This is a genomic window from Leisingera sp. McT4-56, assembly GCF_020514995.1.
GTDB lineage: Bacteria > Pseudomonadota > Alphaproteobacteria > Rhodobacterales > Rhodobacteraceae > Leisingera > Leisingera aquaemixtae_A.
Genome location: NZ_JAJALF010000007.1, coordinates 112,413 through 166,585 on the forward strand (window position 1 = coordinate 112,413; position 54,173 = coordinate 166,585).

Sequence of the window (54,173 nt, forward strand, 5' to 3'; positions counted from 1 at the left end):
AAGCGGCGGATGGTGTCCAGAACGATCTGCGCCATCTCCTCTGCCAGCGCAGCGGTTTCCGGTGCCAGCTGCAAGTGCTGTTCGGCATATTCCGCCTCCATCGCCAGCCGCGGCCGCTCGAACTGATGCCGCATCCCGGCGGCCAGCAGTTCCCGCAATGCCGCCTCCGGCGGCGCATCGCGGCAGCGCGCTGCGGCGTCCCGCATCCAGCCCAGCAGCTCTGCCCGCTTGCTGCGCAGCACGGCGGCCAGCACAGCCTCTTTGTTGGGGAAATACTGGTAGAGCGAGCCGATGCTGACGCCGGCCCGGTCGGCAATCGCATTTGTTGTCAAACCCTTGCGCCCCGACGTTTCCAGAATGCGAGCCGCCGCCTCCACGATCGCTTCCTGCGTGGCACGGGAGCGGGCCTGGCGCGCTTGTTTTCTTGGGCTGTGCATCGCGGGTGACTTCCTGCCGGGAACGCGAGTTGAGAATGTGAGCAATCTTTCACATTCTTTTAGGCAAAGGCAACATCCCGGAGGTTCCCCGATGAAAATGACCATCTTCCTGCTGCTCAACGCCTCCCCCGGCTGGCTGCGCCTGGATCGGCCGGAGCGCGGGCGCTTGGCGGCAACCGGGCTGGAGATCTTCACCCGAAACGGGCTGTCTCTGCGCCATTTTGATGCCGAGGCGTTTCATGCGGACTGCAGCGATGTGGCGATGATCGAGGCGGATACGCCGGAGGCCTACTATTTTGCCATCGAGCAGTTGCGGGACACCGCCCTGATCGCCGAGGGCTACTTCACGGTCACCGGGATCATCCCGTCTTTTGAAAACGGCTTCCGCACCTACGAGGCCGCCCATGCGGTTTGACGGCAAACGTATCCTGATCACAGGCGCCTCCCGCGGGATCGGGCGGGCGCTGGCATTGCAGCTGGCGGCAGAAGGCGCAAAGGTTCTGGCGCTGGCGCGCAGCAGCGAAGCGCTGGATGATCTGCCAGAGGGCATTGAGCGGCTGGCCTGCGACCTGGGAGACAGCCGCGCGCGCACTGCGCTGATTGCCGGGCTGCAGGGGCGGCGGCTGGACGGGGTGATCAACAACGCGGGCATTCAGATCGCCGCTGATTTTGCCAAAGGCACTGCGGACGCGCAGGACATCGAGCAGGAGCTGGCGGTGAACCTGACAGCGCCCATGCATCTTGCCGCCGGGCTGCTTCCGGTTCTGGCGCGCACGCCAGGCAGCTTTCTGGTCAACGTCACCTCCGGCCTTGCCCTGGCACCGAAACGGCAGGCGCCGGTCTATTGCGCCTCCAAGGCGGGCCTGCGCAGCTTCACCCGGGCCCTGCGTTATCAGGCTCAGGACGCCGGCCTGCCGGTGCTCATTTCAGACTGTGTTATGGCGCTGGCTGCGACGCAGATGACCGCCGGGCGCGGTCGCGGCAAGATCAGCCCCAACGCCGCCGCCGCCGCCTTGCTGGACGGGGCCGCTGCAGGCAAAAGCGAAATCTGGGTTGGTCAGATGAAGCTGCTGCGGCTGATCCACCGCCTCTCACCGGCGCTGGCAGCCCGCATCCTGCGCGGCTGAGATTTTGCAAACAGCTTTGAAATCCAGCGCTTTCCCGCTACGCTTTTCAGCAGGGAGGGCGCGACATGGAACGCAGGCTGGCCGCCGTGCTGGCGGCGGATATGGTTGGCTACAGCCGCCTGATGGACGTGGACGAGCAGGGCACGCTGGCTCGCCTTCGCACCCACCGGATCGAATTGATCGATCCTGCGATCTCCAAGAACCGCGGCTCCATCATCAAGACCACCGGCGACGGGATGCTGGTCGAGTTTCCCAGCGTCTGCGACGCGGTTGCCTGCGCCGCCGAGGTGCAGGACAGGATGCGCCGCCGCAATGCCGATGTGGCGCCCGATAAACGCATCCAGTTCCGGGTCGGCGTGAATCTCGGCGATATCATCTTTGACGGCGGCGACATCTACGGCAGCGGCGTCAATGTGGCGGCAAGGCTGGAGCAGTTCGCCGGCACCGGGGACGTCTGCATCTCTGCTGCCGTTTACGATCAGGTCCGCCGCATGGGCGAGCTGAAGTTTGAGGACTTGGGGCCGCAGCAGCTCAAGAACATTGCGGAACCGGTGCAGGTCTACCGGCTGCTTCTGGAGGAAGATGCTGCCGGTGCCGCACCGGACCCGGATCAAAGCACGGCGGAGCCGGTTGCCGTGGTCAAACCCTCCATCGCGGTGCTGCCCTTTGCCAATATGAGCGGCGACCCGGAGCAGGAGTTCTTCGCCGACGGGCTGACAGAGGACATCCTGACCGAACTCAGCCGCCGCCACGAGCTGTTCGTGATCTCCCGAAACTCCTCCTTTGTCTACAAGGGGCAGGCGGTGAACATCCGTGAAGTGGCGGAGAAACTCGGCGCCCGCTACATCGTTGAAGGCAGCGTGCGAAAAGGGGGCAACCGGCTGCGGATCACCGTGCAGCTGATCGACAGCTGCAACGATTCCCATATCTGGGCGGAGAAGTACGACCGCACGCTCGACGACATATTCGATATCCAGGACGAGGTGACATCGGCTATCGTCGCCACCCTGCCAGGGCGGATCGAAGCTGCCCAGCAGGATGAGGTCTCGCGCAAGAAACCCGCCAGCCTCGCGGCCTATGAATGCGTGCTGGCCGCCAAGGTGCTGCATCACCGCAGCACCCGCGAGGACAACATCAAAGCGATGGAGCTTATCGACCGCGCGGTGGAGCTGGACCCGGAGTTTGCCCATGCCCACGCCTGGCGGGGCTGCATCCGCGGCCAGGCCTGGGGGTATGGCTGGTGCGACGATCCCGAGGAAATGCTGCAGCTGGCGCTGGAGTCGATCCAGAAAGCCGCCTCGATGGACGACAATGATGCGGACGTGCACCGGCTGATGGCGGCGGTTTCCATCCTGCAGGACAATCTTGACCAGGCAAAGTACCACCAGGAACGCGCCCTGTCGCTGAACCCTAATTATGATCTGGTTGTTGTGCAGATGGGCGAGCTGCTGACCTGGCAGGGACGGCCGGAGGAGGGCGCGGACTGGATCGAGAAGGCGATGCGCCTCAACCCGCATTTCCCGGTCCGCTTCTGGAGCCATCTCGGCAAGGCGCATTTCACTGCCCGCCTGTACCAAGAGGCGCTGACAGATTTCAAACGCCTCCCGTCAATGGATGCGGTGCAGACTGCCTTGGTTGCCGCCTGCCACAGCTGGATGGGCGATGTGCAGCAGGCACAGGACTGCGTGGCGCAGATCCGGGTGTTGCAGCCGGACGCCACGGCGGAGGCTTTGCTGGCCGGTCTGCATTACGGCCGCAGCGAGGACAAGGAGCATTTCACTGAAGGGCTGCGCAAGGCCGGGCTGGAATAGGCCGCTGCCAGTGCAAAGCAAAAGGGCGCCGCAGCGGGCGCCCTTTCTCTTTCAATGGAGCCTGGCTCAGGCGAGATCCTTGTAGGAAATCTCCTTGGTGTCAGCACCTTCGCCCACCCGGCCGCGGCGCACGATCAGGCGGTTCAGCGCGTTCACATAGGCCTTGGCCGAGGCCACAACCGTGTCGGTGTTGGCGCTTTCGCCGGTGGCGATGTTGCCGTCCTCTTCCAGCCGCACAGAGACGGTTGCCTGCGCGTCGGTGCCCTCGGTGACCGCATGCACCTGATAAAGCTGCAGGCGGGCGGTGTTCGGATAGATCTTGCGGATCGCCTTAAAAGTTGCATCCACCGGCCCGTCGCCCTCGGCGGTCTCGGTGACGTCCTTGCCGTCGATCTCCATCTCAACGGTGGATTCCGCCGGGCCGCCGGTGCCGCAGACCACTTTCATCGAGACGATCTTGAGGTGGTCGTTCTCCGCGTCGGTGCCGATACGCATCAGCGCGATCAAGTCGTCGTCGAACACTTCTTTCTTGCGGTCGGCCAGCTCTTTGAAGCGGACAAAGACGTCCTTCAGCTGGTTGTCGCCCACCTCATAGCCGAGGTGCTCCAGCTTGTCGCGCAGCGCCGCGCGGCCGGAATGCTTGCCCAAGGGCAGCGAAGTGCCGGAGAGGCCGATGTCCTCGGGCCGCATGATTTCGAAGTTCTCGCGGTTCTTCAGCATGCCGTCCTGGTGGATGCCGCTTTCATGGGCAAAGGCGTTCTTGCCGACAATCGCCTTGTTCGGCTGCACCACGAAGCCGGACACGGTCGAGACCCGGCGCGAGATATGCATGATCTTGGTGGTGTCGATGCCGGTGTGCCAAGGCATGATGTCATTGCGCGTCTTCAGCGCCATCACAACTTCCTCAAGCGCGGTGTTGCCCGCCCGCTCGCCGAGGCCGTTGATGGTGCATTCGATCTGGCGCGCACCGCCGGCCACGGCTGCCAGCGCGTTGGCGGTCGCCATCCCGAGGTCGTTGTGGCAATGGGTGGCAAAGACCACCTCGTCGGCGCCCGGCACGGTCTCGATCAGGCGCTTGATCAGATCGGCGCTTTCCGCAGGCGCGGTATAGCCGACGGTGTCGGGGATGTTGATGGTGGTGGCGCCGGCCTTGATCGCGATCTCGATAACCCGGCACAGGTAATCCCACTCGGTCCGGGTCGCATCCATCGGCGACCACTGCACGTTATCGACCAGGTTGCGGGCATGGGTCACGGTCTCGTGGATCTTGTCCGCCATCTCATCCATGGTGAGGTTCGGGATGGCGCGGTGCAGCGGCGAGGTGCCGATGAAGGTGTGGATGCGCGGCTGCGCAGCCTTGCGCACCGCTTCGGCGCAGCGGTCGATGTCCTTGAAGTTGGCGCGCGCCAGGCCGCAGATAACCGCGTTCTTGGAGCGTTCGGCAATCTCGGACACCGCGGCAAAGTCGCCTTCGGAGGCAATCGGGAAGCCGGCCTCGATGATGTCCACGCCCATCTCGTCCAGAAGCTCGGCAATCTCCAGCTTCTCGTCATGGGTCATGGTGGCGCCGGGGCTCTGCTCGCCGTCGCGCAGGGTGGTGTCGAAAATCAATACACGGGATTTGTCGCCGGAAATCGGGGATGCGTTGGTCATGATGGTATCTCTTGTCTCTGTCCTAGGCCCTTCCAGGGCATTCGTAGCCTTCGATGGCGCGCGTGCGGCAATCCTCTGAGCGGGCGCGCCGGAAGGGCACGCTCAGAGGCGGGCTAGGATCAGTAGGGCGCGCAGAGCTGCACCGCGGGACGCGGCGGCGGCAAGGGTGATATCTGCGCAAATGGTCATGGCAGGGATTTATACAGAGGTGCCGCCGAATGGAAAGAGGATTCTGGCCCCGTTGCAGTGCCTGGCGGCCGCTGCCCGGCCCCGGTATGCGGCCGCATGCGGTAAGTTCAAGACAATGTTGAAAAAAGCATATAATATAAGTAACAGCCGCAGGCAGTTTCAATGCGGCAGTTTGTCCGCACCGCGATATTTTTTGCGTGGAAACGGCTATTGGGGCTTGCGCTGGCAGAGATGATGGCGTTGACGGCCCGGATCCGGCGCTCCTGAAGAAGAAAGCGCCATCGATAGGAGGAAACAGTGTCAAACAAAATTGTCCTTGGATATGACGACAGCGAGGCCGCCAAATCGGCGCTTGCTTTTGCCGTCAGCCTTGCCAAAGCGCAAGGGGCGGAGCTGGTGATTGCGCATGTGCTGGATTGGTCGCCCTATTCCTTCCTGACCCCGGAAGAGATCGAACAGCGCCACAAGCGCCGCGCAGAAGAGCTGAAGCGCGCAGAGGACGCGCTGCTGGCTCCGGTGCGCAAAAGTCTGGCGGACAGCGGTGTCACCGTTTCCACAGAGCTGAAGTACGGCCACATCGCTGAGACTCTGATCGATGTGATCAAGGAAAGCGGCGCCAGCCATCTGATCATCGGCCGCACCGGCCATTCGGCGCTGTCGTCGCGGCTGTTCGGCTCGGTCGCGGGCACCTTGGCGCAGGCCGCGCCGGTCCCGGTCACCATTGTTCCGTAAAGATAAACTCAGAGGACAGTCATGAGTAAATCAATCAAGGCGGCAGCCCTGTCTGCACCGCTGCTGCTGGCGGCAACCGCTCCGGCGATGGCACAATCCGTCGACGAGCGGGTCAATGAGCTGTTTGCCAGCTCCACCGGCTGGTTCGTTAACCTGATCTTCAGCCCGTTTCCCGGCACCAGCTTCCCCTGGATCGTGGCCTGGCTGGTTGTCGCGGCCACCGTGTTCACCATCTACTTCGGCCTGATCCAGTTCCGCGCCTTCCCGCACTCGATTGCGCTGGTCAAAGGCGACTACGCGGACCCCAATGACGCGGGCGAGGTCAGCCACTTCCAGGCGCTGGCAACCGCGCTCTCCGGCACAGTCGGCCTCGGCAATATCGCCGGCGTTGCGGTGGCAGTCGGCATCGGCGGCCCGGGCGCAACCTTCTGGATGATCCTGGCCGGCCTGATGGGCATGGCCTCCAAGTTCACCGAATGCACGCTGGGCGTCAAATACCGCAATGAGTTCGAAGACGGCCACGTCTCCGGCGGCCCGATGTACTACATGACCAAGGGCTTTGCCGAACGCGGCCTGCCGATGGGCAAGTTCCTGGCGGTGCTGTTCTCGGTGTTCTGCATTCTCGGCGCCCTGGGCGGCGGCAACATGTTCCAGGCCAACCAGGCGCACGCGCAGATCACCAATGTGGTCGGCCAGTATCCGGGCTGGATTACCGGCGTCGTGTTCGCCGCGGTGGTGTTTGCGGTGATCGTCGGCGGCCTGAAATCCATCGCTCGTGTGACCGAAAAAGTGGTTCCCTTCATGGGCGTCATGTATGTCGCAGCCGCGATCGTGATCCTGGCAATGAACGCGGACAAGATCGGCTGGGCTTTCGGTCAGATCTTCGAAGGCGCCTTCACCGGCCTAGGCATCGCCGGCGGCATGGTTGGCGCGCTGATCCAGGGCTTCAAGCGGGCGGCGTTCTCCAACGAGGCCGGCGTCGGCTCCGCAGCCATCGCCCACTCCGCCGTGCGCACCAAGGAGCCGATCACCGAAGGTTTCGTTTCGTTGCTGGAACCCTTCATCGACACCGTGGTGATCTGCACCATGACCGCGCTGGTGATCATCATCACCGGTCAGCTGATCCAGGACCCGAACACCGGCCTCTACCTGCTGGATGAAGGCGCAAGCACCATTCAGACCGTTGACGGCAACAAAGGCGTGGCGCTGACCTCGGCGGCCTTCTCCTCGGCCTTCGGCTGGTTCCAGTACGTGCTGGCGCTGGCGGTGATCCTGTTCGCCTTCTCCACCATGATCAGCTGGTCCTACTACGGCCTCAAGGCCTGGACCTTCCTTTTCGGCGAAGGCCAGACCACCGAACTGGTGTTCAAGGTGATCTTCTGCATCTTCGTGGTGATCGGCGCGGCGGCCAACCTCGGCCCGGTGATCGACTTCTCCGACGCGGCAATCTTTGCCATGGCGGTGGTTAACATCATCGCGCTCTACTTCCTGATGCCGATCGTCAAGAAAGAGCTGAACAGCTACCTGTCGCGCCTGAAGTCGGGTGAGATCAAGAAATTCGTCTGACAGGCCCTGGCCTGACCGCAGACGAAACTGAAAAAAACAGGCCTCTCCGGATATCCGGGGAGGCCTTCTTCTTTTTCGCTTACAGCTTGACGCAGTCCTCCACGATCCGGCGCAGCCCGGCGATCTGGCCGGGCAGGGTATCGGCCTGTGACTGGCAGAACCCGATCAGCAGGCCCCGGCACTGCTTTTCCGGATCATGCGGCGACAGCGGCCGCACGCCATAGCCCGCCTCTGCCGCGCGGCGGCAGATTTCGGTGTCGTCCTGCGCCCCCTTCAGGTGAAAGGCGATCTGCATGCCGGCATTGTGGCGATGGAAATGCCCCAGGGTCTCCGGCCAGCCCGCCAGCGCATCAGCCGCCGCGGCATAGCGTTCCGCATACAGCCTGCGGGCGCGGCGGATGTGGCGGTCATACTGGCCCGATGCCATGAACTCAGCCAGCGGCCGCTGCGCGGTGATGGCGGCGCCTGCGCTGGGATGGATGAACTGTGACCGGAATTGCGGCACCAGCGCCGGCGGCAGAATTGCATAGCCCAGTCGCAGCGCATGGGAAAACGTCTTGGAAAACGTGCCGACGTAGATGCACCGCCCCTCGCGGTCCAGCGCAGCCATCGCTGGCACCGGCTGGCCGCCATAGCGGAACTCGCTGTCGAAATCATCCTCGATGATCCAGCCGCCCCGGTCCTTGGCAGCCTGCAGAAAGGCCTGCCGCTGCGGCACCGGCAGGGTGCCCCCAAGCGGGAACTGATGCGAGGGCGTCAGCAGCGTCACCCTGGCCATCTGCCGCGGCACCTCAGCCCCGCGCGCGCCTGCCTGCAGCCAGCGGACCTGCCAGCCGCGGGCCTGCGCAAACCGCTGGGTGGGGGTAAAGCCGGGGGCCTCCAGCGCGATATCCTCGCCGCCGACCAGAAACTCCATCGCCAGTTCCAGCGCCTCGCGCGCGCCGCTGGTCACCAGCACCTGTTCTGCGCTGCTGGCGATGCCCCGCCAGCGCGCCGCATAGGCTGCAATCTCGCGCCGCAGGTCCGGGTCGCCAAAGGCATCCTCCTGATGGCTCAGGCTCAGCGGGTCCATCCTTGCCACACGTGAAACACAGCGCGCCCAGGGGCGGGCCGGAAAAACCCCAGGATCCGGCACCCCGGGCAGCAGCATGCCGGGCGCTGGCGGCGGCACCGCCGCAACGGAGCTGGACGGAACCTCCGGCGGCCGGATCGGCGCCACATCGCAGACAAAGATCCCGGCGCCGCGCCGCGCCTCGGCGAAGCCCTCGGCCACCAACTGGTCATAGGCCGTCACCACGGTGGAGCGCGCCACCCCCAGATCCTGCGCCAGCGCCCGGGAAGAGGGCAGGCGGGTGCCGATGCCCAGGCCGCCGCCGCTGATCTGGCGGCGCAGCGCCGCAACGATCTGCAGATAGACAGGCTCTGCGCTGCGCTTGGACAGCAGGCTGGAGAGGTCAATCATACTGGACTGTTCATTTTGTTAAAAACTGGAAGTTAATCACAATCCAGTTTGCGCATATCCGTCACCGGGAACAACAAGAAACATGAGGTCAGCCAATGCGCCAACCCGAAGAAGCAACAGCCCTGAAGTCCGGCCGCAGCCGTTTGCGCCGCGCCCACGAGCGCGGGCTCTATGACCGCGAGAGTGTCTACCAAGTGCTCGACGCCATGCCGCTGGCCCATATCGGTTACCAGATCGATGGCGCCACGTCGGTGCTGCCGACCCTGCAATGGCGCGAGGGGGATCATGTCTACTGGCACGGCTCCGCTGCCAGCCGCGCAATCCGGGCAATGGCGGGGGCAGAGGTCTGCCTGACCGTCACCTGCATGGACGGCTACGTTCTGGCGCGCTCCGCCTTCCATCATTCCGTCAACTTCCGCTCTGCGATGCTGTTCGGGGTGGCGGGGCAGGTCGCGGATGAGGACGCCAAGGCTGCCAGCCTCAAGGCGATGGTGGACCGTATCTTCCCTGGCCGCTGGGAGACCCTGCGCCCGATGAACGCACAGGAGCTGAAGGCAACCGCGGTGCTCAGGATGCCGATCGAGGAAGGCGCCGCCAAGATCCGCTCCGGCCCGCCCAAGGATGACGAGGAAGACTACGCCCTGCCGATCTGGGCCGGCGTGGTGCCGATGGGGCTGGAGTTGAAGCCGCCGCAACCCGATCCGGCCAATCTGGAGGGCGTGGCGATGCCCGACCACCTGAGCCGCATCCGCATCGGCTGAAATGAAAAGGCGCGCCGTCCTGGCGCGCCTTTTGATCATTCCGGTTTACTCGGTCTGGGCGGCGTCCCCGGTCCCGCTGGTGACCAGCGCGCCGTTTTCCCAGGTGCCGTCCGCCTGCTGGCCGCTGGCGTATCTCATCGTGCCCGGTCCCTGGCGCTTGCCGTTGACAAAGCTGCCCTCATAGACGTCGCCATTGGCATAGGTCGCCACGCCCTGGCCGTAAATCTTGCCTTCGCGCCATTCGCCCTCATAGGTGAAACCGTCGGGCATCACGATCTTGCCCTGCCCGTGGCGCTGGCTATCGGCGAATTCGCCGGTGTAGACCGACCCGTCCGCATAAGTCACCGTGGCCTCCCCGTGGCGCTGCCCGTCCTGCCAGCCGCCCTCGTAGCGGTAGCCGTCGGCATAGGTCATCACCCCCTGGCCGTCGTTTTTGGCGTTCTTGAAGCCGCCGGTGTAAATGATGCCGCTGGGGTAGGTGGCGGTGCCTTCGCCCTCGATCACCCCGGCCACCCAGTCGCCTTCGTAGGTGGAGCCGTCGGGATAGGTGATCTTGCCCTTGCCCTCGGCCAGGTCATCGCGGAAATCGCCTTCATAGACAGAGCCGTCGGGGTAGATCATCTTGCCCTTGCCCTCGATCTGCCCCTTCACCCATTGGCCGGTATAGCTGTATCCGTCTTTCTCGGTGATGGTGCCGGTGCCGTGGCGCTGATCATTCAGAAAGTCGCCGGCATAGATATCGCCATTGGCATAGGTCTGCTTGCCCGTGCCGTGACGGCGGCCTTTCTGCAGCTCGCCCTCGTAGATGTCGCCATTGGGCTGCGACAGCTTGCCGGTGCCGTGCATCTGGCTGGCGGCCCATTCGCCCTCGTAGACCAGCCCGTCGGATGTCTCCAGCTTGCCCTGGCCCTGCAGCTGGCCATCCGCGACTGAGCCCTCATAGACGGTGCCTTCGGCATAGGTGATCCTGGCCAGGCCTTCCTGGCGGCCCTCCACCCAGTCACCGTCATAGGTGTAGCCGTCGGGCGAGGTCATCACGCCCTTGCCGTGCCGTTTGCCATCGGCAAAGCTGCCCTGGTAGCGCACGCCGCTGGCATAGACAGAGGTGCCGTCGCCATGGATCTGCCCGTCCTGCCAGCCGCCCTCGTAGGTGCTGCCGTCGGCGCGGGTCAGCTTGCCCAGCCCGTGCGGTTTTCCCTGCGCGAACTCGCCCTCATAGACCGATCCGTCCGGGAACCGCGCCACGCCCTGGCCGCGCACCTCGCCGTCGACCCATTCGCCGGTGTATTCATAGCCGTTCGGCAGCTTGTAGGTGCCGGTGCCATGCTGCAGCCCGTTGCGGAAGGTGCCCTCATAGACGCCGCCGATCTCGTCCTGGGTGGTGATGACCTCGCCTTCCTGCGCAATAGCCGGGGCGGCCAGTGCCAGGAGTGTGGAAAGCGCGAATGCGGTGCCGAAACGGGTCATTCAAAACCTCTGCCTGCCCAGGAATTACGGTGCTGCTGCCATTTAGGGTTGCTTGCCCGGAAACTAAGCTACCGCAGGCGGGGCCGCAATGTCTTTTCCCTGGCCTGCCGCCCTTGCCCTTTTCCTTGGCGGTCAATCTGGTAAATGGCTGAGGGAGGATATTTGCAAAGGGCCCAAGCAGCATGGCAGACCGTTTCCGCGTGACACTGGCGCAGCTGAACCCGACAGTGGGCGATCTGGCAGGCAACGCCGCCAAGGCCCGCGCCGCCTGGGAGGAAGGCCGCAAGGCCGGCGCCGATCTGGTGGCGCTGCCGGAAATGTTCATCACCGGCTACAATACCCAGGACCTGGTGATGAAACCGGCCTTTCACACCGCCGCCATTGCCGAGGTGGAGAAACTGGCAGCGGACTGCGCCGACGGCCCGGCGCTGGCCATCGGCAGCCCCTGGGTCGAGGGCGCCCAGCTTTACAACGCCTATTTGATCCTGAAAGGCGGCAAGATCGCCTCACGCAGCCTCAAGCACCACCTGCCCAATGAAACCGTGTTCGACGAGGTGCGGATCTTCAATGCAGGCCCGTTGGGCGGCCCCTATGCGGTCGGCAACACCCGCATCGGCTCCCCCATTTGCGAGGACGGCTGGCACGAGGATGTGGCGGAAACCCTTGCCGAGACCGGCGCAGAGTTCCTGCTGATCCCCAACGGTTCGCCCTATTTCCGCAACAAGATGGAAGTGCGCTTCAACCACATGGTGGCGCGCGCGGTCGAAACCCACCTGCCGGTGATCTATCTGAACATGGTGGGCGGCCAGGATGACCAGGTCTTCGACGGCGGCTCCTTCGTCCTGAACCCGGGCGGTGCACTGGCGCTGCAGATGCCGGTGTTCGACGAATGTTATGCCCATCTCGATCTGGAACGCACCGATGAAGGCTGGCGCGCGGTCGAGGGCGAGAAGGCGCATCTGCCGGATGAGTGGGAGCAGGACTACCGGGTGATGGTGGAATCGCTGCGCGACTATCTGCGCAAGAGCGGTTTCAAAAAGGTGCTGCTGGGCCTGTCCGGCGGCGTGGACTCGGCCATTGTCGCCGCCATTGCCGTCGATGCCATCGGCGCCGAAAACGTCCGCTGCGTGATGCTGCCCTCTGAGTACACCAGCCGGGAATCGCTCGACGATGCCGAAGCCGTGGCCAAGGCGCTGGGCGTGCATTACGACTATGTCCCGATCTCCGAGGGCCGCGCTGCCATCACCAACACGCTGGCGCCGCTGTTCGAAGGGATGGAGCCGGGCCTGACGGAGGAAAACATCCAGTCCCGCCTGCGTGGCCTCTTGCTGATGGCGATGTCCAACAAGTTCGGGGAAATGCTGCTGACCACAGGCAACAAGTCCGAGGTCGCGGTGGGCTATGCCACCATCTATGGCGACATGAACGGCGGCTACAACCCGATCAAGGATCTGTACAAGACCCGCGTGTTCGAAACCTGCCGCTGGCGCAATGCCAACCACCGCCCCTGGATGATGGGGCCGGCGGGCGAGGTGATCCGCCCCAACGTGATCGACAAGCCGCCCACTGCCGAGCTGCGCGAGGATCAGAAGGACAGCGACAGCCTGCCGGACTATCCTGAGCTCGACGCAATTCTGGACATTCTGGTCGATCAGGATGGCTCAATCGCAGATTGCGTTGCGGCGGGATATGACCGCGATACCGCCAAGCGGGTCGAGCATCTGGTTTACATCAGCGAATACAAGCGCTTCCAGTCCGCCCCCGGTGCCCGGCTGACCCGGCGCGCGTTCTGGCTGGACCGCCGCTATCCGATCGTGAACCGCTGGCGCGACCCGTCCTAAGTATTGTTCTAACCATCTGATAGCGCTGGCGTTTTCGCGCATTTTGAGATGGCGCTGTGTCGCTTCCGGCGGCGGCAATACCCTGATATGCGGCGCAAAAATCACAATGGCGTAATGCGGCGCAGTGCGTGTCGCATGCGCGCTGGACCGGCGGTTTGGCACCGGGCATAGATGCCCTTATGCCCGGACCCAGACTGCCTCATTTCCAATCCGATCTGGCCTTGCCCAAGGCCGTCGACGCCGTGGTTATCGGCGGCGGCATCATTGGCTGCAGCACTGCGCTGGAGCTGGCTGAACGCGGCTATTCCGTGCTGCTGTGCGAAAAGGGGCAGATCGCGGGCGAGCAGAGCTCGCGCAACTGGGGGTGGGTGCGCATCGCCTGCCGCGACCCGCGCGAAATTCCCCTGATGGCGGAATCGCTGCGCCTGTGGGAGGGGCTGGTGGAACGCACCGGGCAGGAAACGGGTTTCACCCGCGCCGGCATTCTCTACACCGCGGAAACCGCCAAGCGGGAGGCCCAGCTGGAGCGCTGGCTGCGCAACCTCGACGGCTGGGAGCAGGGCGCCCGCATGGTGCGGGGAGATCAGCTGGCGCAGCTGATGCCCGGGCATCAGACCAAGGTACACGCTGCGCTTCACACTCCGATGGATGGCCGCGCCGAGCCGCAGCTGGCAACCCATGCGATTGCCTCTGCGGCACAGGCCGCAGGCGCCAGGGTGATGAGCGAATGCGCAGTGCGCAGCGTGGAAACCGCTGCGGGCCGGATCAGCGGCGTGATGACAGAACGCGGCCGTGTTGCCTGCTCCGCCGTTGTCGTTGCCGGCGGCGCCTGGTCGCGGCTGTTCCTGGGCAATGCGGGCGTGAACCTGCCGCAGCTCAAGGTGCTGAACTCGGTGCTGCGCACCTCGCCGATGCAGGGCGGGCCGGAAACCGCGGTGCGCAGCGGCAATCTCGGCCTGCGCAAACGGGCCGATGGCGGCTACACGGTGTCGGATGCAATGGAAAACGTGGTCGACATCGTTCCCGACAGTTTCCGCTTGGGGTGGAAATACCTGCCCAGCCTGCGCCAGGAATGGCGGGCGCTGCAGTTCCGCATCTCCGGCCGCTGGGCAGAGGAGGCCGCCCAGGCGCACCGCTGGGACCCGCAGAGCACCACGCCTTTTGAACAGTGCCGCGTTCTGGACCCGGCCCCTTCGCAGAAAGCGCTGAAGAGCGGCTGGGCCGCCGCGCAAAAGGCCTTCCCGGTGCTGCAGGGCGCCGACGTGGTGCAAAGCTGGGCCGGGCTGATGGATGTGACCCCGGATGCGATCCCGGTGATTTCGCAGGTGGACAGCCTGCCCGGGCTGTTTGTCTCCACCGGGTTCTCCGGCCACGGCTTCGGCATCGGCCCCGCCGCAGGGCGGCTGACTGCTGACCTTGTCACCGGCAGCACCCCGGTTGTCGACGCGCGCGAATTCCGCCTTTCCCGGTTCTTGGACGGCAGCAAATACGGGCCGCAAACCGGCTATTGATCAGCGCAGGGTGCCCACTCAGCTGGCAGCCTGGCAGCACCTGCGGGCGCCGCCGCGGCGGGGCTTTGCGGAACCGGTCGCGCGCAAGGGCGGCGGCGCAAACCCTTATACATTTCCGCGCGCCGCGCTATCCTCACAGCAGGAGGGCGGGCAGATGAGCCAGAACAAGACAGCCCCGACGAGTGCCAGCGTCGAAGACTTCCTGCAATCGGTGGAGCCGGAGCGAAAGGCGGTCGAGGCGCAGGAGCTGGACCGGTTGTTCCGCAACGCGACCGGGTATCAGCCGCAAATGTGGGGACCGTCCATCGTCGGCTACGGCCGATATCACTACCGCTACGCCAGCGGCCGGGAAGGCGACTACCTGGCCACCGGGTTTTCCCCGCGCAAGGCGCGCCATTCCATTTACATCATGCCGGGCTATCAGGACTACGGCGGCATCCTGGCCCGCCTGGGCAAGCACAAGCTCGGCAAAAGCTGCCTTTATGTGAACAGGCTTGCCGATATCGACCTCGATGTGCTGGGCGAGCTGATCCGCGCGGGCCTCAAGGATCTGGACGCGATCTGGCCGGTGCAGCCGCAGTAGCACGCGGCGCTCTCATCCTTTCCCCGAAAGCGCGCGTCCCGCTGCCCGGATGGCGGCTGTTCCGCCGGGAGGGGAGAGGACGCGCCAAAGGGGCTTTAACCCTCGCGAAACTGGACAAACCGCGGCCCATGTGACAAGGGGCAGGGCAACAGGAGACTCGTGATGACCACCACCCGTTTTGCCCCGTCGCCGACCGGCTATATCCACGTCGGCAACCTGCGCACCGCGCTGATGAACTACCTGATCGCCCGGCAAGCCGGCGGCACCTTCATCCTGCGCATCGACGACACCGACCCGGAGCGGTCCAAGGAAGAGTACGTCGATGCGATCAAACAGGATCTGGAGTGGCTGGGCCTGACCTGGGACAAGGTGGAGCGCCAGTCCGAGCGCCTCGACCGCTATGTCGCTGCGGCGGAAAAGCTGCGGGAGATCGGCCGTTTCTACGAGGCCTTCGAGACCCCGACCGAGCTGGACCTGAAGCGCAAGAAGCAGCTGAACATGGGCAAGCCGCCGGTCTATGACCGTGCCGCTCTGAACCTGTCCGATGACGAGAAAGCTGCGCTCCGCGCCGAGCGCGGCGACGGCGTCTGGCGCTTCAAGCTGGACCATCAGCGCATCGAATGGACCGACGGCATCCTGGGCGACATCTCCATCGACGCGGCCTCGGTCTCCGACCCGGTGCTGATCCGCGGCGACGGCCAGTTCCTTTACACCCTGGCCTCGGTGGTCGATGACACCGAAATGGGCGTGACCCATGTGGTGCGCGGCTCCGACCACGTCACCAACACCGCCACCCAGATCCAAATCATCGAGGCGCTGGGCGGCTCCGTGCCCTCTTTCGCCCACCACTCGCTGCTGACCGGTCCGCAGGGCGAGGCGCTGTCCAAGCGCCTGGGCACCCTGGCGCTGCGCGACCTGCGCGAGGCCGGCGTGCAGCCGATGGCGCTCCTCAGCCTGATGGCGCGCCTGGGCTCCTCCGACCCGGTGGAGCTGCGCTCCGAACTGGCAGAGCTGATCGACGGTTTCGACATCAACCGCTTTGGTGCTGCGCCGACCAAGTTCGATGTCGAGGATCTCTATCCGCTGACCGCCCGCCACCTGCAGTCGCTGCCGCTGGAGGCCGTGCAAGGCCATGTGGACGCGCTGGGCGTTCCGGCTGAGAAACAGGCAGCCTTCTGGGACATGGCCAAGGAAAACATCACCACGCTCAAGGATCTCGCGGGCTGGTGGGAGCTCTGCCGCGACGGCGCCGAGCCGCTGGTCGCGGATGAGGACAAGGACTTCATCGCCGAGGCGATGGCGATGCTGCCCGAAGGCCCCTACGACAGCGAAAGCTGGGGTAAATGGACCGCTGCGGTGAAAGAGGCGACGGGTCGCAAGGGCAAGGGCCTGTTCATGCCGCTGCGCAAAGCCGTCACCGGCATGGAGCGCGGCCCCGACATGTCCGCCCTGCTGGCGCTGATGGAAACCGTGCGCGCCCGCGGCTGACGCCTGACACATCCTGATGTAAATAAAGGCGGTGCCTGATGGCGCCGCCTTTTTCTGTCCGGGAGGGGCGGGTGCGGGCGGGTCAGCCCCAGCGGCCGTCCCGGACCTCCTGGCACATTTCTTTGGCCGCCTTGGCCATGTCCGGATTCGGATGGCCGCCAAGCGCATCCAGCGACTTCTCCATCCAGCGCATCACCGAAGGCGAGTCGCTGCCGCAGCGGGCAATCGGCGGAAAGGCGCAGCGCAGCAGATGCTTGGCGGTGACCGGCGGGATGCTGACATTCGGATAATCCGCCTCGCGGGTATCGCTGGTCTCATCCGCAGGCATGTTCTCCCACAACAGCCGTTCCAGCCGCCCCATCACCTCCACCGCGGTGCCGGGATCATTGACGCCGGGCGACAGCGCCCGCTGCGCGGTCTCCGCCAGCAGGGTGAGGCCAAAGGACGAGTCCTGGTCGAAACTGCGCACGTCGCCGATGTCGATCGCGGCAGAGGCCGCCTTGCAGAAATCATTGTCCCCGGCCGTGGCCCAGGCCACCGGCTGGCCGCGCAGGATGTATTCCCCCGGCGCCCGCGCCAGGGTGATCTGCGTGCCGGCCTCCTCCGCCAGCTCATTGAGCCGCGACAGCCCGGCATAGCGGACAAAGCCGCTTTCGGCGGCGGGGATGTCCACGGCGTCCGCGGGTCTGGCGTCTTCACGCGCGCAAAGGCCGCCGAGGCAGGGCTTGTCCATCCGCGCTTTCAGGCTGGTGCGGGTGCGGTCCTCTATCAGCCGCAGGGTGTGGTCCATGCTGCCGAGGCCCGACAAATGATCGATCCAGCGCAGGATGGCGCCGACGATCAGCACCACCACGATGATGGTGAGCCCGAAAACCACCAGCGCGCCTTCAGGTGTGAAATAGCGTGCGCGGAACAGGATTACCGCGCTCAGCGAATAGATGAAGCCGCTGACAAAGGTGGCCAGCACCCTGTGGGTGACGGTGTCCTCCAGCAGCAGCCGGTAGACCCGCGGCGTCGCCATTGCAGCGGCGGCGCGGTAGGCGCTGACCATGACGTTCAGCGAAAAGGTGGTGACCGCCAGCATGCCCGACGCCAGGATCGTCAGCACCGGCAGCACTGCCTCGCGCCCGAAGTCCTTGCTCAGGTTATCCGGCAGCAGCGGTTTCGCCAGCGGCGCCAGCAGCAGCGCCAGCACCGAAATCAGGGAAATCAGGACAACCCGGAACCAGAGCTGCCGCGCAATCCGGCCCAGGTGCAGCAATAGCTTTTCAATCATGGCCCCCAGACTATGCGGCGCGCCCCGGTGCTGTCGATCAGTTCATCGAACATTTTGCGCTCCGCCGGCGCAACCGCCTGGTGGCGGGGGTAGCGCGGTGCCGCACGGTCGTCCAGGATCGGCGCATCCCAGCCGTCGGTGGTCTCCACGAACCCCTTCAGCCCGGCCTCTCCGAACACCCGCAGATAGCCCTGCAGCACCACATCCAGATAGCTGAGCAGGACCGGGTGGCGCTCGGTGACGCCGTTCTGCCTGTCCGCCGCCACCGCATAGACGGAAATCTCGGGGCTGCCGTTCAGCCCGTGCTGCACCCTGTCAGAGGCAGGCAGCCGCTCATAGGCAAACTCGCGCTCGTCCAGCGCCGCCCAGTCGCCGCCGGGCACCTCGGCGATCAGCCCGTCGATTTCGCTGTCCGCACAGGGCACAGCGGTCAGGAATGCCACCTCGCGCAAGGACGTATGCACCCAGGCCCGCCGCCAGCCGCGCAGCCGGGCGGGCGCCGCGCCGCCATAGGAATGGGTCGCTGTGTTCACCAGGCTGCCATAGCCAAAGAAGTAAGGAGCGGTCATTTCTAGCGCCTTTCAGCCGCATTTCCGGTTATTGATGTATGTCAAACTGCTTTTTCCGCTTTTGTGCAATAACCGATGCATCTTAGCTGCGGGAGCGACCCATGCGCATTACCAAAAGGACCAACATTGCCGTGCGGCTGCTGATGTACTGCGCCGCCCATGAAGACCGCCTGGTGACCAAGGCCGAGATTGCAGAGTGCTGTAATATCTCGGAAAACCATCTGGCGCAGGTGATCAACCAGCTCAGCCAGCTCGGCTACCTCGCCACCCAGCGCGGCCGCAACGGCGGCATGAACCTGGGCAAGCCCGCGGCAGAGATTCGCATCGGCGACGTGTTCCGCGATGTCGAGGGCAACCTGCCGATGGTGGAGTGCTTTGCCGACGCGGACAACACCTGCCCGCTGTCGGATGCCTGCCGTCTCAAGGTGGCGCTGGCGGATGCGGCGCAGGCTTTCTATGCCTCGCTGGACGATATCTCGCTTGAGGCGCTGGTCTGCGACAACCACGACCTGATGCGGCTCTTGCAGCCGGTCTCCTGCGGCGCCCGCTAGGCGCGCACCGCAGATCCGGTCATTCGCGTGCACGCAGGATGCGGGCGGGCTTGGCGGCCAGCGGCCGCAGCGCAAAGGCCAGCCCGGCCAGCAGCGTCGTCAGCACCCCGCCTGAGATCACCATCAGCGCATTGGGCCAGATCACCGCATAGCCGGTTTCGAACACATAGGCATTGATCGCCCAGGCCCCGGCAATGCCCGCGGCCAAGGCAACCAGCCCCGCCGCCGCGCCCAACAGGGCTGCGCGCAGGGCAAAGCTTGCCAGGATCTGCTTGCGCGGCGCGCCCAGTGTTTTCAGCAGCGCCGCCTCATACCGCCTTGCAGGCTCCCCCGCAGCCGCGGTGCCCAACAGCACCAGGAACCCGGTCAGCAGCGTCGCCGCCGCGCCATAGGCAGTGGCCGCCGCCAGCTGCCGCAGGATGTCCGACACCCGGTCGATGGCATCGCGCATCCGGATCGCGGTGATATTCGGCATTTCCCGCGCCAGATCGCGCAGGATCGCCGCCTCTGCCTGCTCCTCGGCATAGACGGTGGCGATGAAACTGTGCGGTGCGCCCGCCAGCGCGGCCTCGTTCAGCACCATCACAAACCCCATTCCGGCGGTGGAGAAATCCACGTTGCGGAAACTGGTGATGGTGCCGGTGATGTCGCGGCCCAGGATGTTCAGCGTCAGCGTGTCGCCCAGCTTGAGCCCCAGTTCCTCGGCCTCCTCGGCGGCAAAGCTGATCTGCGGATCACCTGAATAATTCTCCGGCCACCACGTGCCCGCCGTGACCTCCGTCGCCTCCGGCTGGGCGGCGGCATAGGTGATGCCGCGGTCGCCGCGCACCACCCAGTGATCGCCCGCAACCTCGGTGGCGGGCTGTCCGTTGATCCGGGTCAGCACCCCACGCAGCATCGGCGCGTTTTCCACCCGCGTGACGGAGGGGTCGTTCTCCACCCGCTCCAGAAAGGCAGGCATCTGGCTGCGCTGAATATCAACAAAGAAATAGCTCGGCGCCACATCCGGCAGATTGCCTGCAATCGCCCGGCGCATGTTGCCGTCGATCTGGCCGATGGCGGCCAGCACCGTCAGCCCCAGCCCCAGCGCCAGCACCGCGGGCACGGCACCATCACGCGCGCTGCCAATGGACGAGAGCGCCCACCGCAGGGCAGGTCGCCCGCGCGACGCCCCGGTGCCGCGGCGCGCCAGAAACCCGATCCCCAGCGCTGCAACCAGCAGCACCATCAGCGCCCCCATCAGCCCGCCCGCGGTCCACAGCGTCAGCTGCGCCGAGCCGCTGAACCAGGCCGCCAGCCCCACCAGCGCCGCCAGCGCCAATCCGGTCGCCAGCAAATATCGCGGGGCAGGCAGCCTTGTGCGGCTGGCAAAGGCATCCCGGAACAGGGAGGCCGCGCGGATGCGTTCCGCCCGCGCCAGCGGCCACAGGGCAAAGATGAAGGCGGTCAGCACGCCGTAAATCGCGGCCTCCGCCAAGGCCGAGGGGTAGAGCGAAAACACTGCCGGGAAAGGCAGCTGCGCCGCGATCAGCGGCCCCAGCAGCAGCGGCAGCACGCCGCCCAGAACCAGCCCGATGCCGACCCCGACCAGCGTCAGCGCGCCGATCTGCAGGAAGTAGGTGAGGAAAATTGTCTGCCGCTCCGCCCCCAGCGTGCGCAGGGTGGCAATGGTGGCGGTCTTGGTCGCCAGATAGGCGCGCACGGCAGCAGAGACGCCAACCCCGCCCACCGCCAGGCCGGAAAGCCCCACCAGAACCAGAAACCCGCCCAGCCGCTCGACAAAGGACGTGATCCCCGGTGCGCCGTTCCGTGCATCGCGCCAGCGCATGCCGGTGGTTTCAAACAGCCCCTCTGCCTCCGCCTGAAGGGCGGCCAGATCGCTGCCCGCAGGCAGTTCCATCCGGTACTTGGTGTCAAACAGGGTGCCGGGCTCCAGCAAGCCGGACTGCCCCAGGTCCGCTGTCCGCACCATCGTGCGCGGCCCCAGCTCAAAGCCGGAAGCGGCCGCATCCGGCTCCAGCGCGATCATCGCCATCAGGCGGAAGTCCTGGGTGCCCAGCCGGAAGGTATCCCCCGGCTGCAGCCCCAAACGGTCCGCCAGCACCCGGTCCATCACGCCACCGGGCAGCCCGTCCGCACCCGCCAGCGCGGCGTCCAGCGGCATCTCCGGCGCCAGCTTGATCTCGCCTTTCAAGGGATAGAGACCATCCACCGCCTTCACCTGGGTCAGTCCGCGCTCCTCGCCCACGGTGGCCATGGAGCGGAACTCGGCAATCTCGGAATGGCGCAGCGCGGTCCGCTCCAGCCAGGCGCGCTCGTCTTCAGTGGCAAAGCGGTAGGTGAAATTCAGCTCGGCATCGCCGCCCAGGATGGTGGCGCCCTCGCGCTCCAGTCCGGTCTCGATCGACGCGCGGATCGAGCCGATGGCGGCAATCACCCCGACCCCCAGCGCCAGGCAGGCGAGGAAGATGCGGAACCCCTTCAGGCCGCCGCGCAGCTCCCGCAGGGCAAAGCGCCAGGCGAGGCGGAAGGCGGCGGCATTCATTCCGCGGCCTCGCGGGCCGCGGCGTCATCCACCCGCCCGTCGCGCAGCCGCACCACCCGGTCGCAGCGTGATGCCAGCTCCGGCGCGTGGGTGACCATCACCAGCGTTGCGCCATAGCGGTCGCGCAAGCCAAACAGCAGGTCCATCACCGCGGCGCCATTGGCCTCATCCAGGTTGCCGGTCGGCTCATCCGCCAGCAGAATCGCAGGCCGCGGCGCCAGGGCGCGCGCCAGCGCCACCCGCTGCTGCTCGCCGCCCGACATCTGCGCAGGGAAATGGCCCGCCCGGTGGCCCAATCCTACCGCTTCCAGCTCTGCCTGGGCGCGGGGAAAGGCATCCTTGACGCCTGCCAGCTCCAAAGGCGTCGCCACGTTTTCCAGCGCGGTCATGGTCGGGATCAGGTGAAAGCTCTGGAACACCACCCCCATGTTGTTGCGGCGGAACCGCGCCAGCGCGTCCTCGTCCATCGCGGTCAGGTCCTGGCCCAGGGCAGTGACCGCGCCGCCGGTCGCCTGTTCCAGCCCGCCCATCAGCATCAGGAGCGACGACTTGCCCGATCCGGACGGCCCCACCAGCCCCAATGTCTCCCCCTGCCGCACGTCCAGCGAGATGCCGTGTAAAATCTCCACCGGGCCGGTATTGCTATTCAGGGTCAAACTCGCATCTAAGAGATGCAGAACGGGGCTGTTTTGATCGGTCATCGGGCCTGCCTGTTGGATGCACCTAACGGATATGGAGTGTTTGCGGCGATGCGCAAGACATTGGCACTGCTGAGTTTGCTGCTTTTCACCACCCCCGCCTGGGCGGAACCGCTGCGGATTACCGCCCTGGGCGACAGCCTGGTGCAGGGCTACGGGCTGCCGCAGGGCCAGGGGCTGGTGCCGCAGCTGGAGCGCTGGATGAACGAGAACGGCGCCGAGGTCGTGCTGCAGAATGCGGGGGTCTCAGGCGACACCACCGCCGGAGGCGCGGAGCGCGCAGAATGGACGCTGTCGGACAATCCTGACGGGCTGATCGTTCTGCTGGGCGGCAATGACATGCTGCGCGGGCTTGAGCCGCAGGAGGCACGCGCCAACCTGACCCGCATCCTGCAAACCGCGCAGGACAGGGGGATCGAAACCCTGCTGATTGGAATGAAGGCGCCGCGCAACTACGGCCCGGACTACAAGCAGGCCTTTGACGCCATCTACCCGGAACTTGCAGCCGAGTACGGCGCGGTGCTGCACCCGGACGCCTTTGCCGGCATCGCGGCAGCAGCGGACAACGACCCGGCGGCGGCGCAAGCGTTCATGCAGGACGACGGCATCCACCCCAACGCCCAGGGCGTTGCGCTGAATGTGGCCGCGATCGGCCCGGCGGCCCTGCAGCTGACGGCGGCGATAGGCCAGTGAAAACAGCCCCGTCCGTCAGGGCTGTTTGATAATCTCGGTGCAGATCAGGGGATCAGGAGACCAGCGCGATATCCACTGCGGATTCACGGCCGTCGCGGCCTGCGCGCAGCTCATAGGTCACTTTCTGATTGTCCGCCAGGCCGGTCAGGCCGGAGCGCTCAACAGCGGAAATGTGGACAAATACGTCCTTGCCGCCATCTTCGGGTGCAATAAAGCCGTAGCCTTTGGTGGTGTTGAACCATTTGACGGTGCCAGTGGCCATCGTCGTCTTCTCCTAAGTCGTCTCAGTTCTCTGCCCGCTTATGCGGCAGTCCGGCAAGGTTTGCAGATGGTCATGACCGTGCCGTGAAGGGTACAGTGATGGCATTCGCGTAACATCGCCGTGACAGAATTGGGTGCGAATCCCCTCTGGTGCAAGAAAAATGCGCTGTGACGCGGGGTTCCGGGGCAGATTCCGGCGGCAGAGCGCCTAAGGAGCCGTCACTTGTGCGTCTATAGCACAGTCACAACCGTCCCCAGCGGCACCCGCTCGTACAGGTCCACCACATGCTCGTTCATCATCCGGATGCAGCCGTTCGACACTGAATGGCCGATGGTTTGCGGCTGGTTGGTGCCATGGATGCGGAAATAGGTGTCGATGCCGTTCTGGAACAGATAGAGCGCCCGCGCGCCCAGCGGATTGTCCGGCCCGCCCGGCTGGATGTAGTCATTGTCGACGAATTTGGCATAGGCCCGCGGGTCGCGCTCGATCATCTCGTCGGTGGGGCGCCAGGTCGGCCATTCCTTCTTGCGTTCGATCACCGCCCGTCCGGTGAACTCCAGCCCGGCCTTGCCGACCCCCACGCCATAGCGGACCGCCTTGCGCTTGTCGGTCACGAAGTAGAGGTAGTAGGAGCGCGGCAGCACCAGGATCTGGCCGGGCGCAAAATCCTTGCGGATGCGCACCTCCTGCGGGGTGGGATCAAACGGGGCAGGGTCCTTCTTGCGGGCCAGCGCGGGCAGCGGAAGCAGCGCCGCCGCAGCCGCTGCGGTGCCTGTGCTCAGCATTTTCCGGCGTGAAAACATGGCCAAACCTCCGAACGTCAATTGCAACTCCCCCTCATCTTCCGGCGGCGGCGCCGAGCGGTCAACGGGTTTCGGCAGATGCAAAATAAACTGTTGCACCGGTGGCCGCCGCAGGCTTGCCCCGGCCCCTTTGGCGGCTATACCGGGGGAAACAGCCAAAGGAGCCGTCATGGGCGCCAAGACCCTTACCTGCCTCACCTGCGCCCAGCTGAACCGGGTGCCGGAAGAGAAGCTCGGCCAGAAGCCGAAATGCGGCAGCTGCGGCGCTGCGCTGATGCCGGGCAAGCCGGTGGAGGTGGACCCGGCGACGCTGCAAAAGGCGGTGCAGAACGACGATCTGATGCTGGTGGCGGATTTCTGGGCGCCGTGGTGCGGGCCCTGCCGGATGATGGCGCCGGAATTTGCCAAGGCGGCGAAGGCGCTGGGCAGCACCGCGCGGCTGGTCAAGCTCAACACCCAGGACCATCCCTCCACCGGCGCCCGCTACCGGATCCGCGGCATTCCGGCGCTGATCGCCTTTGAACGCGGCCGGGAAAGGAAGCGCCAGGCAGGCGCAATGCGGTCCGGGCAGATCGTGGCCTGGCTGCGCGGCTGAGCGCCGGCTGCGGCGTTTTCCGCAGAGGCTGGCAGGCAGCGGGTTTGCAGGCAGTGGGTTTGCAGGCCGGGGGTTAGCGGGCAGGGGTCAGGGGGCCTTGCCGCTGTCCGGTTCCGCGCGCGCCCCCCGCGTGCCGGAACCGCCGGTGCGCCGCATCAGCCAAGCCAGGCCTGTCAGCGTCAGCATGCAGGCCACAGCCGGATACATCAGAAGCAGTACCCACAGCGGCCAGCTGCCGGTCAAGGCAGCGGCAACGGTCAGCGTCAGGCTGGCCAGCATCGCCAATACCACACAGACCCAGGCCATCATGCCGGTCCCCCTGTGTCCCCCTCCTCAGACAGGATACGGAGCGGCGCGGGGCGAAACAATTGTGCGAAGGGCTAGACGGGGGTGCTCTTTAGGGGTGATTGGCCCCAGGGCGGCTATTCCGAAGGTGGTATGCCGCGCGGCGGCGCGGCCGGGCGGCGATCAGGCAGTCCAGGCGGTGCTTTCGGACCGGCTGCGCGGATGCTCCTGCCCGTCGGGTCCGTCCAGGAAGCTGCGCCAGACCAGGACGGCAATCACAGCCACTGCGACCGCGGTGCCGGCCGCCGGGTACATCAGCAGGCTCGCCCACAGCGGCAGGCCGCCGATGGCAAAACTCAGCACTGCCGCGGCCAGACCCGCAATCATTCCCAGGAAAATACCAGCCCAAGCCATGGGTCTCTCCAACACCTATACGTGCAAGGCGGCGTGCGTGCTCACCTGCGTCACGGATCATTGTCCGGTGAAATGCGTTAGGAAAGCGTTAAGAATGTGGCAGAAATGCGCGCTGTCCGTAAAATCCGCTGTACCTATTTGGAGGTCAGCGCCTGGCCGTCCTTGGCCTTGGGCATCCGGCCCTTGCCCTGCTGCAGGACGTGCGCCAGTTCATGCACCAGCAGATCGGGTTTCTTCGCATCGCCCGGTTTCATGAAGTAGATGTCGTTGCCCACGGTGAAGGCCTTGGCCTTCAGCTCCTTGCAGACGTCCTTGGCGTTGCCGCCCGTATGCACCTGCACCTTGGCGAGCTTGGCCTTGGAGAAATGCGCCTCCAGCCCCTTGCGCACATCGCCGGGCAGCTTCTTGCCCTTGGTGCCTTCCGGTTCGGTTTTCAGCTTCTTGCGCTTGGCCTTCTTGCCGCCAAGGGCTTCGACCTGTGCCTTCACGTCTTCCGGTTTCAGGGCCATGCGGGATCCTTTCCAACGCTTTAACCAACAACGGGCGCGGGAGGCGCCCGTGGTGAGGGTAGCGCAGGACGAGGAAAGGGTAAAATTACCGGGGCTTACTCTATTGGGACGTGGCGCGCAGCGGCACGGCCCGCGCCTGACCTTCCCCCCGGGGAAGGCGCCTTCGCGCCCTCCCAAGGTCAGGCCCGGGCCTTGTGTTATTACTGCGAAACTAGCTTCTGAGCTGCCTTTTCGTCAGCTATAGTTTTAACACGTGCAAATCGCTCCTCGCGTTTGTGACGCGCGACATACCACTCTTCAAACAGCGTTTCGATCAACTCAATCAAAACCTGCGCTTCTTCTGGGTCGACATCAATAATGACGTTGATATCTTTTTCCATGTGAGCGCCGATGTTTCCGATTTGCCGGATATGGTCTATTGCCTCGACACTGTCTGCGGAAACACCTTTGGGCGCGTTGCTTTCGTCCAGCAACTTCTTTAGCGCTTCGATCTCCTTAAAAAGCGTGGGTTTCGAAATGCCGCAAAAGTCGCGGATCATGCCTTGAAGACATCTTCGTGCAAGTGTTGCGGATGCTTTTGGGCTTAAGTCCTTTATATTGCATGCTTCAATGTAGTCTTCCACAAGAGGGGCAGGAATGTAGTCAGGTTGGGGATGTGCAGAATGATCTGGCATAAGCCTTCTCGAGAGCAATCTATCAGGCTCACTTCTTAAGCAAACTTGGCCATAGTGATCTTTATATGCAGTGCAGACCGACAAATTGATCGCAGCTTTCCCGCAGTCTGGATTCACACAGACAATGGCAACGGCATCAATTCCGAGGTGCCCAACATCTGCTTCGATGGTGTCAAAACCAACCTGCTTATGAGAAAAGTTTTGTTGAGTTACCACCTGAGCATGACTGCAATAGGGGCATTTCCATTTCATATGCATACCTCAAAGAAAAAAAGGGGAAGCTTGCCTCGCTTCCCCTACTAATATCTATGTCACCGCACAAACTTCTTGTGCTTCAACCGCTTGGGTTCCAGCGCGTCGGGACCCAGGCGGCGCTTCTTGTCCTCCTCGTAGTCCTCGAAGTTGCCCTCGAACCACTCCACATGTGCGTCGCCCTCAAAGGCCAGGATGTGGGTGCAGATCCGGTCGAGGAAGAAACGGTCGTGCGAGATCACCACGGCGCAGCCGGCGAAATCGACCAGCGCGTCTTCCAGCGCCCGCAGGGTTTCCACATCCAGGTCGTTGGTCGGTTCGTCCAAGAGCAGCACGTTGCCGCCCTCTTTCAGCAGCCGCGCCATGTGCACGCGGTTGCGCTCACCGCCGGACAGCAGCGACAGTTTCTTCTGCTGGTCGCCGCCCTTGAAGTTGAAGGAGGAGCAATAGGCGCGGGAATTGACCTGCGCGTCGCCCAGCTCGATGATCTCGGCGCCGCCGGAAATCGCTTCCCACACGGTGTCGTTGTCATTGAGGTCATCACGCGACTGGTCGACATAGCTGAGCTTGACGGTATCACCGTATTCCACGCTGCCCACATCGGGCTGCTCCTGGCCGGTCAGCATCTTGAACAGGGTTGATTTACCGGCGCCGTTGGGGCCGATCACGCCGACAATGCCGCCCGGCGGCAACGAGAAGTCGAGGCCCTCGATCAGCTGCTTGTCGCCGTAGTGTTTCGCAAGGCCAGTAACCTCAATCACCTTGGAACCCAGTCGCGGGCCGTTCGGAATGACGATCTGGGCGCGGCCGACCTTCTCGCGTTCGCTCTGCGAGGCCATCTCGTTATAGGCGGCAATACGCGCCTTGGACTTCGCCTGGCGGGCTTTCTGGCCCTGGCGCATCCATTCCAGTTCGCGCTCCAGGGTCTTCTGCTTAGCCTTGTCCTCGCGGGCTTCCTGCTCCAGGCGTTTCGCCTTCTGCTCCAGCCAGGCGGAATAGTTGCCCTCGTAGGGAATGCCGCGGCCGCGGTCCAGTTCCAGGATCCAGCCGGTGATGTCATCCAGGAAATAGCGGTCGTGGGTGACGCAGAGGATGGTGCCCTTGTAGTCGATCAGGTGCTGCTGCAGCCAGGCGATGGTCTCGGCGTCCAGGTGGTTGGTCGGTTCGTCGAGGAGCAGCATGTCGGGCGCTTCCAGCAGCAGCTTGCACAGTGCCACGCGGCGGCGCTCACCGCCCGACAGGTTGGCGGGCATCGCATCATCCGGCGGGCAGCGCAGCGCTTCCATGGACACGTCGACCTGGCTGTCCAGGTCCCACAGGTTCTGGGCGTCGATCTCGTCCTGCAGCTTGGCCATCTCCTCGGCGGTCTCGTCCGAGTAGTTCATCGCCAGTTCGTTGTAGCGGTCCAGGATGTCCTTCTTGGCCTGCACGCCCAGCATGACGTTTTCGCGCACGGTCAGGCTCTCATCCAGCTGCGGCTCCTGCGGCAGGTAGCCGACCTTGGCGCCCTCAGCCGCCCAGGCCTCGCCGGTGAAATCCTTGTCGAGGCCGGCCATGATCTTCATCAGCGTGGACTTACCGGCGCCGTTGACGCCGACCACACCGATCTTCACGCCGGGCAGGAAGGAGAGGTGGATGTTTTCAAAGCATTTCTTGCCACCCGGGTAGGTCTTGGAGACACCCTGCATGTGGTAGACGTACTGGTAGGAGGCCATGTGCTCGCTCCGTTAAGGGGGAAATTCGCTGGCGGGAGTGATAGCGGATGGGCGGCGGCGGGGCAATGCGGGAAGCAGGCCTGCGCAAGGGGGTGCCATCCGTACACCGGCTGTGCACCCTCTGTGCACCGGGTGGTGCTGTTTGGTTGTTTTCAGATCAGGTGCAACGAGTCCCCTGGGACGAGGCGCGCAGCGGCACGGCCCGCGCCTGACCTTCCCCACGGTCAGGCGCCTTCGCGCCTTCCCAAGGTCGGCCCCGGGCCTTGTGTTTTGCCCGTGTTACGCCCGGCAAAGTGCAGTTACTTGTCCGGGGTCACGGAAACTTCTCGGAACGACCAGCCTGCACAGCCAACTTCGGTTACAAAGTCACGGAAGGCTTCTGTGCAAAGAACGTCGCTCGTGACAGAGTCCCGCCAGATAGACGCGTTCTCCAGCGCGCTCTCCAGAAGTGCGCTTTTCGAGATGTTTGTCGTGTTGAAGGTCGTGCCGTCCTTGCGCGTGACAGAGTGGATGACGGATCTTTCCTTGTCCCAGCTGTCAATGCGCTTCAAAAGATTCGCCATGTGGTAGGGGCCGCCCGGCAGGGGGCTGTCATGGACTTCGTTCCAAACTTGCTCGACCGCTGCGAATTCGAAAGTCCCGGCGAAACTGTCTTCCAGGGCTGATTTCAGGCGGCTGTTCACCAGCGGAAAATTGTAAAGGATTACCGAAAAGCTGTCGATCGTTTCACGAGCGGCCCCGGACTGGGATTGCACAACACAGTGCAATTTCGCCAATTCCTGTTTGGTCGTTTCTGTTAGGCGGCCGCCCTTCAGAATTGCACCGTAAGAGTGCACTCCGCCACTTTCGAATCTGATGTCCCGTCTTGGCACCCATTCGTCCCGTGGCAATGGCAGCCGGAACACGTCTTCACGCGAGGTGCTCCTAGACCAACTGTAGAACATCGGCATATCCGGCTCGAAGTCCATCCCGATCAAATAACACTTCATTCAAAGTCTCCAAGAACGGCCGGCTGATGCAGGCAACAACGTAAATGCGCGAACAAGACCCTGATCCGCCGGGGATGGCAAGGTCCGATCCAATACCGTCCCGAGGGCAGCGCAGGCTGCGGCTGCCGGCCATCAAGCCGCAGGATTATCTAAGATAAAACCGGGCGGGCGCTTCGCGTCCACCCGCGGACAGGCGCTGCCCTCGCGTCCCGCGGAGGTTTCCCCTCACAGCTTCCACTTCTTCTTGACGCTGTCCGGCACCGGGTAGATCAGTTTGCGGTTGTCGAAGTGGTGGCACTTGATGCCTTCGCTGTTCCTTTCCGCCAGGTAGCGCAGGCAGGTGGACAGCGCCTTGATGATCTTGGGGTCGGTGCGGGTGGTCACATCCACCGCCTGGCCCGACAGGTGGCGCGAGATGTATTTCCAGTTCGCCTTCTTGAACATGCACTCGATGAAGCCCTTCTTGTCCTTGGCCTGCACGAACCCGTCCAGCTCCAGCCGCAGATCCTCGTTGTTCTTCAGGTAGGAATAGATTTTGCCGCGCTTCAGGTGGCTGTTCCAGCCGCCGTACATGGCGCTGGCCTGGGCCTTCTTGTCGCGCAGGCCGGACACCACATGGATGGGCACGCCGTAGAATGATGAGACTTCGTAAAGGACATCGAGGATCTTCTTCTTCACCCCTTGGGTCTTGCCGGTCAGCTTGCCGGGCTTGCGCAGCCCCTCGGACTCGACGGTCTTGACGACATTCTCCGCGGCTTTCTTCTGGGCTTCCTTGGCCGCCTTTTCCGCCGCCTGCTTGGCCGCCTTCTGGGCGTCCTCGCCCTTCTTCTCGCCCTTGGCGAAATAGCTGTCGTAGAGCGAGACCGCGTATTCTTCGATCTCGTCCAGCAGCGGTGCCCAGCCGCCCTTGTCCAGCGACTTGGACTTGGCCTCCTTCACCAGGGCGTCCTTGGCGGCCTTCACGGCCTTGGCCTTGGCTTCCTCCTTGGCCTTTTCGTCCTGTTTTGCCTGCGCCTTCTTCTCGGCCTTGGCCTTGCCGGGGCCTGCGTTCAGCTTCTTGATGGTGTTCTTGCCGGGGTCGATGCGGTAGTCGGGCTTGAAGCCGCAGACCTCCTGCTGGAACTGGCCGATCATCTTTTCCAGCACCGGCGTCGGGGTGCCGTCGGGTTTGAGCTTCTTGATCCCGGACTGGCCTGCAAAGGCATTCAGCAATTCTTGTACGGCTTTGACGTCTTCGGGCAGGTTCTTGCCCTTGCGCCCGACGGAGGCGGAAAGCTTGGCAACCATGGCGAACTCGCAATTTGGAAACAGCGGGGCAGGAACAATGCCCGCGCAACAAAATTCTACACCCAAAGCGGTGTTTCAGGCAATCTGCGCAGGGTTGTGCGCCGCCGCCGCGGGTGGCGATTGATCTCAGCCGGAAACTATGCGCATCAAGGCGTTCATGGTTTGCAAGCTGCCGCATATCCGCCCGGGCCACAGTGTCGGGCTGCTGGGGGGATCCTTTGATCCGCCGCACCGCGGCCATGCGGCGATTTCCCATGCGGCGCTCAAGCGCTTCGGGCTTGACCACCTGTTCTGGCTGGTGTCGCCCGGCAACCCGCTGAAGGCGCGCCAGCCGGCGCCGCTGGAGCGGCGGATCGCAGCGGCAGAGGACCTGATCCGGCACCCGCGCATCCACATCACCGGCATCGAGGCCGCGCTGGGCACCCGCTACACCGCCCAGACCCTGCGCCACCTGCGCCGCCGCCATCCCGGCGTGCGCTTTGTCTGGCTGATGGGGGCCGACAATCTGACCCATTTCCACCGCTGGAAAGACTGGCAGCAGATCCTGGACACGGTGCCCGTCGGTGTGCTGGCGCGTCCCGGCGACCGGATCTCGTCCCGGTTTTCCCCGGCAGCCCGGATTTACCGCCATGCGATGCTGAAAGGCAGCGAAAGCCACCTTCTGGCGCGGGCGGAAAGCCCCGCCTGGTGCTTTGTGAACCTGCCGATGGTGGAAGCCAGCTCGACGGAAATCCGCGCCCGCGGCGGCTGGTCAGCGGCGCAGGAGGGCTGAGGCCAGCCCGGCCGACAGCACCACCGCCAGCCCACCCCAGGTCCAGGCGTCCGGCAGCTGGCTGAACACTGCCCAGCCCAGGCCGACCGCGGCGACCAGCTGGAAATAGACCATCGGCGCCAGCTTCACCGCCTGCACCCGGCCATAGGCAAACAGCAGCAAGAGGTTGCCCATCATCGAGAACGCCGCACTCCCCACCGTCAGTGCCGCGATGGAGGGTGTGAACTCCGGCAGGCTGGCGAGGCCCAGCGGCAGCATCAGCAGGGCCGACAGCAGCAGCTGGGTCAGGCTCAGCTCCAGCGGCGTGCCGACATGCGCCAGCCAGCGCGAGCTGGTCAGGAAGCCGCCGTAGAAGCAGCCCGCCAGCACCGCCCACAGCAGATTGACCGAGCCGCCAAGCCCCGGCCGCACCACCATCAGCACGCCCAGGAACCCCAGTGCCATCAGCAGGCTGCGCAGGCCGGTTGCCTGCTCGCGCAACAGAAGCACCGACAGCACGTAGCTGACCGCCGGGCCGATGAAGAAGGCGGCAAAGACATTGGCCAGCGGTTCGGTCTGCAGGGCCAGCTGGATCGAGAAGATGCCGCCGGTCAGCAGCCCGGCGCGCAGCCACAGCCGCCAGTCGCCCAGCAGGGAGAACGCCCGGCGCGGCACAAAGGGCAGGATCAGCGCGGTGCCGATGGCAAACCGCGACCAGGCGACAAAGGCCGGCGTGGCCAGGCCGGCGCCGGTCAGCAGTTTCCCGCACAGGTCGCCTGCGGGGATCATTGACATGGCCGCGAACATGAGGAGTACTGCTTGGAACATGGCTGCCAGCGGTAGCAGGACTTGCCATGGCGAAAAAGCCCGGACCTTGCGGCGCAAAGCCACGGATCGGGGATTGAAGAAGAGCAGCTCCTGACCCTAAAAATGAATAAGATGACTTCACGCCGGACATTCCTCCTTTCCGGGCTTGCCGCATTGGCAGGCACCTCTGCGCTGGCCAATGCGCCGGCGGTCTCGTTGCGCCCGGTGGCGCGCCGGGCCAGTTCGCTGGCGGCAGGAACGGACGGGCTCAAGGCGCTGCTGGAGCGGGCCGGCCTGCCGGGGCACGCGGTCTGTGCGGTTGCGGATGTGAAATCCGGCAAGCTCTTGGAATCTTCCGGCGGGGGCGAGGCGCTGCCGCCGGCCAGCGTCGCCAAGGCGCTGACCGCGCTTTATGCGCTGGACGTCTTGGGAGCGGACCACCGGTTCGAGACCCGGGTGCTGGCCACCGGCGGCGTTGCGGGCGGTGTGGTGAACGGCGACCTGATCCTCGCGGGCGGCGGCGACCCGATGCTGAACACCGACCATCTGGCATTGCTGGCAAAAGCGCTGAAGACCGCCGGCGTGCGCGAGGTGCGGGGCAAGTTCCTGGTCTGGGACGGCGCGCTGCCCGGCGTTAAAACCATCGACCCGGACCAGCCCGACCATGTCGGCTACTCCCCGGCGGTGTCCGGCATCTCGCTGAACTTCAACCGGGTGCATTTCGAATGGAAACGCGCCGCCAGCGGCAACTGGGCGATCACCATGGACGCCCGCACCGAGAAATACCGCCCCGAGGTCGCCACCGCCCGGATGGCGATCCAGTCCCGCGCGGTGCCGGTTTACACCTATGCCGAAAAGGGCGGGGTGGATCACTGGACCGTCGCCTCCAAGGCGCTGGGCAAGGGCGGCGCGCGCTGGCTGCCGGTGCGCAACCCTGCCGCCTATGCGGGCGATGTGTTCCGCACCCTGGTGCGGGCCAATGGCATCGCGCTGCCGCAGGCGCGCAGCGTCAGCGCCCTGCCGGCGGCCACGCTGCTGGCCCAGCACCACAGCCCGCCGCTGGATGTGATGCTGAAGGCGATGCTGAAATACTCCAACAACCTGATGGCAGAGATGATCGGCATGTCCGCCTCTGCCGCGCGTGCCGGGCGCCCGGCCTCGCTGCAGGCCTCGGCGGCTGAGATGAGCGCCTGGGCGGCCGGCAAATACGGCATGTCCGGCACCCGTCTGGTGGATCATTCCGGCCTTGGCGAAGCCTCCCGGATGACGCCGGCGGATCTTACCCGCGCGCTGGTGGCGGCTTATAAATCCGGCCAGCTGAAGCCGCTCCTGAAGCCCTTCCAGATGCGCGACGCCAAGGGCCGCACGGTCAAGGGCCACCCGATCAAGGTCGCCGCCAAGACCGGCACGCTGAACTTCGTTTCCGGCCTTGGCGGGTTCATGACCGCGGCCGACGGCACAGAGCTGGCCTTTGCCATCTTCACCGCTGACCTGAAAACCCGCGGCCGCATTCCGCGTGCGCAGCGCGAACGCCCGCCCGGCGCCCGCAGCTGGAACCGCCGCGCCAAGAAGCTGCAGCAGCAGCTGATCGAACGCTGGGGCGCGGTCTACGGCAGTTAGGTCCTGACTGGTCTGGCCTGAATTCCTGTTTCTGGACGTTTCCCGCGGGCCAGTTCGCAGGCAGACCGGCACCGGCAGGGCTGCCTGCCCGGAGTGCAGAGGACCAGACCATGACTGAGCGTATCAACGACCACGGCCAGCCCATCGGCGCCCCGCTGCCGGACTGGCAGGGCGCGCGCCTTCCCGGCCACAGCGGCATGGCCGGCCGCTACTGCCGGGTGGAGCCGCTGGACGCCGCGCGCCACACCGCGGATCTGTTTGCCGCCTTCAGCCAGGACCAGAGCGGCGCGATCTGGACCTATATCCCCTGGGGGCCGTTTGGCACGGAGCAGGAGCTGCGCACATGGGTCCAGGGCGCCAGCGGCGTTGATGCGCAGCCCTATTTCGCCATCGTCAACGGTGCCAGCGGCCGGGCCGAAGGGGTGGCCAGCTACATGCGGATCAAGCCGGAGCACGGCGTCATCGAGGTCGGCGGCATCACCTATGCGCCTTCCCTGCAGCGGACGCCGGCCGCGACGGAGGCGATGTTCCTGATGATGGCGCGGGTGTTCAATGACCTCGGCTACCGCCGCTATGAATGGAAATGCGACGCCCTGAACGCGCCCTCCTGCCGGGCGGCGGAGCGGCTGGGCTTCACCTATGAAGGGCTGTTCCGCCAGGCCGTCGTCTATAAGGGGCGCAACCGCGACACCGCTTGGTATTCAATCATCGACAGTGAATGGCCGCGGCTGGAGGCGGCCTATGCTGAATGGCTCGACCCTGGAAACTTCGACGCGCAGGGGCAGCAAATGCAGAGCCTGGGACGGCTCATTGCGGCCCACCGGGGCTAGCTTCCGCCACCGTCCGCCCGGTTTGCGGATCAAACAGACCGCCGCCCAGATGCGCGTGGCCCCAGCCCATGATCTGCAGCAGCAGCGGCTCCAGGCTGCGGCCCGCCTCGGTCAGCGCGTAGCGGTAGCGCACCGGCCTGTCCTGATAGGCCTCCCGCGCCACCAGCCCCAATGCCATCAGCCGCTTCAGCCGCTCTGACAGCAGGTTGGCGGCAATATGCTCCTCGCTCGCCTGCAGCTCCTGGAAAGTATGCTTGCCGTGCCACATCAGGTCGCGCACCACCAACAGCGTCCATTTGTCCCCCAGAACATCCAACGTGCGGGCAATCGAACAGCGCGAGCGGAATTGGGTCTGCGGCTGGCTCATGGCGTGCCTCCAAAGGTGTTTTCATCCCGCACAATAAGAGACTTTCAAAATGAAAGCCACTGCCGCATAGTCACTTTAATTTTGAAAGTGAGTCGCGCAGCAAGGGAGACCCGCCACATGAACGCCATCGGAAACACGCCGCTTGTGCAGCTTAGGCATCTGACCACCCCGGACATGGCGGAGGTCTGGGTCAAATGGGAGGGTGCCAACCCGACCGGCAGCATGAAGGACCGGATGGCGCTGTCGATGATCGAAGGCGCCGAGCGGCGCGGCGACTTGAAACCCGGCGGCAAAGTGGTGGAATACACCGGCGGCAGCACCGGCAGCTCGCTTGCCATGGTCTGCGCCACCCGCGGCTACCAGGCGCATTTCGTCTCCTCCAACGCGTTCTCGGAGGAGAAGCTGCAGACCATGCGCGCCTATGGCGCCGAGGTGGAGATCATCCACGCCGAGGGCGGCATCCTGACCGCCAGCGTGATCGACCGCACCATCGCGCGGGCCAAACAGCTGGCGGCAGAGCCGGATGTGTTCTGGACCGACCAGGTCAACAACATGGACAACAAGCGCGGCTATCACGGCATGGCGCGGGAGATCCTGTCACAGCTGGACGGGGTGGTGGATGAGTTTGTGATGGCCACCGGCGGCGGCGGCTGCATTTCCGGCAATGCCGAGGTGCTGAAGGAGGTGAACCCCGAAACCCGCATCATTGCCATCGAGCCCTATCACGTGCGCAACCTGTCGGGCGGCGACACCAGCGGCACCCACCAGCTGGAGGGAATCGGCCTCTCTTTCCTGCCCAAGATCCTGCGCCGCGACCTGATTGACGACGTGGTGCCGGTCAAGGATGAGGATGCCTTTGCCGGTGCCCGGATGCTGGCGCAGCAGGAAGGGCTTTTGGGCGGCATTACCTCAGGCGCCAACATCTGGGCGGCGCTGCAGCGGGCGCGGGCGCTGGGGCCGGGCAAGCGGGTGGTCACCGTGGTGATCGACACCGGCCTGCGCTACCTGAATTCCGCGCTCTACCGGTAAGGGGTCCGGGGCCGCCATTTGCGAAACGGGTGGCGCAGGCCATGCGCCGCCCGGGGTTCAAAACAATGCCTTCAGGCGTCGGAGCTTTCCAGGCTGCGGGCCTTGGCGCGCACCAGCTCCTTGGCCAGATCGCTGAGGATCTCCATGCTGAAGCCGCCAAGCTGCTGGTGGCGCTCCCGCACCGCGTTCCAGATGTCGCCGTCGCGAATATTGTCCAGCAGCTCATGACCGCTCCAGGTCAGGCCGCGCACATGCCAGTTGCCGTTCGACAGCCGGCTGAACCGGGCCAGCCCGGCGCTGTCCAACAGGCTCAGGTGATAAGCCAGCTTGCGCGCCTCGGCATCGGGCAGGCAATCCTCCACCGGCAGCATCATCGCCTCTGCGGCGGCGCGCGGCAGGGCGCAATAGGACTCCCTGCCTGCCTCTATCTCGAGGAGAAGCTTGCGGATTTCATCGATGTCTCTTCGCCATGCGGCCATGAACCGACTCCCGATACGGCACGAACTAGCGCCAAATGGGAGCGGGTCAAATGCGGTACAAGCCTGCGTTGTGCAATCCCGCCATGCACGGCAGGCAAGGGAAGCTGCCTCAGACCATGTGCCGCGCCCGGGCGCCGCGCTCGATCGCGGCGGCGTGCAGCCGGTCGATGTTCAGCTCGTAGCGGACCTCTGCCAGGAATTCCAATTCGGTCTCGCCCAGATACCCGTCGGCCGCCGCCACATCGCAGGACAGCGCATAGGCCGTCTCGAACAGCCGTTCCGGCAGATCGCCGCGGATGAGGCCGAACAGCGCCTCCAGCCCGTCTTCCTGCTCGAACAGGTCGAACACGGTGCGGGAAATCCGCGACACACGGTCGATGTCGTAATCGGCAAACACCGGCAGCATGTTGACCGCCGACTGGATCTTGACCAGCTCCGCCGTGCGGATGTTCTCGTCCGAGGCAGACACCGCCACCATCAGCGCCACCAGGCAGTCCTGCGGGGACATCGGGTGCGGGGTTTGCTCTGTCATCAAGGCATCCTTTTCATGCTGCATGCTGCCGCAATCAGGATAGGTACAGGGCGGGGCAGGTTCAACTGCTGCCCGCGCCAAAGCCGCAAAAAACCGCCTCGGATTCAAGCTTGTGCGGAAAACCGGTACCGGATCTGCTCAAAGCTCGGCTCGGCAAAGCCATAGGCAAAGCGCAACCCGTCCCGGCCCGCCACGGTGCCGTGCTCGGCGCCGCCGGGCACATAGATGGCGATCCCGGGGCGAATCTCATGCGGAATGCCGTCGATGGTCACCACCCCGGCCCCCTCCAGCCCGAAATAGAACTCTGCCGGGTCATGGCGGTGCGGCAGCAGGCGGCCGCCGGGGCCGAATTCGGCAATGCCCAGCACCATGTCGCGCGGCGCGTCCTCGCTGCCGTTGATCAGCGTGCGCCAGCGCACTTCGCCGTAGGCCGGATCCGTGCCGCCCGCCAGCGGCACCTGCGCGGCATCCACCGCCAGCGGCGCATGCGGCAGGTTGGAGGGCTGATGCAACTGTTCCGCATCGCCCAGATCGGCAGCTAGGGTGGTCAGTTCTGCAGTCATCGCAAGCCTCCTCGTCCTGCCGCCCAGTTAGAGGCCTTCCCGGGTTTCGCTCAATAGGGTAAAGCTGCACAGTAATATACGCTGAGGTTATGATAGATGGAGCGCCTTCCCAGTTTTTCCGGGCTCACCGCCTTTTATGCCGCGGCGCGCCACGGCACCCTGACCGCCGCCGCGCAGGAGCTGAATGTTTCGCAGCCCGCGGTGTCGCGCCGGATCGCGGCGCTGGAGGCGGACCTGGGCTGCGCCCTGTTCGACCGCAGCCGCAAGCCCGTGCGCATGACCCCGCAAGGAAAGGATCTTCTGCAGGCCCTGCACAGCGGCTTCGGGCAGATCGAGGCCTCCGTGGCCCGCCTGCGGCAAAGCGCACAGGGGCGGGTTGTAACGGTTTCGGCCCCGGCCGGCTTTGTCGCCTTCTGGCTGATCCCGCGGCTGGGCGCGCTGGAGGATGCCTTTCCCGGGGTGACAATCCGCATCCTCAGCCAGGAGTATGGAGAGGCTGTCCGCCCCGGCGATCTGCTGATCCGTTTCGGCCTGCCGGAAACAGGTGCCGGGCAGGAGCAGCGGCTGCTGGGGGATGAGGTCTTTCCGGTGGCCAGCCCGTTGTATCTGTCGCGCCTGGGAATGGCCGCGGACCGCCATGATTTTGCACGTATGACACTGCTGACGATGGAGACCGCCCGCAGCCAGTGGCACGACTGGCCCAGCTGGTTTCAGGAGGCGGGGCTGGCAATGCCGTCCGGGGTGCGCGCGCTCGACTTCAACTCCTATGCGATGCTGGTCAACGCTGCGCTGGCCGGGCAGGGGGTGTGCCTGGCCTGGGGCGGGGTGCTCGACAGCTTTCTGGGCACCGGCGCGCTGGTGCGTCTGCAGGGGCCAAGCGCCAGCTCCGCGCGCGGCTACTTCGCCTCTGCCCGCGATGGTCTGGCGGCGGGGCGCGATGTGCGGGACATTCTGGCCTGGATCACCGAAAAGGCAGCCTAGCAAGCGCCGCCCGGGCCGGGGATCATTGACTCATGCTGCACAGGCACAATAGAGGGAAGGGCCGGATGCATGGGGCATCCGGGATGATCACGCGGCACCCCGATAGCTGACAGAACTGCCGCCGATGGAGAACACAAATGTCTGATGTGCGCGAAGAAGCTCTGAAGAGCAAAGCCTGGCCGTTTGAAGAAGCCCGCCGGGTTCTCAAACGTTATGCCAAGGGCGCGCCGGAGAAGGGCTATGTGCTGTTCGAAACCGGCTATGGCCCCTCCGGCCTGCCGCACATCGGCACCTTCGGCGAGGTCGCCCGCACCACCATGATCAAGAAAGCGTTCGAGACCATCTCGGACATCCCGACCCGGCTGATCTGCTTCTCCGACGATCTGGACGGGATGCGCAAGGTGCCCGGCAACGTCCCCAACCAGGAGGCGCTGGCAGAACACCTGCAAAAGCCGCTGACCTCGGTGCCGGACCCGTTCGGCACGCATGAGAGCTTCGGCCACCACAACAACGCCATGCTGCGCCGGTTCCTGGACACCTTCGGGTTCTCCTATGAGTTCTATTCGGCCACCGAATTCTACCAGTCCGGCCAGTTCGACGAGATCCTGAAGCGTGCCGTCGACAAGTACGACGACATCATGGAGATCATGCTGAAGTCCTTGCGCGAAGAGCGCCGCCAGACCTATTCGATCTTCCTGCCGATCCACCCTGAGACCGGCCGCGTGCTTTATGTGCCGATGAAGAAAGTCTGCGCCGAGACCTATACCGTCACCTTCGACGACGAGGACGGCAAGGAATGGACCCTGCCGGTGACCGGCGGCAACGTGAAGCTGCAGTGGAAGCCGGACTTCGGCGCCCGCTGGGCCGCTCTGGAAGTCGACTTCGAGATGTACGGCAAGGACCACTCCACAAATACGCCGATCTACGACGGCATCTGCCGGGTGCTGGGCCAGCGCGCGCCGGAGCATTTCACCTATGAGCTGTTCCTCGATGAAAACGGCCAGAAGATCTCCAAATCCTCCGGCAACGGCGTCTCGATCGACGAATGGCTGACCTATGCCTCGACCGAGTCGCTGGCGTATTTCATGTACCAGAAGCCCAAGACCGCCAAGCGGATGCATTTCGACGTGATCCCCAAGGCGGTGGACGAATACCACCAGCAGCTGCGCGCCTACCACGGGCAGGACCTGAAGGCGCAGCTCAATAACCCGGTCTGGCACATCCACGGCGGCGACGTTCCGCAATCGGACATGGTGGTGCCGTTCTCGATGCTGTTGAACCTCGCCTCCGCCTCCAGCGCCGAGGACAAGGAAACCATGTGGGGCTTCATCAACAAATACGCCCCCAACGCCACGCCGGACACCCATCCGGGCATGGATCAGGCGGCGGGCTTTGCGGTTGCCTATTTCAATGACTTCGTGAAACCCGCGAAGGAATTCCGCCTGCCCACCGATCAGGAGCGCGCGGCGCTGCAGGATCTGGCGGATGCGCTGAAATCGGCGGACGCCGCCCTGGCCGCAATTGCCAAGAAGAACGAGATCGCAGGCAACGACGACCCGCTGCCCGAGGCGGATTTCGCGGACGAGGAATTCCTGCAGTCGGTGGTTTTCGCAATCGGCAAGATCCACGGGTTCGAGCCGCTGCGCGCCTGGTTCTCGGCGATCTACGAAGTGCTGCTGGGGGCCTCCCAAGGCCCGCGCTTCGGCGGCTTCATCGCGCTTTACGGCGTCGAGGACACCATTGCCCTGATCGAAAAGGCGCTGGCAGGCGAGCTGGCGTAAGCCTGCTCAAAGAACCAATTTTCAAGGGCGCGGTCTTCCGCGCCCTTGCTGTTTCAGCCCTGTTGCACAACGCCGCGCACCGCGTGCAAACGCACCGGCCTACGGCTTCCCTCTGCGCAAGAAAATTACCAGATCGCAAAAAAAGTTTTGACGCCACGTCACTCTGTCCTAACTTATGAAAACGGACCGGGAGGGACAGATGCGCAGTGTTCTGTTTGCGGGGGTTGGTATTTTTCTTCTGACCTTCCCGGTTTTTGCCCAAAGAGAGCCGGTCACTGCTGTGATCGGCTCTCAGTTTGAAGCCTTCCTGAACAATGATACCGAAACGGCGTTCTCCTTTGCCTCGCCGAATATCCGGCGCTTGTTCGGCACCCCGGAGCGTTTTGGCGAGATGGTGCGCCAGGGCTACCCGATGGTCTGGCGCCCGGCTGAGGTGCGTTACCTGGACCTGCGCGACGTGGCCGGCAGCCTGTGGCAGCGGGTGATGATCACCGATCAAACCGGCGCCGTGCACCTGCTGGATTACCAAATGGTTAAGATGGAAAATGGCTGGAAAATCAACGCGGTACATCTTCTGAATGGGCGGGGTGACAGCGTCTGAACCCAGGGCGGCGTACGCACCGCTGGGCGGATTTTAAGGCCGCTCCTGTACTTCCTTTTCCCCGAACGCGAAATGCGCAGCAGGAAAGGGAACTTCCATGAACAAGGCAATCACCGAAGGTCTGCAGCTGATGCCCCCCGCTTTTGCGGACGGGCTGGATGTCTGGTCCAGCGGCGACGGCACCCCGGGGTCGGACACCTATGACGGCGCCGCCAATGCGGTTTTTGTGGCGGCGGATGCGGATTTCGGCGGCTGCCTGGAGATGCAGAAGACCGAGAACACCCAGAAGCTCCGCTTCATGGGCCAGACGCCGCTGGAGCCGGGCTGCTACCTGCAGATCAAGGTCCGCATCAAGGCCGTGAGCGGCGCGCTGCCGGCGGTCCGCGTCGCCGGCTGGGCCGGTGCCAGCGGCGGCAGCCACATCGGCGGCGTGTCCGAATACGGTATGCAATATGCGCTCACCGAATACGGCAAGGTGCTGGAGGTGACCGGCATCGCCGGCAGCGGCGAACGCGGCGGGGTGGAGATGGTCTGGGGGCGCGATGCGGCCTACGGCCATTTCGGGCTCGACCTGACGGGCGCCAACGGCGGCGTTGTGCGGATTGACGATATCGAGATCACCGACATCACCAGCGCCTTCTACCGCAAAATGCTGAGCGTGGTGGACGTTACCGACTATGGCGCGGTGGGCAACGGCAGCACCGATTGCGCAGCGGCGTTCGAGGCCGCCGATGCCGCCGCGGACGGGCGCCGCATCCTGGTGCCCGCGGGCGAATTCTATCTGGCCAGCACCGTGTCGCTGAACCACGAGACCGTGTTCGAGGGCACCGTCGACATGCCGGACGACCAGATGCTTCTGCTGACCAAGAACTTCGACTTCCCCTCCTACGCCGCCGCCTTCGGGGACGAGGGGCTGGGCTTCCGAAAGGCGTTCCAGGCGCTGATCAACAACTCGGACCATGAATCGCTCGACCTGATGGGCCGCAAGATCAGCGTCACCGGCCCCATCGACATGGCCGCGGCGGTGCCCAACAAAACCTCCTATGCCACCCGCCGGATCATCCGCAACGGCCAGATCGAGGCCGCCGACAGCGCCGCCTGGGACAGCGAAACGGTGACCTCGCAGGCGACCTACAGCGCGTCTGACGCCCGCAAGCTGACCAATGTCGCCAATATCGCCAATATCGCGGTGGGCGCGCTGGTGGAGGGCGCCGGGGTCGGGCGCGAGGTCTATGTGCGGTCCAAGAACACCGGCGCGGGCGAGCTGACCCTCAGCGCCCCGCTTTACGATGCCGAAGGCACCCAGACCTTCACCTTCACCGACTTCAAATACCTGGTGGACTTCAGCGGCTTCAGCTCACTCAGCAAGTTCGGCGTCGAGGGCATCGAGTTCCAGTGCAACGGCCGCTGCAGCGCCCTGCGCCTGGCGCCTTCCGGCTCGGTGTTCGCGATCGACAGCTGCTTCATCTCGCGGCCCAAGGACCGCGGCATCACCTCTATCGGCACCGGCTGCCAGGGCATCCTGATCGACAATTGCCAGTTCCTGTCGCACGAGGACCCGCTGGACGTTTCCGACCGCGTCAGCATCGGCCTCAACGTCAACAACAACGATGCCAAGCTGCGCAGCAACCGGGCCACCCGGTTCCGCCATTTCGCGGTCCTAGGCGGCGGCAACAACACGGTGACGGGCAACCATTTCTTTCAGGGCGACAGCGTCGCGGGCGGGGTGCGCACCGCCGGGCTGGTGCTGACCTCCAACAACTGCACCTCCACCGTGTCGGACAATTACATCGACAACTGCTTCATCGAATGGACCAACGAGTGGGACCCGACGCCGGACTTCACCGGCGGCTTTTCCTTCAGCGCGCTGTCGGTCACTGCCAATGTGTTCCTGTCCGGCGACGTCGCGCCCTGGTTCAGCTATATCGTGATCAAACCCTACGGCAGCGGCCACTACCTGAACGGCCTCACTGTCACCGGCAACAAGTTCCGTTCGCTGAACGGCAGCATCGACCGGGCGGAGCGGGTCGATACGAGTTTTTCGGACCTCGACTTCAGCCGGTCCAAGAATGTGGTTTTCAGCGGCAACATGTACCACAACGTCTCCATCCAGTCGGCCAATCCGCTGCGGGTGCTCCACGGCCAGTCCTCGGCGTCCGCCACCTGGACGGTCCCGGCCGGGGGCGAGCTGCCGTTCCAGGGACATGCGCGCTATGTCGACAGCGTGATGGCGCTGGGGCCGCTGCAGACCAGCGGCAACAGCACCCGCTACATCACCCCCTACGCCGAGGTTCTGCAGGGCGCCGACAGCGACGAGATCCGCCTGCGCTGGCAGGAGGCGGTCAAGGGCGAGGTGCAGGTGCTGATGCGGATGGACAGCTGATGTCAGCCGCTGGGCAGCAGGTCGGCGGCGGCAAGGTGGAAGGCCTTGCCGAACCCGCCGTTCAAATGCGCCGCCGTGATGCGGAAGCGGACAAAGCTGAAGTCGGCGAACTGCAGGTACAGCTTGGCCTTGGGATGCTGACGCAGATAGCCTGCCGCCAGCGCCGCGTGCTCCGGGTCCTGGCGCGGCACAAACTCCGCTGCCGCCATCAGGCTGAGCCGCGGATGGGTCAGCGCGTCGCCCTTGGCGCCCGGCTCCCCCACCATGAGCGAACAGGCCGGATGCTGCCGCAGCGCCTGGGTGTGCTGCGCAAGATCCGAGATCAGGCTGAGCGGGTCGCCCTGCGGATCCAGAGCGAAAGCCACCCGCGTCACCAGCGGCTGGCCTGCCTCCAGCATGACGCCAAGCGCGGCAAAGCGGGCCTCTGCCATCAGGCTGCGGGCGAGGGCGCGGGCCTCGTCATCGGTGGGGCGGATCGGGGTCGCCATGGGGGCCTCCTGCCGGCGGGGATCTCATCAGAACTTCTGCCACAGCCCCAGTTTCAGGCCAAGGCTGCGTTCGCCTGCCTTGCGGTGCTCCAGCCCCAGGATCAGCTCGCGCCCGGATTTCAGGGGATAGCGCAGCGACGGTGTCAGCGTGTAGGAGAGCTGCCCGCCCTGCGGCTTGGCGGTCTCGATCTGCAGCATCGGGGCGATTTTGCCGGGCCGGTGCATCCCCAGCGTGGCGTCCAGCTTCCAGACCGTCTGCAACCCGCTGTTGCGCAGTTCGTAGGCGGCGTCGATCGCCAGCCAGCCGCTGGCGCTGCCGGTTTCAAACCCGCGCCCGTAAGACAGGGTGGCGCGCTGCATCATCATCCACAGGCCATTGTCGCGATGGCCGCCAAAGGCGGCTTCCGCCGCCAGCCTGGAACGCTTGCCGGCACCCAGCGGCAGCCGGGCAAACATCAGCGCGTGGCCGTACAGGTCCCCGGTGCTGTTCAGATCCACCCCCAGGGTCAGCTTGGGGGTGAGCCCGTAAGCGCCGTAGTAGCTCAGCTCATATCCGGTGCGGCCGCCGGCCTGGCGGTATGTTGCGCTGGCCGCGGCAAACCCCTGCCCCGGCTGCTCCAGCCAGGCGCCGGCAGCCGCCGTCTGGGTCAGCATCACGGCAAGACAGGCTGTAGAGGCAGATTTCATTCCGAAACCCCGTGCGATTGAAGCAAGGGTTCGGGTTTATGGTTAAGGTTGTGTTAACCGCGGTGCGCGCTGCTTTGGCGTGTTCCGGAAAAAATGTCGTGCGCTTTATGCGTGAACAGGCGTAGGCTGGAACAGAGTCAACGGAGAAGCCCATGCCGAACATAGCAAAAACCGCGGACATCCAGACCGTTATCACCACATTCGAGATGACGCCGGGCACCTGCCAGGACCTGTTGGAGGCGCTTGAGGACGCCTATGCAGAGTTCATTTCCAAGCAGCCCGGGTTCATTGCGGCCGGCCTGCATGTGAATGACGCGCAGACCCGGATTGCCAATTACTCGCAATGGCGCCGCCGCGAGGATTTCATGGCGATGCTGCGCTCCCCCGAGATGCGCGAACGCAACCGCAAGATCAACGAGCTGTGCCGCAGCTTCGAGCCGGTGATGTATGACGTGGCCGAGGTGTTCGGGGCCTGAGGCGCCCCCGCACCGCGCGGTCCCGGCCGTTCAGGCGTCCGGCGCGGCGATGCTGCCGCCGCCCGGCCGCACCGCCGCCGCGGCGCATGATCCCGGTCAAACCGCAGCGGCGAAATCCGGTGTAGGCTTTCAGCGAAGGGAGAACTGCCATGTATCATAATATTCTGGTGCCGATCTCATTTGACCCGGAGCGCGACGTGACCGGGCCGCTGAAGGTGGCGCGCCTGCTGTCCGCACCGGGCGCCAAGGTGACGCTGCTGCATGTGATCGAACAGGTTCCGGCCTATGCGATTTCCTATGTGCCGGCGGATTTCATGGAAGACACACGCGTGGCGCTGCAGGCAGAGCTGGACGGGCTGGCCAAGACCCTGCCCGACGCCGAGGGGGTGCTGATCGAAGGCCATTCCGGCCGCACCATTCTGGACTGGGCAGAACAAAACGGGCCGGACCTGATCATCCTGGCCTCGCACCGGCCGTCGATGCAGGACCTGCTGTGGGGGTCGACCTCAGGCCACGTGGTGCGCCACGCGGCCTGTGCCGTGCATGTGGTGCGCTGAGCCGGGCTGCGCTGAGCCAAGCCCGGCTGGCGGTGCGGCCTAGGCCGGAACCGCCGCTTTCAGGATCTGCCAGGCCAGCCGGATCATCGCGCCGGGCAGCAGGGCAGAGCGCAGGAGAACCTTGTTGGAATTCACTGCCTCGGCAATGCGGGCGTAGTGCACCTGCTTGTTCGCGGGGGAGCGCAGCAGGATGGTTTCGGCCTGTTTCATCGCCGATTCCGCCTGCCGCTTGATCTGCGGCACCGCGGCGGGTTTCACCGGGCGGTAGAGGTTCAGCCCCTTGCGTTTGACCGGCTGGCCCGGGTCCAGGTTCTGCTTGACCGACCGGGTCAGCGTTTCCTCCACCAGCACCAGCGCCTCGCGGGCCTCGGCATAGGCCTGGTTTCCGTCCAGCTTCTGCGCCGCAAGCTTGTAGGTGTGGCGGAAGCAGTCGAACTTGTAGACCTGGGGCAGCTCTCCGCAGCGGTCGAAGCCACGGGTCAGGGTGGTGACCACCGCCTTGGTGGCCCGGGAGCTGAGGCCGCTGCGCTGGCCGCCGCCGCTGTTCATGCCCATGCCGTCACCGCCGCCCCCGCCGCCGCTGCCGGCCAGGACCGGGGTGCAGGCGAGGATCAGGGCCAGGAGCCCGGCGAGAATGTTTTTGCTGCTCATATGTGCCTCCGTGATTTGCAGGCAGCTTACCACGGGTCAGCTTTCTGAAAACCGGCGGAGTTCTGCAAATTCGGCGTGAATGCGGCAGGGTTGCCTTGCAGCCGCAGCGGCGGGTGCCCACCTCGGAATGGGAGACACAGGACAAAGGAGAGCGGAAAATGAGATGCCCGATCGACGGAACCGAACTGCGCATGACCGAGCGCGCAGGCGTCGAGATCGACTATTGCCCGGACTGCCGCGGGGTGTGGCTGGACCGGGGCGAACTGGACAAGATCATCGAACGGTCGGCGCAGCCCGCGCAATCCGCCCCGCAGCCGCAACGTTATGAGGAGCGCGGCCGGGATCACACCCCGCGCCACGACAAGACATACTACAAGAAGAAAAAGAAGAACTTCCTGGAGGATCTGTTCGACTTCTGACCGCCCGTATCTGAGGGTCCGTACCTGAGGGCCTGTGGCGCCGCCCCGGCTGTCTGGGGGCGGCTGGCCGCAGGCATCAGTGCATGGTGCAGAAGGAGCCGTGTTTGGCGTCCTTCATCAGAGTGTCGAAATCGGAGCCCTTCATCTCGACCAGCGTCTTGTGGTCGCCGGCCTCGAACCAGACCTTGTCGAGCCCGCGCAGGCTGTCGTCGATCACTGTCGGCACCATATAGGCGGCGCCGACGCAAGGCGCCGCACCCGGGTCGCAGTCGTCAAAGACCTGGTCCAGCTCAATTTCCGGCGCGAGGCCGAGGCGGCGGTCGATCATCGACTGCAGCTTGTGCAGGTCGACCTTGTGGTTGGAGGGGATCACCGCCAGGAAGGGGCCTTCCTCCATGTGGATCAGCACTGATTTGGCCAGGTGGTCGCCCGGCACATGCGCGGCTTCGGCGCATTCCGATGCGGTGGCGGTATAGGGGTGGCGGACGGTGGCGAAGGGCAAGCCCTGTGCCTCCAGATGATGTTTCAGGCGTGAGGCAATCATCGAAGGGTCCTCCTGTCTGGGGCGGGACCCCGGCAGCGCGTGGCGCGGGTCATGGGCGCCGCGGGAGCATCCAGGCTCGCTGATCGGGCGGCGGCATCAGATCCGGGCGCAGCAAGCGGCAAGCCGGGGCGCGCGCAGGTTTCTGGTGCCCATCAGTCTGCGCCCGAAGGGGTGAGTCGGGCAAGAGGGGCGGAGAGGTGTGGGCGGCGGGGTGTAAATGAAAGGGGATTTCGCTGCGAAAGTTTGTTTGCTGGTAAGTGGTTAGTGAGTTTGCAGTGGTTTTGCGGTGCAGGGAACTGCATGGCGCAACGTAGGGTGGGCAATTTGCCCACCGTCCAAGAGTTGGTTAACAGGATCTTAACTTGCGCTGGGATCAAATAGCCCATGCCAAATTACCGCCGGTTCAAACGCGAGGGCGGCTGCTATTTTTTCACCATCAATCTGGCGCAGCGGGACAGCTCGCTGCTCGTCGGGGAAATTGCGGCCTTGAGGACGGCGTATGCAAAGACGTTGAAGCAGGCGCCATTCCGCTGCGATGCCATAGTCGTTCTGCCCGATCACCTGCATGCGGTCTGGACGCTGCCGGCAGGCGACAGCGGTTTTTCGGAGCGTTGGCGGCTGATTAAATCCAGGTTTTCACACGCTGTTGAAGGCAGCTTTGGGCGTTCAGCCAGCAAGCAGGCCAAGCGGGAGAAAGGGATCTGGCAGCGGCGGTACTGGGAGCATTTGATCCGGGATGAGGAGGACTACCGGAGGCATGTAGCCTATTGCTGGGCCAACCCGGTGAAACATGGGTTGGCTGAGCGCCCAGCGGACTGGGCGTTTTCGTCGATTCACCGCGATATTCGCGCCGGGCGGGTTGCGGCGGAATGGGCAGAGCGCAGCCCGGACGGAGCCTTTGGCGAGTAGGGCGGGCGATTCCGCCCACCATTTGATTGTTCAGCCGGGGGTGGTGGGCAGATTGCCCACCCTACGAAAACTTCTTCTGCGATTTTCCCCGGTAGGCCCGTGTCCCGGCCTTGCCCGCGGTTGACCGCCCCCGCGATTTGACCGCGGCCTCGGACGCCGCCTCCACCGCCGATTGCCGCGCCAGCGGGTCGTCAGAGATGGCGAGGTCGACCGCCTCCAGCCGTTTGATCTCGTCGCGCAGGCGCGCGGCTTCTTCGAACTCCAGGTTCTCGGCCGCCTTGCGCATCTCGTCGCGCAACCCGTTCAGATGCGCCTCCAGGTTGGCGCCGTGCATCGGCTTGCCGATCTGGGCGGTGACGCGGTTCATGTCCACATCGCCCTCGTAAAGGCCGGCCAGAACATCCTCGACGTTTTTCTTGACCGTCTCCGGCGTGATGCCGTGCTTCGTGTTGTAGGCGATCTGCTTTTCGCGGCGGCGGTTGGTTTCGCCCAGGGCGCGCTCCATCGAGCCGGTGATCTTGTCGGCATACATGATGACGCGGCCGTCGGCGTTGCGGGCGGCGCGGCCGATGGTCTGGATCAGCGAGGTCTCAGAACGCAGGAAGCCCTCCTTGTCGGCGTCCAGAATGGCGACGAGGCCGCATTCGGGGATATCGAGACCTTCGCGCAGGAGGTTGATGCCGATGAGCACGTCAAAGGCGCCGAGGCGCAGGTCGCGCAGGATTTCGATGCGTTCCAGCGTGTCGATGTCGGAGTGCATGTAGCGGACCTTGATGCCCTGTTCGTGCAGGTATTCGGTGAGGTCCTCGGCCATTCGTTTGGTGAGGGTGGTCACAAGGGTGCGGAAACCGTTGGCGGTGACCTTGCGCACCTCATCCAGCAGGTCGTCGACCTGCATCGAGACCGGGCGGATTTCGACTTCCGGGTCCAGGAGGCCGGTGGGGCGGATCACCTGTTCGGTGAAGACGCCGCCGGACTGATCCAGTTCCCAGCCCGCAGGGGTGGCGGAGACGAAGACCGACTGCGGGCGCATGGCGTCCCATTCCTCGAACTTGAGGGGCCGGTTGTCCATGCACGACGGCAGGCGGAAGCCGTGTTCGGCCAGGGTGAACTTGCGCCGGTGGTCGCCGCGGTACATGCCGCCGATCTGCGGGACGGAGACGTGGCTTTCGTCGGCGAACACGATGGCGTTGTCGGGGATGAATTCAAAGAGGGTCGGGGGCGGCTCGCCCGGGGCGCGGCCCGTCAGGTAGCGGGAGTAGTTCTCGATCCCGTTGCAGTGGCCGGTCGCCTCCAGCATTTCGAGGTCGAAGTTGGTGCGCTGCTCCAGCCGCTGCGCCTCCAGAAGTTTGCCGTCGTTCACCAGCTGGTCGAGGCGCTGTTTCAGCTCGGCCTTGATGGAGACCACGGCCTGGTTGAGGGTTGGTTTCGGGGTCACGTAGTGGGAGTTCGCATAGACGCGGATCTGGTCAAACGTGCCGGTCTTTTCGCCGGTCAGCGGGTCGAACTCGGTGATCGCCTCCAGCTCCTCGCCGAAGAAGGAGAGCTTCCAGGCGCGGTCCTCCAGGTGGGCTGGAAAGATTTCCAGCGTGTCGCCGCGGACCCGGAAGGAGCCGCGCTGGAAGGCCTGGTCGTTGCGCTTGTACTGCTGGGCGACCAGGTCGGCCATGATCTGGCGCTGGTCGTACATCTCGCCGGCCTTCAGGTCCTGGGTCATGGCGGAGTAGGTTTCGACCGAGCCGATGCCGTAAATGCAGCTGACGGACGCGATGATGATCACGTCATCGCGTTCGAGCAGGGCGCGGGTCGCCGAGTGGCGCATCCGGTCGATCTGCTCGTTGATCTGGCTTTCCTTCTCAATATAGGTGTCGGAGCGCGGCACATAGGCCTCCGGCTGGTAGTAGTCGTAGAAGGAGACGAAGTATTCGACCGAGTTCTCCGGGAAGAAGCCCTTGAATTCGCCGTAGAGCTGGGCCGCCAGCGTCTTGTTGGGGGCGAGGATGATCGCCGGGCGCTGGGTTTCCTCGATCACCTTGGCCATAGTGAAAGTCTTGCCGGTGCCGGTGGCGCCCAGCAGCACCTGGTTGCGCTCGCCCTCCAGAACGCCCTCTGACAGTTCCTTGATCGCGGTGGGCTGGTCGCCGGCCGGATCGAAGGTGGTGTTCATGACAAACCGCTTGCCGCCCTCCAGCTTGGGCCGCTGCTGCGGCGCGCGCTGGGTCATCATCGGCATGGTTTTGTCGGAATGGGCATAGGGCATCAGGCGACTCCGTTGGCGGCTGGGGCCGATTTTGGTCTGTTTTTGTTCCGGTGCAAGGGGGCGGGGGGTGCAATCCGGGATATGGTGTCAGATTTTGTCAGCAGGCGCGGGGCGCAGCAGCTTTGCCAGCAGCTCAGCCAGCCGCCGCGCCTCGCCCGGGCTGAAATGCGGGGTGACGGCCTGCTGCATGGCCGCTGAATAGACGGCCCAGATGCGGGCACGCATGGCGGCGCCCTCCGGCGTGATCACCAGCACCTGGCCGCGGCCGTCATCGTTGCAAGTCCGGCGCGCCAGCAGGCCTGTCTTGGCCAGCCGCTCCGCCAGGCGGGAGACGCCGTATTGCGGCAGCAGCAGTTTTTCCTGCAGCTCAAAGGGGCGCAGGCCCGCATCGCCCGCGCATTCCAGCTCCCACAGCATGTCATACCAGTCGAGCCCCGGCAGGCCCGCCTGTTTCAGCACAGCCTCCACCGAAGCCAGGACGGATTTGTGGGCGCGGGCGAGCGGCAGCCAGACGGCGAAAGGGTCGGGTGTCTCCATGCGGATTATTTAGATGCAAGTGCATTGACATGCAAGGCTGAGGTCCCACTTGATGTAAATGCAACTGCATTTACATGAGGATCCCATGAGCGACCTGCATCTGATCAGCCACCATCTGTGCCCCTATGTGCAGCGGGCGGTGATTGTGCTGAGCGAGAAATCCATTCCGCACCGGCGCACCTATATCGACCTGGCGGACAAGCCCGGCTGGTTCCGAGCGCTGTCGCCCACCGGCCGGGTGCCGGTGCTGGAGACCAGCGGGCGGGTGCTGTTCGAAAGCCAGGTGATTGCGGAATATCTGGATGAGACCACGCCCGGCTCCCTTCATCCCACGAATGCGCTGGAGCGGGCACGGCACCGGGCCTGGATTGAATTCGGCTCGGACACGCTGGCGGCCATCGGCAAGCTCTATAATGCGCCGGATGAGGCGGCGTTTGCCGCGGCTGCGGACACCCTGCGCGGACGGCTGGAACGGATCGCGCCGGAGGTGGCGGGGGTGTTCTTTGCCGGGGACAGTTTCCACATGGTGGACGGGGTCTGGGGCACCATCTTCCGCTATTTCGACACGTTTGATGCCATCGGGGACTTTGCCTTGATGCCTGCGCAGGGGGGCATGGCGGATTGGCGGGCGGCGGTTGCGGCCCGTCCGTCGGTGCGGCAGGCGCCGCCGGAGGGCTATCCGGCGCGGCTGATGGCGTTTCTTTGTGCCCGGCAATCGCATCTGGGGAGGCTGGCGCGGGCGCCCTGTGGCGGGGCTGCAAAAGCCGGATAACCCTGTTCAAAATGCCACCTTGCCGCAGAGCCGCATCCGGCGCATAAAAGCGCTGGATTGAGACTCAAGGAGAGACAGCCCATGCAAGCGCGGATTTACCGGCCGGCACGCAACGCCATGACCTCTGGCATGGCCAAGACGCGGAAATGGGTGCTGGAGTTTGCGCCTGCCTCGGCGCGCGAAGTGGACCCGCTGATGGGCTGGACCTCCTCCACCGACACCCAGGCGCAGGTCAAGCTGCGGTTCGACAGCAAGGAAGCGGCGGTGGAATATGCCGAGGACCACGGCATCGACGCGGTGGTTGTCGACCCGAAGGAGCGCAAGGCCAACATCCGTCCGGGCGGCTACGGCGACAATTTCGCCACCAACCGCCGCGGCCCCTGGACCCACTGAGATTGTATGTAAATCTTGATCGAGTTCCCACCGTTTCGGCATGAGTTCTCACCACGATCTACATATAGGGTGCCCGGCGGGCGCCTTTTCTATATCTGGGCTTGAGCATTGTGGCCGAGGCCGAATGCATTGCGGAAACAGAGCACAGGCTCTTTCGTTTTGCTGTGCCTGCATATTCGGGGGCCAGGTAGCTTCATGCAGGGCGATGGGGGCAGCCGCCGCTTTCTGCAACAGTGAAAAGATAGAGTTTCACATCAGCCTGCTCCAAGACAGCAGGCAGCCCGAAGCGGTCATAGACTTGGTGTGACGCGGCAAGGATGCTGCCGGTGCAAAATTTTCGGGCCATCTCACCAAAAGCGGCCACTCACCGAACCCGGCGAGCTACTGCCAATGCTGCGGACCGCTTCAGGGGGGCGCGATGCGCAGGAAGCCGCCGCTGCAAAGTTGCGAACCGTCTTCGCCCTTCGGAACCTGATCGGCCCTTTCTTGCCGTTGGCCACTGCGTTCCTTCGCTGCACTGCGGCCGCAATTGCGGACATTCGCTGAGACGCCGAAATCTGATGCTGGGTGAATTCACACACTGCGGGACAGACCCGCCTTTGGCCCTTGCAGCTATTGCTGCCGCAGAAACCCCTCGCTCCTGCAGCGCGAGACTTTCGGCTGTGTGGCGAACTTCCTGTTTGCGGTCATTCGGGCCCGCGGAAATCGGCGCAGCGCAAACCGCCTTTCGCTGCAGCCATGTCAGGCAAACGAGACGCGAACCAAGCGTCCAATTGGAAGACCAGACTAATTGCAAGCAGGTAAAGTCTGGTAATTCTCTACGTCGCAGTGATTGGCATCGTTGAACCTGAACCAATTAGTACTAAGCAGGCTGCGCAACTGTGGCACCAGCACGGGTCCAGACGATGGAACATGTCAGGCAGGGGCTGTGCTTTTAGCGGCCAAGTAACATTCCAGCCAATCCCAGCAGAACACCTGAATTCTTGCCTTGTCGACAGCCTTTGGGTTCAAGCAGCTTTCAAACCAGACACCTTCGAGGAATACCAATAGGAAAGTAGCGAAAGTATGCGAATCTACAAAAATACTGCGTTCTTCGATAAGGCCTTGAATGAGGAGTTCGAAGGCTGCCCGCTGCTCCTGAAACGTTTCCTCGAAGGCAGATTTTAAAGCCGGGTTTGTCTGTGAAAGACTCCAGAAACCTGTGTAGGTTCCAATAACGCCGTCGTTTGACCATTCGTTTGAAAAGTACAGCTGAAACAGTTGTTTCAGCCGCTCTTCGGCGCTCAGTTCTGTGTTGCCGGTGATTGCGCGGACTTCGGCAAGGTATTGCCTTGCCATGTCCTGGTAAGCCTCGAGAAACAGGCTGTCCTTGCCGTCGAAGTAGTGGGTAAGCAGGCCCGGGGAAACCCCCAGGTCCTTGCAGATTTCCCGGACACCAGTGCCTTGGGCGCCGTATTTTGCAAGCGAATCCCTGGCTCCTTGCAGCATCAGCCGACGCCGGTCCTCGGGGTTGAGGCGCTGTCTCTTCTGGTTGGCCAAGATTGATACATCCCTGCCTGCTTCCTGGTAATTGAATACTTGTACAGCAATCGGCGGGAAGTGCAAACCATTTGCCCGCTGCCGAAAAATACTCAATTGTACAATTGGACAGTAAGTCTTGACGTTAGCTGTACATGTGTACAATAGTTTGGAGCGGCACAGTTGGAATTGCAAACAGGAGCACGGGATGTCTGTCAAAATCGAATCTCTTCAGGTGTCTGGCACGCAACTGGAAATTTGCTGGACCGGCACCGGCCGGGTCACCCGCTATCCGGCGGTTTGGCTGCGCGACCACTGCCATAGTGCCCGCAGCATGAATCCGGAATCGCAGCAGCGGTCAGTTGACACCTTTGCAATTCCCGCTGATTTGGCGCCTGTTTCCGCGCGGCTGGAGGCCGGGACGGTTTACGTTGCCTGGCCGCAGGAGGCTGACGAAAGCGAGTACCCAGTATCCTTCCTGGAGGCGATGGCA

At 64.4% G+C, this 54,173-nt stretch carries 57 protein-coding genes (2 of these 57 cut by a window edge); 28 read left to right on the plus strand and 29 right to left on the minus strand.

The features are described from left to right. Positions 1-437 carry the 5' portion of a TetR/AcrR family transcriptional regulator gene (locus tag LHL23_RS10495; protein WP_226429816.1) on the minus strand. It extends 196 nt beyond the left edge of the window, so the window shows 437 of its 633 coding nt (coding positions 1-437); its start codon is at positions 435-437; its stop codon lies off the left edge, out of view. Positions 438-528: 91 nt separating this feature from the next. Here LHL23_RS10495 and LHL23_RS10500 point away from each other — a divergent pair, with 91 nt between their 5' ends. From LHL23_RS10500 to LHL23_RS10510, 3 genes are all read left to right on the plus strand, one after another. After that, on the plus strand, positions 529-852 hold the full coding sequence (locus LHL23_RS10500; RefSeq protein WP_226429817.1) for a darcynin family protein: 324 nt from the start codon (positions 529-531) through the stop codon (positions 850-852). Further along, complete coding sequence (locus tag LHL23_RS10505; RefSeq protein WP_226429818.1) at positions 842-1,564, plus strand: SDR family NAD(P)-dependent oxidoreductase; 723 nt, start codon at positions 842-844, stop codon at positions 1,562-1,564. The genes LHL23_RS10500 and LHL23_RS10505 overlap by 11 nt, the downstream gene beginning before the upstream one ends. Before the next feature lie 65 nt (positions 1,565-1,629). Continuing rightward, positions 1,630-3,375 carry an adenylate/guanylate cyclase domain-containing protein gene (locus LHL23_RS10510; RefSeq protein ID WP_226429819.1) on the plus strand — a complete coding sequence of 582 codons (1,746 nt, stop codon included), beginning with the start codon at positions 1,630-1,632 and terminating at the stop codon, positions 3,373-3,375. Positions 3,376-3,441: 66 nt separating this feature from the next. Here the strand turns inward: LHL23_RS10510 and LHL23_RS10515 are convergent, their stop codons facing one another. After that, on the minus strand, positions 3,442-5,028 hold the full coding sequence (locus tag LHL23_RS10515; protein WP_222481789.1) for a 2-isopropylmalate synthase: 1,587 nt from the start codon (positions 5,026-5,028) through the stop codon (positions 3,442-3,444). 486 nt (positions 5,029-5,514) lie between these two features. Between LHL23_RS10515 and LHL23_RS10520 the strand changes: the two genes are divergently transcribed. Continuing rightward, a complete protein-coding gene (locus LHL23_RS10520; protein ID WP_222481790.1) occupies positions 5,515-5,949 on the plus strand; it encodes a universal stress protein in 435 nt (144 codons plus the stop codon). Positions 5,950-5,970: 21 nt separating this feature from the next. After that, positions 5,971-7,515: an alanine/glycine:cation symporter family protein gene (locus LHL23_RS10525; RefSeq protein ID WP_226429820.1), complete on the plus strand. Its 1,545-nt coding sequence runs from the start codon at positions 5,971-5,973 to the stop codon at positions 7,513-7,515. Positions 7,516-7,594: 79 nt separating this feature from the next. Here LHL23_RS10525 and pdxR read toward each other — a convergent pair whose 3' ends face one another. Then, complete coding sequence (gene pdxR / locus LHL23_RS10530; protein WP_226429821.1) at positions 7,595-8,977, minus strand: MocR-like pyridoxine biosynthesis transcription factor PdxR; 1,383 nt, start codon at positions 8,975-8,977, stop codon at positions 7,595-7,597. Positions 8,978-9,072: 95 nt separating this feature from the next. Here pdxR and LHL23_RS10535 point away from each other — a divergent pair, with 95 nt between their 5' ends. Beyond that, on the plus strand, positions 9,073-9,738 hold the full coding sequence (locus LHL23_RS10535) for a pyridoxamine 5'-phosphate oxidase family protein (protein ID WP_226429822.1): 666 nt from the start codon (positions 9,073-9,075) through the stop codon (positions 9,736-9,738). A 45-nt stretch (positions 9,739-9,783) separates the two neighbouring features. Here the strand turns inward: LHL23_RS10535 and LHL23_RS10540 are convergent, their stop codons facing one another. After that, positions 9,784-11,205 (minus strand): MORN repeat-containing protein, encoded by a 1,422-nt coding sequence (locus LHL23_RS10540; RefSeq protein ID WP_226429823.1) that lies wholly within the window; start codon positions 11,203-11,205, stop codon positions 9,784-9,786. A gap of 182 nt (positions 11,206-11,387) precedes the next feature. Between LHL23_RS10540 and LHL23_RS10545 the strand changes: the two genes are divergently transcribed. From LHL23_RS10545 to gltX, 4 genes are all read left to right on the plus strand, one after another. After that, complete coding sequence (locus LHL23_RS10545) at positions 11,388-13,046, plus strand: NAD+ synthase (protein ID WP_226429824.1); 1,659 nt, start codon at positions 11,388-11,390, stop codon at positions 13,044-13,046. A 179-nt stretch (positions 13,047-13,225) separates the two neighbouring features. Then, the gene (locus LHL23_RS10550) at positions 13,226-14,557 is read left to right on the plus strand and encodes an NAD(P)/FAD-dependent oxidoreductase (RefSeq protein ID WP_226429825.1); all 1,332 of its coding nucleotides are present in this window, start codon (positions 13,226-13,228) and stop codon (positions 14,555-14,557) included. 154 nt (positions 14,558-14,711) lie between these two features. Further along, a complete protein-coding gene (locus LHL23_RS10555) occupies positions 14,712-15,140 on the plus strand; it encodes a DUF1801 domain-containing protein (RefSeq protein ID WP_226429826.1) in 429 nt (142 codons plus the stop codon). Between the two features lie 162 nt (positions 15,141-15,302). Continuing rightward, positions 15,303-16,628 carry a glutamate--tRNA ligase gene (gene gltX, locus LHL23_RS10560; protein WP_226429827.1) on the plus strand — a complete coding sequence of 442 codons (1,326 nt, stop codon included), beginning with the start codon at positions 15,303-15,305 and terminating at the stop codon, positions 16,626-16,628. Between the two features lie 82 nt (positions 16,629-16,710). On the opposite strand, the gene LHL23_RS10565 is transcribed toward gltX, so the two are convergent. Both LHL23_RS10565 and LHL23_RS10570 read right to left on the minus strand, forming a co-directional pair. After that, positions 16,711-17,904, minus strand: a complete 1,194-nt coding sequence (locus tag LHL23_RS10565) for a DUF2254 domain-containing protein (protein ID WP_226429828.1) — start codon at positions 17,902-17,904, stop codon at positions 16,711-16,713. Beyond that, a complete protein-coding gene (locus tag LHL23_RS10570) occupies positions 17,901-18,473 on the minus strand; it encodes a gamma-glutamylcyclotransferase family protein (protein WP_222481800.1) in 573 nt (190 codons plus the stop codon). Before LHL23_RS10570 ends, LHL23_RS10565 begins: the two co-directional genes overlap by 4 nt. Before the next feature lie 101 nt (positions 18,474-18,574). Between LHL23_RS10570 and LHL23_RS10575 the strand changes: the two genes are divergently transcribed. After that, positions 18,575-19,024 (plus strand): RrF2 family transcriptional regulator, encoded by a 450-nt coding sequence (locus LHL23_RS10575; RefSeq protein WP_222481801.1) that lies wholly within the window; start codon positions 18,575-18,577, stop codon positions 19,022-19,024. Positions 19,025-19,043: 19 nt separating this feature from the next. On the opposite strand, the gene LHL23_RS10580 is transcribed toward LHL23_RS10575, so the two are convergent. Then, positions 19,044-21,569, minus strand: coding sequence for an ABC transporter permease (locus LHL23_RS10580; RefSeq protein ID WP_226429829.1), 2,526 nt, complete (start codon positions 21,567-21,569; stop codon positions 19,044-19,046). After that, positions 21,566-22,270, minus strand: a complete 705-nt coding sequence (locus LHL23_RS10585; RefSeq protein ID WP_226429830.1) for an ABC transporter ATP-binding protein — start codon at positions 22,268-22,270, stop codon at positions 21,566-21,568. Before LHL23_RS10585 ends, LHL23_RS10580 begins: the two co-directional genes overlap by 4 nt. 48 nt (positions 22,271-22,318) lie before the next feature. Between LHL23_RS10585 and LHL23_RS10590 the strand changes: the two genes are divergently transcribed. Next, positions 22,319-22,960, plus strand: a complete 642-nt coding sequence (locus LHL23_RS10590) for an arylesterase (RefSeq protein ID WP_226429831.1) — start codon at positions 22,319-22,321, stop codon at positions 22,958-22,960. Positions 22,961-23,012: 52 nt separating this feature from the next. On the opposite strand, the gene LHL23_RS10595 is transcribed toward LHL23_RS10590, so the two are convergent. Then, a complete protein-coding gene (locus LHL23_RS10595) occupies positions 23,013-23,222 on the minus strand; it encodes a cold-shock protein (RefSeq protein WP_222481805.1) in 210 nt (69 codons plus the stop codon). 230 nt (positions 23,223-23,452) lie between these two features. Next, positions 23,453-24,025 carry a L,D-transpeptidase gene (locus tag LHL23_RS10600; protein WP_222481806.1) on the minus strand — a complete coding sequence of 191 codons (573 nt, stop codon included), beginning with the start codon at positions 24,023-24,025 and terminating at the stop codon, positions 23,453-23,455. A gap of 169 nt (positions 24,026-24,194) precedes the next feature. On the opposite strand from LHL23_RS10600, the gene trxC reads away from it, so the two are divergent. Beyond that, entirely contained in the window at positions 24,195-24,620 is a 426-nt protein-coding gene (gene trxC, locus LHL23_RS10605; protein ID WP_226429832.1) for a thioredoxin TrxC, read from the plus strand. An 87-nt stretch (positions 24,621-24,707) separates the two neighbouring features. Here the strand turns inward: trxC and LHL23_RS10610 are convergent, their stop codons facing one another. The 7 genes from LHL23_RS10610 to LHL23_RS10640 form a co-directional block, all read right to left on the minus strand. Continuing rightward, positions 24,708-24,929, minus strand: coding sequence for a hypothetical protein (locus LHL23_RS10610; protein WP_226429833.1), 222 nt, complete (start codon positions 24,927-24,929; stop codon positions 24,708-24,710). A 159-nt stretch (positions 24,930-25,088) separates the two neighbouring features. Continuing rightward, positions 25,089-25,319 carry a hypothetical protein gene (locus LHL23_RS10615; RefSeq protein WP_226429834.1) on the minus strand — a complete coding sequence of 77 codons (231 nt, stop codon included), beginning with the start codon at positions 25,317-25,319 and terminating at the stop codon, positions 25,089-25,091. 134 nt (positions 25,320-25,453) lie between these two features. Beyond that, complete coding sequence (locus LHL23_RS10620; protein WP_226429835.1) at positions 25,454-25,828, minus strand: eCIS core domain-containing protein; 375 nt, start codon at positions 25,826-25,828, stop codon at positions 25,454-25,456. A gap of 200 nt (positions 25,829-26,028) precedes the next feature. Then, positions 26,029-26,718 carry a DUF4145 domain-containing protein gene (locus LHL23_RS10625; protein WP_226429836.1) on the minus strand — a complete coding sequence of 230 codons (690 nt, stop codon included), beginning with the start codon at positions 26,716-26,718 and terminating at the stop codon, positions 26,029-26,031. 95 nt (positions 26,719-26,813) lie between these two features. Next, positions 26,814-28,469, minus strand: coding sequence for an energy-dependent translational throttle protein EttA (gene ettA / locus LHL23_RS10630; protein ID WP_226429837.1), 1,656 nt, complete (start codon positions 28,467-28,469; stop codon positions 26,814-26,816). 299 nt (positions 28,470-28,768) lie between these two features. Continuing rightward, positions 28,769-29,458 carry an imm11 family protein gene (locus tag LHL23_RS10635; protein ID WP_226429838.1) on the minus strand — a complete coding sequence of 230 codons (690 nt, stop codon included), beginning with the start codon at positions 29,456-29,458 and terminating at the stop codon, positions 28,769-28,771. Positions 29,459-29,683: 225 nt separating this feature from the next. Next, the gene (locus tag LHL23_RS10640) at positions 29,684-30,745 is read right to left on the minus strand and encodes a peptidoglycan-binding domain-containing protein (protein WP_226429839.1); all 1,062 of its coding nucleotides are present in this window, start codon (positions 30,743-30,745) and stop codon (positions 29,684-29,686) included. Between the two features lie 157 nt (positions 30,746-30,902). On the opposite strand from LHL23_RS10640, the gene LHL23_RS10645 reads away from it, so the two are divergent. Next, positions 30,903-31,517: a nicotinate-nucleotide adenylyltransferase gene (locus LHL23_RS10645; protein WP_226429840.1), complete on the plus strand. Its 615-nt coding sequence runs from the start codon at positions 30,903-30,905 to the stop codon at positions 31,515-31,517. On the opposite strand, the gene LHL23_RS10650 is transcribed toward LHL23_RS10645, so the two are convergent. Beyond that, positions 31,497-32,324: a DMT family transporter gene (locus LHL23_RS10650; protein ID WP_226429841.1), complete on the minus strand. Its 828-nt coding sequence runs from the start codon at positions 32,322-32,324 to the stop codon at positions 31,497-31,499. The two genes, LHL23_RS10645 and LHL23_RS10650, sit on opposite strands and share 21 nt — an antisense overlap. 111 nt (positions 32,325-32,435) lie before the next feature. Here LHL23_RS10650 and dacB point away from each other — a divergent pair, with 111 nt between their 5' ends. Both dacB and LHL23_RS10660 read left to right on the plus strand, forming a co-directional pair. Next, positions 32,436-33,923, plus strand: a complete 1,488-nt coding sequence (dacB, locus tag LHL23_RS10655) for a D-alanyl-D-alanine carboxypeptidase/D-alanyl-D-alanine endopeptidase (protein ID WP_226429873.1) — start codon at positions 32,436-32,438, stop codon at positions 33,921-33,923. A gap of 110 nt (positions 33,924-34,033) precedes the next feature. Beyond that, positions 34,034-34,753 (plus strand): GNAT family N-acetyltransferase, encoded by a 720-nt coding sequence (locus LHL23_RS10660; RefSeq protein ID WP_226429842.1) that lies wholly within the window; start codon positions 34,034-34,036, stop codon positions 34,751-34,753. Here the strand turns inward: LHL23_RS10660 and LHL23_RS10665 are convergent. Then, positions 34,731-35,120 carry a winged helix-turn-helix transcriptional regulator gene (locus LHL23_RS10665; protein ID WP_226429843.1) on the minus strand — a complete coding sequence of 130 codons (390 nt, stop codon included), beginning with the start codon at positions 35,118-35,120 and terminating at the stop codon, positions 34,731-34,733. The two genes, LHL23_RS10660 and LHL23_RS10665, sit on opposite strands and share 23 nt — an antisense overlap. Before the next feature lie 117 nt (positions 35,121-35,237). Between LHL23_RS10665 and LHL23_RS10670 the strand changes: the two genes are divergently transcribed. Then, positions 35,238-36,149 (plus strand): PLP-dependent cysteine synthase family protein, encoded by a 912-nt coding sequence (locus LHL23_RS10670; protein WP_226429844.1) that lies wholly within the window; start codon positions 35,238-35,240, stop codon positions 36,147-36,149. Between the two features lie 71 nt (positions 36,150-36,220). On the opposite strand, the gene LHL23_RS10675 is transcribed toward LHL23_RS10670, so the two are convergent. The 3 genes from LHL23_RS10675 to LHL23_RS10685 all read right to left on the minus strand — a co-directional run bounded on the left by LHL23_RS10675 (position 36,221) and on the right by LHL23_RS10685 (position 37,723). Beyond that, a complete protein-coding gene (locus LHL23_RS10675) occupies positions 36,221-36,628 on the minus strand; it encodes a DUF2513 domain-containing protein (RefSeq protein ID WP_226429845.1) in 408 nt (135 codons plus the stop codon). 109 nt (positions 36,629-36,737) lie between these two features. Then, entirely contained in the window at positions 36,738-37,160 is a 423-nt protein-coding gene (locus tag LHL23_RS10680) for a tellurite resistance TerB family protein (protein ID WP_222481821.1), read from the minus strand. 104 nt (positions 37,161-37,264) lie between these two features. After that, complete coding sequence (locus tag LHL23_RS10685) at positions 37,265-37,723, minus strand: cupin domain-containing protein (RefSeq protein ID WP_226429846.1); 459 nt, start codon at positions 37,721-37,723, stop codon at positions 37,265-37,267. A 96-nt stretch (positions 37,724-37,819) separates the two neighbouring features. On the opposite strand from LHL23_RS10685, the gene LHL23_RS10690 reads away from it, so the two are divergent. The 4 genes from LHL23_RS10690 (at position 37,820) to LHL23_RS10705 (ending at position 43,469) form a co-directional block, all read left to right on the plus strand. Further along, positions 37,820-38,704: a LysR family transcriptional regulator gene (locus LHL23_RS10690; RefSeq protein WP_226429847.1), complete on the plus strand. Its 885-nt coding sequence runs from the start codon at positions 37,820-37,822 to the stop codon at positions 38,702-38,704. A 137-nt stretch (positions 38,705-38,841) separates the two neighbouring features. Beyond that, complete coding sequence (locus LHL23_RS10695) at positions 38,842-40,485, plus strand: lysine--tRNA ligase (RefSeq protein WP_226429848.1); 1,644 nt, start codon at positions 38,842-38,844, stop codon at positions 40,483-40,485. Positions 40,486-40,684: 199 nt separating this feature from the next. Further along, positions 40,685-41,086, plus strand: coding sequence for a DUF4864 domain-containing protein (locus LHL23_RS10700; RefSeq protein ID WP_226429849.1), 402 nt, complete (start codon positions 40,685-40,687; stop codon positions 41,084-41,086). Positions 41,087-41,183: 97 nt separating this feature from the next. Beyond that, positions 41,184-43,469: a glycosyl hydrolase family 28-related protein gene (locus LHL23_RS10705; RefSeq protein ID WP_226429850.1), complete on the plus strand. Its 2,286-nt coding sequence runs from the start codon at positions 41,184-41,186 to the stop codon at positions 43,467-43,469. 2 nt (positions 43,470-43,471) lie between these two features. Here the strand turns inward: LHL23_RS10705 and LHL23_RS10710 are convergent, their stop codons facing one another. Beyond that, positions 43,472-43,957, minus strand: coding sequence for a HugZ family pyridoxamine 5'-phosphate oxidase (locus LHL23_RS10710; protein WP_226429851.1), 486 nt, complete (start codon positions 43,955-43,957; stop codon positions 43,472-43,474). 27 nt (positions 43,958-43,984) lie between these two features. Next, positions 43,985-44,644 (minus strand): hypothetical protein, encoded by a 660-nt coding sequence (locus LHL23_RS10715; protein ID WP_226429852.1) that lies wholly within the window; start codon positions 44,642-44,644, stop codon positions 43,985-43,987. 152 nt (positions 44,645-44,796) lie between these two features. Between LHL23_RS10715 and LHL23_RS10720 the strand changes: the two genes are divergently transcribed. Both LHL23_RS10720 and LHL23_RS10725 read left to right on the plus strand, forming a co-directional pair. Then, positions 44,797-45,120, plus strand: a complete 324-nt coding sequence (locus tag LHL23_RS10720; protein WP_222481829.1) for an antibiotic biosynthesis monooxygenase family protein — start codon at positions 44,797-44,799, stop codon at positions 45,118-45,120. 149 nt (positions 45,121-45,269) lie between these two features. Further along, the gene (locus LHL23_RS10725) at positions 45,270-45,677 is read left to right on the plus strand and encodes a universal stress protein (protein ID WP_226429853.1); all 408 of its coding nucleotides are present in this window, start codon (positions 45,270-45,272) and stop codon (positions 45,675-45,677) included. 39 nt (positions 45,678-45,716) lie between these two features. Here LHL23_RS10725 and LHL23_RS10730 read toward each other — a convergent pair whose 3' ends face one another. Further along, entirely contained in the window at positions 45,717-46,328 is a 612-nt protein-coding gene (locus LHL23_RS10730; protein WP_226429854.1) for a hypothetical protein, read from the minus strand. Between the two features lie 158 nt (positions 46,329-46,486). On the opposite strand from LHL23_RS10730, the gene LHL23_RS10735 reads away from it, so the two are divergent. After that, positions 46,487-46,747, plus strand: coding sequence for a TFIIB-type zinc ribbon-containing protein (locus LHL23_RS10735; RefSeq protein ID WP_226429855.1), 261 nt, complete (start codon positions 46,487-46,489; stop codon positions 46,745-46,747). A gap of 76 nt (positions 46,748-46,823) precedes the next feature. On the opposite strand, the gene LHL23_RS10740 is transcribed toward LHL23_RS10735, so the two are convergent. Then, a complete protein-coding gene (locus LHL23_RS10740) occupies positions 46,824-47,291 on the minus strand; it encodes an aminoacyl-tRNA deacylase (RefSeq protein WP_222481833.1) in 468 nt (155 codons plus the stop codon). Positions 47,292-47,675: 384 nt separating this feature from the next. Between LHL23_RS10740 and LHL23_RS10745 the strand changes: the two genes are divergently transcribed. Next, positions 47,676-48,200, plus strand: coding sequence for an REP-associated tyrosine transposase (locus tag LHL23_RS10745; RefSeq protein ID WP_226429856.1), 525 nt, complete (start codon positions 47,676-47,678; stop codon positions 48,198-48,200). Between the two features lie 61 nt (positions 48,201-48,261). On the opposite strand, the gene uvrB is transcribed toward LHL23_RS10745, so the two are convergent. After that, positions 48,262-50,460: an excinuclease ABC subunit UvrB gene (gene uvrB / locus LHL23_RS10750; protein WP_226429857.1), complete on the minus strand. Its 2,199-nt coding sequence runs from the start codon at positions 50,458-50,460 to the stop codon at positions 48,262-48,264. A gap of 87 nt (positions 50,461-50,547) precedes the next feature. Beyond that, positions 50,548-50,997 (minus strand): MarR family winged helix-turn-helix transcriptional regulator, encoded by a 450-nt coding sequence (locus LHL23_RS10755; protein WP_226429858.1) that lies wholly within the window; start codon positions 50,995-50,997, stop codon positions 50,548-50,550. Between the two features lie 85 nt (positions 50,998-51,082). On the opposite strand from LHL23_RS10755, the gene LHL23_RS10760 reads away from it, so the two are divergent. Together LHL23_RS10760 and LHL23_RS10765 are read left to right on the plus strand one after the other, a co-directional pair. After that, entirely contained in the window at positions 51,083-51,769 is a 687-nt protein-coding gene (locus tag LHL23_RS10760) for a glutathione S-transferase family protein (protein ID WP_226429859.1), read from the plus strand. An 81-nt stretch (positions 51,770-51,850) separates the two neighbouring features. Continuing rightward, complete coding sequence (locus tag LHL23_RS10765; RefSeq protein WP_226429860.1) at positions 51,851-52,162, plus strand: ETC complex I subunit; 312 nt, start codon at positions 51,851-51,853, stop codon at positions 52,160-52,162. A 915-nt stretch (positions 52,163-53,077) separates the two neighbouring features. Here the strand turns inward: LHL23_RS10765 and LHL23_RS10770 are convergent. Then, entirely contained in the window at positions 53,078-53,797 is a 720-nt protein-coding gene (locus tag LHL23_RS10770; protein ID WP_226429861.1) for a TetR/AcrR family transcriptional regulator, read from the minus strand. 91 nt (positions 53,798-53,888) lie between these two features. Here LHL23_RS10770 and LHL23_RS10775 point away from each other — a divergent pair, with 91 nt between their 5' ends. Then, a protein-coding gene (locus LHL23_RS10775; RefSeq protein ID WP_222481860.1) for a trimethyllysine dioxygenase crosses the window boundary here: on the plus strand, positions 53,889-54,173 show its start. It continues 834 nt past the right edge of the window; only the first 285 of its 1,119 coding nucleotides appear in the window; it begins with the start codon at positions 53,889-53,891; the stop codon falls past the right edge of the window.

Excerpts from the sequence above, each read along its gene's own strand:
- LHL23_RS10500 (WP_226429817.1), top strand. The coding sequence starts at position 529 with ATGAAAATGACCATCTTCCTGCTGCTCAACGCCTCCCCCGGCTGGCTG.
- LHL23_RS10505 (WP_226429818.1), top strand. The coding sequence starts at position 842 with ATGCGGTTTGACGGCAAACGTATCCTGATCACAGGCGCCTCCCGCGGG.
- LHL23_RS10510 (WP_226429819.1), top strand. The coding sequence starts at position 1,630 with ATGGAACGCAGGCTGGCCGCCGTGCTGGCGGCGGATATGGTTGGCTAC.
- LHL23_RS10515 (WP_222481789.1), bottom strand. The coding sequence starts at position 5,028 with ATGACCAACGCATCCCCGATTTCCGGCGACAAATCCCGTGTATTGATT.
- LHL23_RS10525 (WP_226429820.1), top strand. The coding sequence starts at position 5,971 with ATGAGTAAATCAATCAAGGCGGCAGCCCTGTCTGCACCGCTGCTGCTG.
- pdxR (WP_226429821.1), bottom strand. The coding sequence starts at position 8,977 with ATGATTGACCTCTCCAGCCTGCTGTCCAAGCGCAGCGCAGAGCCTGTC.
- LHL23_RS10535 (WP_226429822.1), top strand. The coding sequence starts at position 9,073 with ATGCGCCAACCCGAAGAAGCAACAGCCCTGAAGTCCGGCCGCAGCCGT.
- LHL23_RS10540 (WP_226429823.1), bottom strand. The coding sequence starts at position 11,205 with ATGACCCGTTTCGGCACCGCATTCGCGCTTTCCACACTCCTGGCACTG.
- LHL23_RS10545 (WP_226429824.1), top strand. The coding sequence starts at position 11,388 with ATGGCAGACCGTTTCCGCGTGACACTGGCGCAGCTGAACCCGACAGTG.
- LHL23_RS10550 (WP_226429825.1), top strand. The coding sequence starts at position 13,226 with ATGCCCGGACCCAGACTGCCTCATTTCCAATCCGATCTGGCCTTGCCC.
- LHL23_RS10555 (WP_226429826.1), top strand. The coding sequence starts at position 14,712 with ATGAGCCAGAACAAGACAGCCCCGACGAGTGCCAGCGTCGAAGACTTC.
- gltX (WP_226429827.1), top strand. The coding sequence starts at position 15,303 with ATGACCACCACCCGTTTTGCCCCGTCGCCGACCGGCTATATCCACGTC.
- LHL23_RS10565 (WP_226429828.1), bottom strand. The coding sequence starts at position 17,904 with ATGATTGAAAAGCTATTGCTGCACCTGGGCCGGATTGCGCGGCAGCTC.
- LHL23_RS10570 (WP_222481800.1), bottom strand. The coding sequence starts at position 18,473 with ATGACCGCTCCTTACTTCTTTGGCTATGGCAGCCTGGTGAACACAGCG.
- LHL23_RS10575 (WP_222481801.1), top strand. The coding sequence starts at position 18,575 with ATGCGCATTACCAAAAGGACCAACATTGCCGTGCGGCTGCTGATGTAC.
- LHL23_RS10580 (WP_226429829.1), bottom strand. The coding sequence starts at position 21,569 with ATGAATGCCGCCGCCTTCCGCCTCGCCTGGCGCTTTGCCCTGCGGGAG.
- LHL23_RS10585 (WP_226429830.1), bottom strand. The coding sequence starts at position 22,270 with ATGACCGATCAAAACAGCCCCGTTCTGCATCTCTTAGATGCGAGTTTG.
- LHL23_RS10590 (WP_226429831.1), top strand. The coding sequence starts at position 22,319 with ATGCGCAAGACATTGGCACTGCTGAGTTTGCTGCTTTTCACCACCCCC.
- LHL23_RS10595 (WP_222481805.1), bottom strand. The coding sequence starts at position 23,222 with ATGGCCACTGGCACCGTCAAATGGTTCAACACCACCAAAGGCTACGGC.
- LHL23_RS10600 (WP_222481806.1), bottom strand. The coding sequence starts at position 24,025 with ATGTTTTCACGCCGGAAAATGCTGAGCACAGGCACCGCAGCGGCTGCG.
- trxC (WP_226429832.1), top strand. The coding sequence starts at position 24,195 with ATGGGCGCCAAGACCCTTACCTGCCTCACCTGCGCCCAGCTGAACCGG.
- LHL23_RS10610 (WP_226429833.1), bottom strand. The coding sequence starts at position 24,929 with ATGATGGCCTGGGTCTGTGTGGTATTGGCGATGCTGGCCAGCCTGACG.
- LHL23_RS10615 (WP_226429834.1), bottom strand. The coding sequence starts at position 25,319 with ATGGCTTGGGCTGGTATTTTCCTGGGAATGATTGCGGGTCTGGCCGCG.
- LHL23_RS10620 (WP_226429835.1), bottom strand. The coding sequence starts at position 25,828 with ATGGCCCTGAAACCGGAAGACGTGAAGGCACAGGTCGAAGCCCTTGGC.
- ettA (WP_226429837.1), bottom strand. The coding sequence starts at position 28,469 with ATGGCCTCCTACCAGTACGTCTACCACATGCAGGGTGTCTCCAAGACC.
- LHL23_RS10635 (WP_226429838.1), bottom strand. The coding sequence starts at position 29,458 with ATGAAGTGTTATTTGATCGGGATGGACTTCGAGCCGGATATGCCGATG.
- LHL23_RS10640 (WP_226429839.1), bottom strand. The coding sequence starts at position 30,745 with ATGGTTGCCAAGCTTTCCGCCTCCGTCGGGCGCAAGGGCAAGAACCTG.
- LHL23_RS10645 (WP_226429840.1), top strand. The coding sequence starts at position 30,903 with ATGGTTTGCAAGCTGCCGCATATCCGCCCGGGCCACAGTGTCGGGCTG.
- LHL23_RS10650 (WP_226429841.1), bottom strand. The coding sequence starts at position 32,324 with ATGTTCCAAGCAGTACTCCTCATGTTCGCGGCCATGTCAATGATCCCC.
- dacB (WP_226429873.1), top strand. The coding sequence starts at position 32,436 with ATGACTTCACGCCGGACATTCCTCCTTTCCGGGCTTGCCGCATTGGCA.
- LHL23_RS10660 (WP_226429842.1), top strand. The coding sequence starts at position 34,034 with ATGACTGAGCGTATCAACGACCACGGCCAGCCCATCGGCGCCCCGCTG.
- LHL23_RS10665 (WP_226429843.1), bottom strand. The coding sequence starts at position 35,120 with ATGAGCCAGCCGCAGACCCAATTCCGCTCGCGCTGTTCGATTGCCCGC.
- LHL23_RS10670 (WP_226429844.1), top strand. The coding sequence starts at position 35,238 with ATGAACGCCATCGGAAACACGCCGCTTGTGCAGCTTAGGCATCTGACC.
- LHL23_RS10675 (WP_226429845.1), bottom strand. The coding sequence starts at position 36,628 with ATGGCCGCATGGCGAAGAGACATCGATGAAATCCGCAAGCTTCTCCTC.
- LHL23_RS10680 (WP_222481821.1), bottom strand. The coding sequence starts at position 37,160 with ATGACAGAGCAAACCCCGCACCCGATGTCCCCGCAGGACTGCCTGGTG.
- LHL23_RS10685 (WP_226429846.1), bottom strand. The coding sequence starts at position 37,723 with ATGACTGCAGAACTGACCACCCTAGCTGCCGATCTGGGCGATGCGGAA.
- LHL23_RS10690 (WP_226429847.1), top strand. The coding sequence starts at position 37,820 with ATGGAGCGCCTTCCCAGTTTTTCCGGGCTCACCGCCTTTTATGCCGCG.
- LHL23_RS10695 (WP_226429848.1), top strand. The coding sequence starts at position 38,842 with ATGTCTGATGTGCGCGAAGAAGCTCTGAAGAGCAAAGCCTGGCCGTTT.
- LHL23_RS10700 (WP_226429849.1), top strand. The coding sequence starts at position 40,685 with ATGCGCAGTGTTCTGTTTGCGGGGGTTGGTATTTTTCTTCTGACCTTC.
- LHL23_RS10705 (WP_226429850.1), top strand. The coding sequence starts at position 41,184 with ATGAACAAGGCAATCACCGAAGGTCTGCAGCTGATGCCCCCCGCTTTT.
- LHL23_RS10710 (WP_226429851.1), bottom strand. The coding sequence starts at position 43,957 with ATGGCGACCCCGATCCGCCCCACCGATGACGAGGCCCGCGCCCTCGCC.
- LHL23_RS10715 (WP_226429852.1), bottom strand. The coding sequence starts at position 44,644 with ATGAAATCTGCCTCTACAGCCTGTCTTGCCGTGATGCTGACCCAGACG.
- LHL23_RS10720 (WP_222481829.1), top strand. The coding sequence starts at position 44,797 with ATGCCGAACATAGCAAAAACCGCGGACATCCAGACCGTTATCACCACA.
- LHL23_RS10725 (WP_226429853.1), top strand. The coding sequence starts at position 45,270 with ATGTATCATAATATTCTGGTGCCGATCTCATTTGACCCGGAGCGCGAC.
- LHL23_RS10730 (WP_226429854.1), bottom strand. The coding sequence starts at position 46,328 with ATGAGCAGCAAAAACATTCTCGCCGGGCTCCTGGCCCTGATCCTCGCC.
- LHL23_RS10735 (WP_226429855.1), top strand. The coding sequence starts at position 46,487 with ATGAGATGCCCGATCGACGGAACCGAACTGCGCATGACCGAGCGCGCA.
- LHL23_RS10740 (WP_222481833.1), bottom strand. The coding sequence starts at position 47,291 with ATGATTGCCTCACGCCTGAAACATCATCTGGAGGCACAGGGCTTGCCC.
- LHL23_RS10745 (WP_226429856.1), top strand. The coding sequence starts at position 47,676 with ATGCCAAATTACCGCCGGTTCAAACGCGAGGGCGGCTGCTATTTTTTC.
- uvrB (WP_226429857.1), bottom strand. The coding sequence starts at position 50,460 with ATGCCCTATGCCCATTCCGACAAAACCATGCCGATGATGACCCAGCGC.
- LHL23_RS10755 (WP_226429858.1), bottom strand. The coding sequence starts at position 50,997 with ATGGAGACACCCGACCCTTTCGCCGTCTGGCTGCCGCTCGCCCGCGCC.
- LHL23_RS10760 (WP_226429859.1), top strand. The coding sequence starts at position 51,083 with ATGAGCGACCTGCATCTGATCAGCCACCATCTGTGCCCCTATGTGCAG.
- LHL23_RS10765 (WP_226429860.1), top strand. The coding sequence starts at position 51,851 with ATGCAAGCGCGGATTTACCGGCCGGCACGCAACGCCATGACCTCTGGC.